This is a genomic window from Pseudomonas morbosilactucae (assembly GCF_023241715.1).
GTDB classification, from domain to species: domain Bacteria; phylum Pseudomonadota; class Gammaproteobacteria; order Pseudomonadales; family Pseudomonadaceae; genus Aquipseudomonas; species Aquipseudomonas morbosilactucae.
This window is the reverse complement of record NZ_JALQCW010000047.1, coordinates 1-47,761: the sequence shown is the minus strand read 5'-3', so window position 1 is coordinate 47,761 and position 47,761 is coordinate 1. Positions and strand designations below refer to the sequence as shown.

General features: G+C 59.7%; 41 protein-coding genes and 2 pseudogenes. 10 read left to right on the top strand and 33 right to left on the bottom strand.

Annotation, left to right across the window (positions count from 1 at the left end; translation table 11 throughout):
- From rpoS to M1B34_RS18425, 8 genes and pseudogenes are all read right to left on the bottom strand, one after another.
- A partial coding sequence (rpoS, locus tag M1B34_RS18460) for an RNA polymerase sigma factor RpoS (RefSeq protein WP_268265904.1) occupies positions 1-851 on the bottom strand: 851 nt, incomplete at its 3' end.
- 105 nt (positions 852-956) lie between these two features.
- Positions 957-1,790: a peptidoglycan DD-metalloendopeptidase family protein gene (locus M1B34_RS18455; protein ID WP_123336652.1), complete on the bottom strand. Its 834-nt coding sequence runs from the start codon at positions 1,788-1,790 to the stop codon at positions 957-959.
- Positions 1,791-1,986: 196 nt separating this feature from the next.
- Positions 1,987-2,622, bottom strand: a complete 636-nt coding sequence (locus M1B34_RS18450; RefSeq protein ID WP_185039434.1) for a protein-L-isoaspartate(D-aspartate) O-methyltransferase — start codon at positions 2,620-2,622, stop codon at positions 1,987-1,989.
- A gap of 41 nt (positions 2,623-2,663) precedes the next feature.
- Positions 2,664-3,413 carry a 5'/3'-nucleotidase SurE gene (gene surE, locus M1B34_RS18445; RefSeq protein WP_123336658.1) on the bottom strand — a complete coding sequence of 250 codons (750 nt, stop codon included), beginning with the start codon at positions 3,411-3,413 and terminating at the stop codon, positions 2,664-2,666.
- On the bottom strand, positions 3,401-4,459 hold the full coding sequence (gene truD, locus M1B34_RS18440; protein WP_268265903.1) for a tRNA pseudouridine(13) synthase TruD: 1,059 nt from the start codon (positions 4,457-4,459) through the stop codon (positions 3,401-3,403). The genes surE and truD overlap by 13 nt, the downstream gene beginning before the upstream one ends.
- Positions 4,456-4,929: a 2-C-methyl-D-erythritol 2,4-cyclodiphosphate synthase gene (gene ispF, locus M1B34_RS18435; RefSeq protein WP_007907189.1), complete on the bottom strand. Its 474-nt coding sequence runs from the start codon at positions 4,927-4,929 to the stop codon at positions 4,456-4,458. Before ispF ends, truD begins: the two co-directional genes overlap by 4 nt.
- A 53-nt stretch (positions 4,930-4,982) precedes the next feature.
- A pseudogene (gene fghA / locus M1B34_RS18430) lies at positions 4,983-5,827 on the bottom strand (S-formylglutathione hydrolase).
- Positions 5,828-5,915: 88 nt separating this feature from the next.
- Complete coding sequence (locus tag M1B34_RS18425; protein WP_268265902.1) at positions 5,916-7,028, bottom strand: S-(hydroxymethyl)glutathione dehydrogenase/class III alcohol dehydrogenase; 1,113 nt, start codon at positions 7,026-7,028, stop codon at positions 5,916-5,918.
- A 108-nt stretch (positions 7,029-7,136) separates the two neighbouring features.
- Here M1B34_RS18425 and M1B34_RS18420 point away from each other — a divergent pair, with 108 nt between their 5' ends.
- Positions 7,137-8,039: a LysR family transcriptional regulator gene (locus M1B34_RS18420; protein ID WP_268265901.1), complete on the top strand. Its 903-nt coding sequence runs from the start codon at positions 7,137-7,139 to the stop codon at positions 8,037-8,039.
- 53 nt (positions 8,040-8,092) lie between these two features.
- Here the strand turns inward: M1B34_RS18420 and ispD are convergent, their stop codons facing one another.
- From ispD to rpsB, 23 genes are all read right to left on the bottom strand, one after another.
- Positions 8,093-8,806, bottom strand: coding sequence for a 2-C-methyl-D-erythritol 4-phosphate cytidylyltransferase (gene ispD / locus M1B34_RS18415; RefSeq protein WP_268265900.1), 714 nt, complete (start codon positions 8,804-8,806; stop codon positions 8,093-8,095).
- Positions 8,803-9,081 carry a cell division protein FtsB gene (gene ftsB / locus M1B34_RS18410; RefSeq protein WP_011059544.1) on the bottom strand — a complete coding sequence of 93 codons (279 nt, stop codon included), beginning with the start codon at positions 9,079-9,081 and terminating at the stop codon, positions 8,803-8,805. The genes ispD and ftsB overlap by 4 nt, the downstream gene beginning before the upstream one ends.
- Positions 9,082-9,253: 172 nt before the next feature.
- Complete coding sequence (gene eno / locus M1B34_RS18405) at positions 9,254-10,543, bottom strand: phosphopyruvate hydratase (RefSeq protein ID WP_123336670.1); 1,290 nt, start codon at positions 10,541-10,543, stop codon at positions 9,254-9,256.
- Between the two features lie 144 nt (positions 10,544-10,687).
- Positions 10,688-11,533: a 3-deoxy-8-phosphooctulonate synthase gene (gene kdsA / locus M1B34_RS18400; protein ID WP_123336672.1), complete on the bottom strand. Its 846-nt coding sequence runs from the start codon at positions 11,531-11,533 to the stop codon at positions 10,688-10,690.
- 5 nt (positions 11,534-11,538) lie between these two features.
- The gene (locus tag M1B34_RS18395) at positions 11,539-13,170 is read right to left on the bottom strand and encodes a CTP synthase (protein ID WP_268265899.1); all 1,632 of its coding nucleotides are present in this window, start codon (positions 13,168-13,170) and stop codon (positions 11,539-11,541) included.
- A 274-nt stretch (positions 13,171-13,444) separates the two neighbouring features.
- On the bottom strand, positions 13,445-14,761 hold the full coding sequence (gene tilS / locus M1B34_RS18390; protein ID WP_268265898.1) for a tRNA lysidine(34) synthetase TilS: 1,317 nt from the start codon (positions 14,759-14,761) through the stop codon (positions 13,445-13,447).
- A 131-nt stretch (positions 14,762-14,892) separates the two neighbouring features.
- Complete coding sequence (locus M1B34_RS18385) at positions 14,893-15,840, bottom strand: acetyl-CoA carboxylase carboxyltransferase subunit alpha (protein ID WP_123336678.1); 948 nt, start codon at positions 15,838-15,840, stop codon at positions 14,893-14,895.
- A gap of 152 nt (positions 15,841-15,992) precedes the next feature.
- Entirely contained in the window at positions 15,993-19,514 is a 3,522-nt protein-coding gene (gene dnaE / locus M1B34_RS18380) for a DNA polymerase III subunit alpha (RefSeq protein WP_268265897.1), read from the bottom strand.
- A 69-nt stretch (positions 19,515-19,583) separates the two neighbouring features.
- The gene (rnhB, locus tag M1B34_RS18375) at positions 19,584-20,216 is read right to left on the bottom strand and encodes a ribonuclease HII (protein ID WP_123336682.1); all 633 of its coding nucleotides are present in this window, start codon (positions 20,214-20,216) and stop codon (positions 19,584-19,586) included.
- 11 nt (positions 20,217-20,227) lie between these two features.
- A complete protein-coding gene (gene lpxB / locus M1B34_RS18370; RefSeq protein ID WP_123336684.1) occupies positions 20,228-21,358 on the bottom strand; it encodes a lipid-A-disaccharide synthase in 1,131 nt (376 codons plus the stop codon).
- A 2-nt stretch (positions 21,359-21,360) separates the two neighbouring features.
- Positions 21,361-22,137, bottom strand: a complete 777-nt coding sequence (lpxA, locus tag M1B34_RS18365; RefSeq protein ID WP_123336686.1) for an acyl-ACP--UDP-N-acetylglucosamine O-acyltransferase — start codon at positions 22,135-22,137, stop codon at positions 21,361-21,363.
- Positions 22,134-22,574, bottom strand: a complete 441-nt coding sequence (gene fabZ / locus M1B34_RS18360; RefSeq protein ID WP_095077472.1) for a 3-hydroxyacyl-ACP dehydratase FabZ — start codon at positions 22,572-22,574, stop codon at positions 22,134-22,136. The genes lpxA and fabZ overlap by 4 nt, the downstream gene beginning before the upstream one ends.
- Before the next feature lie 109 nt (positions 22,575-22,683).
- Complete coding sequence (gene lpxD, locus M1B34_RS18355) at positions 22,684-23,739, bottom strand: UDP-3-O-(3-hydroxymyristoyl)glucosamine N-acyltransferase (RefSeq protein WP_268265896.1); 1,056 nt, start codon at positions 23,737-23,739, stop codon at positions 22,684-22,686.
- 3 nt (positions 23,740-23,742) lie between these two features.
- Entirely contained in the window at positions 23,743-24,246 is a 504-nt protein-coding gene (locus tag M1B34_RS18350) for an OmpH/Skp family outer membrane protein (RefSeq protein ID WP_010444737.1), read from the bottom strand.
- A gap of 45 nt (positions 24,247-24,291) precedes the next feature.
- Entirely contained in the window at positions 24,292-26,679 is a 2,388-nt protein-coding gene (gene bamA / locus M1B34_RS18345) for an outer membrane protein assembly factor BamA (RefSeq protein WP_268265895.1), read from the bottom strand.
- Positions 26,680-26,753: 74 nt separating this feature from the next.
- Entirely contained in the window at positions 26,754-28,106 is a 1,353-nt protein-coding gene (gene rseP / locus M1B34_RS18340) for a sigma E protease regulator RseP (protein WP_123336691.1), read from the bottom strand.
- 53 nt (positions 28,107-28,159) lie between these two features.
- The gene (gene ispC, locus M1B34_RS18335) at positions 28,160-29,350 is read right to left on the bottom strand and encodes a 1-deoxy-D-xylulose-5-phosphate reductoisomerase (RefSeq protein WP_268265894.1); all 1,191 of its coding nucleotides are present in this window, start codon (positions 29,348-29,350) and stop codon (positions 28,160-28,162) included.
- Entirely contained in the window at positions 29,347-30,153 is an 807-nt protein-coding gene (locus M1B34_RS18330; RefSeq protein ID WP_268265893.1) for a phosphatidate cytidylyltransferase, read from the bottom strand. Before M1B34_RS18330 ends, ispC begins: the two co-directional genes overlap by 4 nt.
- Positions 30,153-30,908 (bottom strand): polyprenyl diphosphate synthase, encoded by a 756-nt coding sequence (gene uppS / locus M1B34_RS18325; protein ID WP_123336696.1) that lies wholly within the window; start codon positions 30,906-30,908, stop codon positions 30,153-30,155. The genes M1B34_RS18330 and uppS overlap by 1 nt, the downstream gene beginning before the upstream one ends.
- Positions 30,909-30,924: 16 nt before the next feature.
- A complete protein-coding gene (gene frr, locus M1B34_RS18320; RefSeq protein ID WP_123336698.1) occupies positions 30,925-31,482 on the bottom strand; it encodes a ribosome recycling factor in 558 nt (185 codons plus the stop codon).
- The gene (gene pyrH / locus M1B34_RS18315; protein ID WP_011059526.1) at positions 31,479-32,222 is read right to left on the bottom strand and encodes a UMP kinase; all 744 of its coding nucleotides are present in this window, start codon (positions 32,220-32,222) and stop codon (positions 31,479-31,481) included. The genes frr and pyrH overlap by 4 nt, the downstream gene beginning before the upstream one ends.
- Before the next feature lie 206 nt (positions 32,223-32,428).
- The gene (gene tsf / locus M1B34_RS18310; RefSeq protein ID WP_268265892.1) at positions 32,429-33,292 is read right to left on the bottom strand and encodes a translation elongation factor Ts; all 864 of its coding nucleotides are present in this window, start codon (positions 33,290-33,292) and stop codon (positions 32,429-32,431) included.
- A gap of 199 nt (positions 33,293-33,491) precedes the next feature.
- Positions 33,492-34,229, bottom strand: coding sequence for a 30S ribosomal protein S2 (gene rpsB, locus M1B34_RS18305; RefSeq protein WP_003219330.1), 738 nt, complete (start codon positions 34,227-34,229; stop codon positions 33,492-33,494).
- Positions 34,230-34,636: 407 nt separating this feature from the next.
- Here rpsB and map point away from each other — a divergent pair, with 407 nt between their 5' ends.
- From map to M1B34_RS18280, 5 genes are all read left to right on the top strand, one after another.
- On the top strand, positions 34,637-35,419 hold the full coding sequence (gene map, locus M1B34_RS18300) for a type I methionyl aminopeptidase (protein WP_268261400.1): 783 nt from the start codon (positions 34,637-34,639) through the stop codon (positions 35,417-35,419).
- A 48-nt stretch (positions 35,420-35,467) separates the two neighbouring features.
- Positions 35,468-38,164 carry a [protein-PII] uridylyltransferase gene (locus M1B34_RS18295; protein ID WP_268265891.1) on the top strand — a complete coding sequence of 899 codons (2,697 nt, stop codon included), beginning with the start codon at positions 35,468-35,470 and terminating at the stop codon, positions 38,162-38,164.
- A 39-nt stretch (positions 38,165-38,203) separates the two neighbouring features.
- Positions 38,204-39,403, top strand: a complete 1,200-nt coding sequence (gene dapC / locus M1B34_RS18290; protein WP_268261401.1) for a succinyldiaminopimelate transaminase — start codon at positions 38,204-38,206, stop codon at positions 39,401-39,403.
- A gap of 503 nt (positions 39,404-39,906) precedes the next feature.
- On the top strand, positions 39,907-40,884 hold the full coding sequence (locus M1B34_RS18285) for a hypothetical protein (protein WP_268265890.1): 978 nt from the start codon (positions 39,907-39,909) through the stop codon (positions 40,882-40,884).
- Between the two features lie 1,033 nt (positions 40,885-41,917).
- Positions 41,918-42,298, top strand: a complete 381-nt coding sequence (locus M1B34_RS18280) for an AAA family ATPase (protein ID WP_268265889.1) — start codon at positions 41,918-41,920, stop codon at positions 42,296-42,298.
- Here M1B34_RS18280 and M1B34_RS18275 read toward each other — a convergent pair.
- Positions 42,217-43,863 carry a Na+/H+ antiporter gene (locus tag M1B34_RS18275; RefSeq protein ID WP_268261403.1) on the bottom strand — a complete coding sequence of 549 codons (1,647 nt, stop codon included), beginning with the start codon at positions 43,861-43,863 and terminating at the stop codon, positions 42,217-42,219. The two genes, M1B34_RS18280 and M1B34_RS18275, sit on opposite strands and share 82 nt — an antisense overlap.
- Positions 43,864-44,151: 288 nt before the next feature.
- On the opposite strand from M1B34_RS18275, the gene M1B34_RS18270 reads away from it, so the two are divergent.
- The 4 genes from M1B34_RS18270 to M1B34_RS18255 all read left to right on the top strand — a co-directional run bounded on the left by M1B34_RS18270 (position 44,152) and on the right by M1B34_RS18255 (position 47,211).
- Positions 44,152-44,460, top strand: a complete 309-nt coding sequence (locus M1B34_RS18270; RefSeq protein WP_425273392.1) for an arsenate reductase — start codon at positions 44,152-44,154, stop codon at positions 44,458-44,460.
- A 33-nt stretch (positions 44,461-44,493) separates the two neighbouring features.
- Positions 44,494-45,528 carry a 2,3,4,5-tetrahydropyridine-2,6-dicarboxylate N-succinyltransferase gene (dapD, locus tag M1B34_RS18265; RefSeq protein WP_268265888.1) on the top strand — a complete coding sequence of 345 codons (1,035 nt, stop codon included), beginning with the start codon at positions 44,494-44,496 and terminating at the stop codon, positions 45,526-45,528.
- Positions 45,529-45,604: 76 nt separating this feature from the next.
- Positions 45,605-46,810 (top strand): aminotransferase class V-fold PLP-dependent enzyme, encoded by a 1,206-nt coding sequence (locus tag M1B34_RS18260; RefSeq protein ID WP_268261404.1) that lies wholly within the window; start codon positions 45,605-45,607, stop codon positions 46,808-46,810.
- Positions 46,807-47,211, top strand: a complete 405-nt coding sequence (locus M1B34_RS18255) for a SufE family protein (RefSeq protein WP_268265887.1) — start codon at positions 46,807-46,809, stop codon at positions 47,209-47,211. The genes M1B34_RS18260 and M1B34_RS18255 overlap by 4 nt, the downstream gene beginning before the upstream one ends.
- Positions 47,212-47,627: 416 nt before the next feature.
- Here the strand turns inward: M1B34_RS18255 and M1B34_RS18250 are convergent.
- A pseudogene (locus M1B34_RS18250) lies at positions 47,628-47,761 on the bottom strand (tRNA threonylcarbamoyladenosine dehydratase); the annotation flags it as partial.

Genomic DNA, 47,761 nt, shown 5'->3' with positions numbered 1-47,761 from the left:
AAACGTCGCACGACTACTTCGCGCTGCTTTTCGGTGAGTTCACACAGCCACTGATCGATGCTTTGGGACAGGTCGTCATCCTGCAACAGTTCACATGGATCGGTCGGACGGTCGTCCGTCAGGGTGTCTAGCAGGGTTTTATCCGAATCCGGACCCAGCGAGACATCAACCGAAGAAACCCGCTCATTCAGGCCGAGCATGCGCTTGACCTCTCCTACCGGTTTCTCCAGCAGGTTGGCGATTTCTTCGGGCGAGGGTTCGTGATCGAGTTTTTGAGTCAGCTCGCGGGCGGCCCGAAGGTAGACGTTGAGCTCTTTGACCACATGAATCGGCAACCGGATGGTCCGGGTCTGGTTCATGATCGCGCGTTCGATGGTTTGACGAATCCACCAAGTGGCGTAGGTCGAGAAGCGGAAGCCCCGTTCCGGATCGAATTTCTCCACCGCTCGGATCAAGCCGAGGTTGCCCTCTTCGATCAGGTCCAACAGCGAGAGCCCACGATTGACATAACGACGGGCGATTTTCACCACCAATCGCAAGTTGCTTTCAATCATGCGCTTGCGCCCCGCCGGATCGCCACTCTGCGACAAACGCGCAAAGTGAACTTCTTCCTCGGGTGAGAGCAATGGGGAAAAGCCGATTTCATTGAGGTACAACTGCGTCGCGTCGAGCGCTCGCGTGTAATCAATGTATTTGTGTTGCTTGAGTGAAGCGGAGCTTTTGGATTTGGCGCGAACGGAAGGTGGAGTTGCCCCCTCATTATTCGACATCGAATCCATATCGATGCTGGTCTCCATAAGGAGAACCTCATCGTCGATGTCAAACTCCGGCACTTCTTTACTGAGAGCCATTGTTATAGTCCTTTGGTGAGTTCGACCTCAGGCTCAAGCGGCGCCTCTATCCTTGGCAACGCTGGAACCTGTCCCCTCTACGCGACGGAACAGGCTTGTAACAGATCAACGACGTGGCAGGAATTGCAACGGATCTACAGGTTTACCTTGTCGGCGAATCTCAAAGTGCAGTTTCACCCGGTCTGTACCAGTTGACCCCATCTCCGCAATTGTTTGCCCAACTTTGACCTGCTGCCCCTCCCGAACCAGGAGCCTGCGGTTGTGGCCGTAGGCGCTGACGTAGGTTTCGTTGTGTTTGATGATGACTAATTCGCCGTAGCCCCTTAAGCCACTCCCGGCGTAAACCACCGTCCCATCAGACGCAGCTAAAACAGGCTGTCCCAAATCCCCGGCGATATCAATGCCTTTATTCAAACTACCGTTTGAAGAGAATTTTCCAATAAGAATGCCGTTTGCAGGCCATCCCCAGCCCGTTGGGGCCGGGCCTGCCGGCGGCAAAGGTGCCGGCGTGGATTTGCTCGGCGTGGCCGGCGCAACGCCCACCGGACGCCGGGTCACGGTGGTTTTACTGGACGAGGAAGCACTGGATTGGGACGTGGTCACTACCGTGGTCGGTGCCGCACCCGAGCGACCGTCGAAGCGAATCGTCTGCCCGGGATGAATGGTGAACGGTTCTGGAATGTTGTTACGCGCGGCCAGCGCCTTGTAGTCCCAACCATAACGGAAGGCAATCGAAAACAAGGTATCGCCACGACGAACCACGTATTGGCCAGTGGTCACGGTTGGACGCTGGGCAACCGCGCTGTTGCGATCGACGACTCGCACACTGCTGGATTTGGTGCTGGAGCAACCGACCAACAAGGAACTCAAGACAAGGCCAATCATCAGTCGCTGAAAGCTTGTGATACCCATACGCTGCGCAATGACTGTGAGACTCACCCGCCGCTCCCTTTGTGGTGGTTGACGATAAAGATTGCCTGGCTCAGGCATGAAATGTCGCAAGTATAACTGGCTGCCGGTGCTTTACCGCTGGCAAAACGCAAGAAGCAGGCCGGTAGATGGGTTGACCGATTCGACCAGACCGCAGCCTTCGACCCGGGCGATCAAACAGAATTCACCCCATGCCAACAAATGCTCAGGCCAACGGCCCATTGAGCAATGGCACGAAACGCACGGCCCCCAGAATATGCCGTGAAAAACCTTGCTCCTCACGAACGATCAGCATCAACTGCTGCACTTCGCCCGCACCGACGGGGATCACCAGGCGACCACCCGGTGCGAGCTGATCCAGCAACGCCTGGGGCACATCGGTCGCCACGGCGGTCACGATGATGCCGTTGTAAGGCGCCAATGCCGGCCACCCCTCCCAGCCATCGCCCCAGCGGAACACCACGTTACGCAGGTTCAACTCCTGCAGACGTTCCTTGGCCCGGTCTTGCAGGACCTTGATCCGCTCGACCGAAAACACCCGCTCGACCAATTGCGACAACACCGCCGTCTGGTAACCTGAGCCGGTACCGATCTCCAGCACCTTGTCCAGCGGCCCCGCCTCCAGCAGCAACTCGCTCATGCGGGCCACCATATAAGGCTGGGAGATGGTCTGGTTATGGCCGATGGGCAGCGCCGTGTCTTCATAGGCACGATGCGCCAAGGCTTCATCGACGAACAGGTGACGCGGTGTGCGACGAATGACTTCCAGGACCTGTGGGTTGGACAGCCCCTCATCGTACAAACGTTGAATAAGGCGTTCCCGGGTGCGCTGGGAGGTCATGCCGATGCCCCGTCGCAGCAAATCGTCTTGCTCACGAGCCATCAGCGCAGTCCCTCCAGCCAGCCGTCGAGTGTTCTGAACGCCTCGTTGAAGGTTCGATCCAGTTGCAGTGGAGTCACCGACACATACCCCTGCATCACCGCATGGAAATCCGTTCCCGGGCCACCGTCTTCGGCGTCACCGGCTGCGGCAATCCAGTAACCGGCCTTGCCCCGCGGATCGACGACTTTCATCGGCGCGGCGGCGCGGGCGCGGTGCCCCAGGCGCGTCAACTGGATACCACGGATATGGTCCAGCGGCAGGTTGGGGATGTTCACGTTCAACACCGTACGCGGCGGCAGCTGCAGCGAGGCGTGAGCCGCCACCAGTTTGCGCGCGAAGTAGGCCGCCGTGGGCAGGTTCTCCAGCTGGCGCGATACGAACGAAAACGCGAAGGCCGGCAGATCCAGAAAACGACCTTCGAGCGCCGCAGCGACAGTGCCCGAATACAGCACGTCGTCCCCCAGGTTGGCGCCCAGGTTAATGCCGGAAACCACCATGTCGGGGGGACTTTCGAGCAAGCCATTAAGGCCCAGGTGCACGCAGTCGGTGGGCGTACCGTTGATACTGATAAAACCGTTGCCCAAGGTCTGGGCGTGCAACGGACGGTCGAGCGTCAGCGAGCTGCTGGCGCCGCTTTTATCTTGATCCGGGGCAACCACCACGCACTCGGCATAATCCACCAGCGCAGCATGCAGCGCGGCGAGGCCGGGAGCGGTGACGCCATCGTCGTTAGAAATCAGAATACGCATGGGCTGTCCGTCTGCCCCACCGGCACCAGATCGACGAGTTCGCGCACCAATACAGTGGCGAAGCATCCAGCCGGCAGGACGAATTCCAATTGCAGAATGTCAGGCTCGGGATAATGCCACGTCAACCCGCCAATGGGCAGCCGCAGGATGCGACGTTCGTGGCTCATTCCCGCTTTTATCAACCAGTCCCGCAAATCCGTCTCACGGGCCGCAATGTCCTGCTCCAGGGCCTGGGTCACGCCGCTGGCAGGGGAATCACCTTCGCCCCACTGCGGACCGGTCGGGTGCAGATCGAGAATCGCCAGGCGCGGGTCACTGCACTCGGCCTCCCCCGCCGGGAAGAAACTGCGGCTATCGGTGAAGGCCAGCAGATCGCCGACCTGGGCGCGCTGCCAACTGCCATCCGCCACACGCGCCGCCAGCACCTGGTTGAACAAGTAGCTGCGGGCCGTGGAAAGCAGGCGCGAACGCACATTGCGCTGCTCAGGCAGGGCCTTGCGAGCGGCCCAATCCCGGGCATCCACCAGGTTGCCACCGTTATGGCCGAAACGCTGGGCACCGAAGTAATTGGGAATGCCCTGCTGGGCGATGGTCTTCAAGCGCTCGTCGATACCCGCCTGGTCGCCCTTGAGTTCGGTCAGGCGCAATGTGAAGCCGTTGGCCGCATGAGCGCCGCGCTGCAATTTGCGCTTGTGACGGGTCTGCTTGAGGATTTTCAGGGTGTCATTTTCGGCCGCGCTCATATCCGGATCGGCCTTGCCTGGCAGTTGCACACTGAACCACTGACGGGTCAGGGCCTGGCGATCCTTGAGCCCCGCGTAGCTGACAGTACGCAGAGGCACACCCGCCGCCTTGGCAATACGCCGGGCTGCTTCCTCGGTATTCAGGCCGCGTTTCTCCACCCAGAGCCACAGGTGTTCACCGTCGCCACTCAAGGGAATATCCAGCACTTCATCGACCTGGAAATCTTCAGCGGTGGCTTTGAGCACGGCACTGCCCAGGGCTTGACCATAGGCACGCGGGCCCAGCAATTGCAGTTCCGTCATGCGCGTAGCAACAAGGCAACGGAATGCACGGCAATGCCTTCTTCACGGCCGACAAAACCGAGCTTTTCGGTGGTGGTAGCTTTCACGTTCACTTGATCCAATTCGACTTGCAGATCCGCAGCGATCAGCGCGCGCATGCTTTCAATATGGGGCGCCATTTTCGGCGCCTGAGCGACAATGGTGTTGTCGACATTGCCGACTTTCCAGCCTTTGGCATGGATCAGCGCGACGACGTGACGCAGCAACACCCGGCTGTCTGCCCCCTTGAACTGCGGATCGGTGTCTGGAAAGTGTTTGCCGATATCGCCCAATGCCGCCGCGCCGAGCAACGCATCGCTCAGCGCATGCAACAGCACGTCGCCGTCAGAATGAGCGAGCAACCCGAAACCGTGTGCAATACGCACCCCGCCCAGGGTAATGAAATCGCCCTCAGCGAAACGGTGCACATCATAGCCGTGGCCAATACGCATAAAAAAAACGCCCTGATTGAGTCAGGGCGTGATTCTACCTGCTTTGTCGGACATTAGGCGCTAAGAGCCTGCGCATGATGCTGCAGGTGGTCGTCAATAAAACTGACGATGAAGAAATAGCTGTGGTCATAGCCTGGCTGCAGTCGCAGGGTCAGCGGATGACCGGCGTTTTTCGCCGCTTGTTGCAGGACTTCGGGCTTGAGCTGGGCCGCCAGGAAATCATCACGATCGCCTTGATCCACCAGCAACGGCAGCTTCTCGCTGGCCTCAGCAATCAGCACGCTGGCATCCCACTCGCGCCACCGCGAACGCTCCTCGCCCAGGTAGCGGGAGAAGGCTTTCTGCCCCCAAGGGCAATCCATCGGATTGCTGATCGGCGCAAAGGCCGAAACCGACTGATAACGCCCTGGGTTGCGCAATGCGCAGACCAGCGCGCCGTGCCCGCCCATGGAGTGCCCACTGATGCCGCGCTTGTCCGAAGCCGGGAAATGCGCCTCCACCAGGGCCGGCAACTCCTGCACCACATAGTCATGCATGCGGTAATGCTGCGCCCAAGGTTCCTGGGTCGCGTTCAGGTAGAACCCGGCGCCCAGGCCGAAATCCCAGGCGCCGTCCGGATCGCCCGGCACCCCGGCTCCGCGGGGGCTGGTATCCGGCGCGACGATGATCAAGCCCAACTCGGCCGCCATGCGCATGCGCCCGCCTTGTGCATGAAGTTCTCATCAGTGCAGGTCAAGCCAGACAACCAGTACAACACCGGCAGCTTGACCCCCTGCTCCGCTTGCGGCGGCAGGTAGACGGCAAACACCATGTCGCAACCCAGCACGCGGGAGCTGTGTTTGTATCGTTTGTGCCAGCCACCAAAACTCTTCTGGCAGGAAATATTTTCCAAGGTCATGGGAATGCTCCCAGCTACAAGTTGCAAGCTTCCAGCTGCAAGTCAGGCGCGCTCACTTGCAGCTGGTGGCTTGTGGCTTACAGCTGCTTCAGAAATGAATGACAGTACGGATGCTCTTGCCTTCGTGCATCAGGTCAAAAGCCTTGTTGATGTCTTCCAGGCCCATGGTGTGGGTGATGAAGGTGTCCAGCGGGATCTCGCCGGTCTGGGCCATTTCCACGTAGCTCGGCAGCTCGGAACGACCGCGCACACCGCCGAACGCCGAACCGCGCCAGACGCGACCGGTCACCAGTTGGAAAGGACGGGTAGCGATTTCCTGACCGGCACCGGCCACGCCGATGATCACCGACTCGCCCCAGCCTTTGTGGCAGCACTCGAGGGCGGCGCGCATCAGTTGCACGTTGCCGATGCATTCAAAAGAGAAGTCCACGCCGCCGTCGGTCATGTCGACGATCACGTCCTGGATCGGACGATCGAAGTCCTTCGGATTGACGCAATCGGTGGCCCCCAGTTGCTTGGCGATTTCGAACTTGGCCGGGTTGATGTCGATGGCAATGATCCGGCCAGCCTTGGCTTTGACCGCACCAATCACCGCCGACAGGCCGATACCACCGAGACCGAAGATGGCCACGGTATCGCCCGGCTTGACCTTGGCGGTGTTGATGACCGCACCGATGCCGGTGGTGACGCCGCAACCCAGCAGGCAGACTTTTTCCAGGGGCGCTTCTTGCGGGATCTTGGCCACCGAGATTTCCGGCAACACGGTGTACTCGGAAAAAGTCGAGGTGCCCATGTAGTGGAAAATTGGCTGACCTTTGTAGGAAAAGCGAGTGGTGCCGTCTGGCATCAGGCCCTTGCCCTGGGTGGCACGAATGGCCTGGCAGAGGTTGGTTTTGCCCGAGCGGCAGAATTTGCACTGGCCGCATTCCGGGGTGTACAGCGGGATCACATGATCGCCGACCGCTACCGAGGTCACGCCCTCACCGATGGCTTCGACCACGGCACCACCTTCGTGGCCGAGGATCGACGGGAAGATGCCTTCCGGGTCAGCGCCAGACAGGGTGTAGGCATCGGTGTGACAAACGCCGGAAGCGACGACCCGCAGCAGGACCTCGCCAGCCTTGGGCATCGCGACATCGACTTCAACGATTTCCAGAGGTTTCTTGGCCTCAAAGGCAACGGCAGCGCGCGACTTGATCATCCTGTTTCTCCAAGCGAATAAAAAACGAGACAGGGAGTGTAAAACAGCGCACCAGGATGAATAATCCAGACAAAAGCAAAACATTATTGCGGCACAGGGACAATCAACATGAATGAGAACCGCTGGGAGGGCATCGATGAGTTCGTGGCTGTGGCCGAATACAGCCAATTCACAGCCGCGGCAGAGCGCCTCGGGGTGTCGTCCTCCCACATCAGCCGGCAAGTGGCGCGCCTTGAAGAGCGCCTGCAAACCCGCCTGCTGTACCGCAGCACCCGACGCGTCACCCTGACCGAGGCCGGGCAAACGTTTTTGCAACATTGCCAGCGCTTGCAGGACGGTCGTGAAGAGGCCTTGCGCGCTGTCGGCGACCTCACCAGCGAACCCAAAGGCATGTTGCGCATGACCTGCGCAGTGGCCTATGGCGAACGCTTCATCGTGCCGCTGGTGACGCGGTTCATGGCGCTCTATCCACAACTGCGGGTGGATATCGAGCTGAGCAATCGCCAACTGGACCTGGTGCACGAAGGCCTGGACCTGGCGATTCGTCTTGGGCGCCTGCAAGACTCACGCATGGTCGCCAGCCGGCTGGCGCCGCGACGCATGTACTTGTGCGCGTCGCCGTCCTACCTGGCTCGGTATGGCCGGCCTCATAGCTTGTCGGAACTGAGCCGGCATAACTGCCTGATTGGCAGCTCGGACGTTTGGCAACTGGCCCAGGATGGGCGGGAGTTTTCCCAGCGGGTCCAGGGCAACTGGCGCTGCAACAGTGGGCAGGCAGTGCTGGATGCGGCGTTGCAAGGGGTCGGTTTGTGCCAGTTGCCGGACTATTACGTGCTGGAGCATTTGCACAGCGGCGCACTGGTATCGCTATTGGAGGCGCATCAGCCGCCGAATACGGCGGTGTGGGCGCTGTATCCACAGCAGCGACATTTGTCGCCGAAGGTCAGGAAACTGGTGGATTTTCTGAAGGAAGGATTGGCCGAACGGCCCGAGTACGAACACAACCCGTAGAAGCCGACTTGCTGGCGATGAAGGCTCTCAAATCACTGCCGAAAAACCAGGCCCTACAAAGGACGGCGGTTGGACCAGCGCAACCGCAGCCACTCCAGGTCTTCCGGCCGAGTCACCTTGATATTGTCCGAGCGCCCCTCGATCAGGCGCGGCGCCTGGCCGGACCATTCCATCGCGGAGGCTTCATCGGTGATCAGCGCATCGGCGACCAGGCTGTCGGCCAAGGCGCGATGCAACGCACCCAGGCGAAACATCTGCGGCGTATAGGCTTGCCAGATTAGGCTGCGGTCGACGGTTTCCACCACGCGCCCGTGCTTGTCGACGCGCTTGAGGGTATCGCGGGCCGGCACCGCCAGGAGGCCGCCCACCGGGTCGTCGGCGAGTTCGGCCAGCAGTTTGTCGAGGTCATCACGGCTCAAGTTAGGCCGCGCGGCATCGTGCACCAAGACCCAATCATCGTCACTGGCGCCCAAGGCATTAAGTTGCAGCAACGCATTGAGCACCGAGCCCGAGCGCTCCGCCCCCCCCTGCGCACGATGAATACGCAGGTCAGTGGCGCACGCCAAGTTGGGCCAGTAAGGATCATCAACAGCAAGACTGACCACCAGGCCCTTGAGGCCGGGGTGATCGAGGAAACAGCCAAGGCTGTGTTCGAGAATAGTGCGGCCACCCAGCTGCAGGTATTGCTTGGGGCGGTCCGCGGCCATACGGGCACCAATGCCCGCGGCAGGAATCACGGCCCAGAAGGCCGGCAGAACTTCAGTCATTGGGCCAACTGGTAGAGGGTTTCGCCCTCCTTGACCATGCCCAACTCATGGCGAGCCCGTTCTTCAACGGTCTCCATGCCCTTTTTCAACTCCATGACCTCGGCATCGAGTACGCGGTTGCGCTCCAACAGACGCTCGTTTTCAGCGTGCTGGTCAGCAATCTGCTGAGTCAGGTCAGCCACCTGGGCCAGGCTGCCATTTCCCACCCACAGGCGGTACTGCAGGCCAGCCAGCAGCAGGAGCAAGACCAGGAACAACCAATTGGGACTGCGCATCGAATATCAGGTTTCCAGTGAAAAAAGACAGCCATGCCAACAACTTCGAACCGACTGATAGCACGAAGCCTGGAAGAACCAGGCTTGTGCTTGTAAGGCATCAGATTAGAGGCAAACAGTACGCTTTTGCGACTTTTTCGACACAATCCGCTGTCTTTTTAACCGCTAAGGCTCAGCCGCGAAACTCGCTGCGACCGTTGTACTTGGCCTTGCCGTTCAATTGCTCTTCGATACGCAGCAATTGGTTGTACTTGGAAACGCGGTCGGAACGGCACAGGGAGCCGGTCTTGATCTGGCCAGCCGCAGTCCCCACCGCCAGGTCGGCAATGGTGGAGTCTTCGGTTTCGCCGGAACGGTGCGAGATCACTGCGGTGTAACCAGCGGCCTTGGCCATCTGGATGGCTTCCAGGGTTTCGGTAAGGGTGCCGATCTGGTTGAACTTGATCAGGATCGAGTTGGCGATCTTCTTGTCGATGCCTTCTTTCAGGATCTTGGTGTTGGTCACGAACAGGTCGTCGCCCACCAGCTGGGTCTTCTCGCCGATCTTGTCGGTGAGGATTTTCCAGCCAGCCCAGTCGGACTCGTCCAGGCCGTCTTCGATGGAGATGATCGGGTAACGCTCGGTCAGACCTTTCAGGTAGTCGGCGAAACCTTCAGCGGTGAACACCTGGCCTTCACCCGACAGGTTGTACTTGCCGTCTTCGTAGAACTCGCTGGCCGCGCAGTCCAGAGCCAGGGTCACGTCGGTGCCCAGGGTGTAGCCCGCATTGGCCACGGCTTCGGAGATGACTTTCAGCGCGTCTTCGTTGGACGCCAGGTTCGGCGCGAAACCACCTTCGTCACCCACGGCAGTGTTCAGGCCACGGGCTTTGAGCACGGCTTTGAGGTGGTGGAAAATCTCGGTACCCATGCGCAGGCCTTCCGAGAACGACTTGGCGCCCACCGGCTGGACCATGAACTCTTGGATGTCGACGTTGTTATCAGCGTGCTCGCCACCGTTGATGATGTTCATCATCGGCACCGGCATCGAGTACACACCCGGCGTGCCGTTGAGGTTGGCAATGTGGGCGTACAGCGGCAGGTCCTGGTCCTGGGCAGCAGCCTTGGCAGCAGCCAGGGACACAGCGAGGATGGCGTTGGCGCCCAAGGTGGCTTTGTTTTCAGTGCCGTCGAGCTTGATCATCGCGTGATCCAGCGCTTTCTGGTCGCTTGGGTCTGTGCCCAGCAGCAGGTCGCGGATCGGGCCGTTGATGTTGGCTACGGCTTTGAGTACGCCTTTACCCAGGTAACGGCTCTTGTCGCCATCACGCAGCTCGAGCGCTTCACGCGAGCCGGTGGAGGCACCGGACGGCGCGCAAGCACTGCCGATGATGCCGTTATCGAGAAGCACGTCCGCTTCGACGGTGGGATTGCCACGGGAGTCGAGAACTTCACGACCTTTGATGTCGACGATTTTTGCCATTGTTGTAAACACTCCAAAGTTGACGAAAACGCTGAGTACCGCTCGATTTATAACTTGTGGGTCAAATTGCTTTTTGTAGAGGGCGACTTGCCGGCGATCGGGCCCTTGAGCGCGCAATCGCCCGGCAAGCCGGCTCCTACAGGGTTATGCGGTTTCGATGGTCGGGAAGCTCTTGACCAGTTCGTCCAACTGCTTGAGCTGGGCCAGGAACGGCTCGAGCTTGTCCAGGCGCAGGGCGCAAGGACCATCGCACTTGGCGTTATCCGGATCGGGGTGAGCTTCCAGGAACAGGCCCGCCAGGGACTGGCTGATGCCGGCCTTGGCCAGGTCAGTGACCTGGGCCCGACGACCGCCTGCCGAATCGGCGCGACCGCCCGGCATCTGCAGGGCGTGGGTCACGTCAAAGAACACCGGGTATTCGAACTGCTTCATGATGCCGAAGCCGAGCATGTCCACCACCAGGTTGTTGTAACCGAAGCTGGAACCACGCTCGCAGAGGATCAACTGATCGTTACCCGCTTCTTCGCATTTGCTCAGGATGTGCTTCATCTCCTGAGGGGCAAGGAACTGGGCTTTCTTGATGTTGATCACCGCGCCGGTCTTGGCCATGGCCACCACCAGGTCGGTCTGCCGGGACAGGAAGGCCGGCAGTTGGATGATGTCGCAGACTTCCGCCACCACGGCGGCCTGGGCCGGCTCGTGGACGTCGGTGATGATCGGCACGCCAAAGGCTTGCTTCACGTCTTCGAAAATCCGCATGCCCTCTTCCAGGCCGGGACCACGATACGAGGTCACTGAGGAACGGTTGGCCTTGTCGAAGCTGGCCTTGAACACGTAGGGGATGCCGAGTTTCTCGGTCACCCGTACGTATTCTTCACAAACCTGCATCGCCATGTCGCGGCTTTCCAGCACGTTCATGCCACCGAACAGCACCATCGGCTTGTCGTTGGCGATCTCGATGTTGCCTACGCGGATGATCTTCTGCGCCATCAGGTTCAGGCCTTCTTCTGGTGTTGAGCCAATGCTGCTTTGACGAAGCCGCTGAACAGTGGGTGACCGTCACGTGGCGTCGAGGTGAACTCAGGGTGGAATTGGCAAGCGACGAACCATGGATGATCCGGGGCTTCGACCACTTCAACCAACGCGCCGTCACCGGAGCGACCGGAGATCTTCAGGCCGGCTTCGATCAACTGCGGCAGCAGGTTGTTGTTCACTTCGTAACGGTGACGATGACGCTCGACGATCACGTCCTTGGCGTAGCAATCGTGAACCTTGGAGCCAGCTTCCAGCAGGCAATCCTGAGCGCCCAGGCGCATGGTGCCGCCCAGATCGGACGCTTCGGTACGGGTTTCCACGGCACCGGTGGCGTCTTCCCACTCGGTAATCAGGCCCACGACCGGGTGGCCGCTGGCGCGGTCGAACTCGGTGGAGTTGGCGTCTTTCCAGCCCAGCACGTTACGGGCGAACTCGATGACCGCCACTTGCATGCCCAGGCAGATGCCCAGGTACGGCACCTTGTTTTCGCGAGCATATTGCACGGCAGTGATCTTGCCTTCCACGCCACGCAGACCGAAGCCACCCGGAACCAGGATCGCGTCGACGCCTTCCAGCAGCGCAGTGCCTTGGTTCTCGATGTCTTCGGAGTCGATGTAGCGCAGATTGACCTTGGTGCGATTACTGATGCCGGCGTGACTCATCGCTTCGATCAGCGACTTGTAGGCATCCAGCAGCTCCATGTACTTGCCGACCATGGCGATGGTGACTTCGTGCTCAGGGTTGAGCTTGGCGTCGACCACGGCGTCCCATTCGGACAGATCGGCACCGGCACATTGCAGGCCGAAACGCTCGACGACGAAATCGTCCAAGCCCTGGGAATGCAGGATGCCCGGGATCTTGTAGATGGTGTCGGCGTCTTCCAGGGCAATCACCGCACGCTCTTCAACGTTGGTGAACTGGGCGATCTTGCGACGCGAGGAAATATCGATCGGGTGATCGGAACGGCACACCAGCACGTCCGGCTGCAGGCCGATGGAACGCAGTTCCTTGACCGAATGCTGGGTTGGCTTGGTCTTGGTTTCGCCAGCCGTGGCGATGTACGGAACCAGGGTCAAGTGCATCAGCATCGCGCGCTTGGCGCCAACTTCGAAACGCAATTGACGGATGGCTTCGAGGAACGGTTGCGACTCGATGTCACCCACGGTGCCGCCGATCTCGACCATGGCCACGTCAGCATCACCGGCGCCCTTGATGATGCGGCGCTTGATTTCGTCGGTGATGTGCGGGATCACCTGAATGGTGGCGCCCAGGTAATCACCGCGGCGCTCTTTGCGCAGCACGTGCTCGTAGACACGGCCCGTGGTGAAGTTGTTGTTCTGGGTCATGGTCGTGCGGATGAACCGCTCGTAGTGGCCCAGGTCCAGGTCGGTCTCGGCGCCGTCATGGGTGACGAACACTTCACCGTGCTGGAACGGGCTCATGGTGCCCGGGTCGACGTTGATGTACGGGTCCAGCTTGAGCATGGTGACCTTAAGTCCCCGCGCCTCCAGGATGGCCGCCAATGAAGCCGAGGCAATGCCTTTCCCCAATGAAGAAACAACACCGCCCGTGACGAATATGTAGCGCGTCATGAAAAACCCTAGAAGTCTGCGTTAAAGCGGTCCGAGCCGCCGGGGAAAGCGAAGGAAGGCCGAAGCCCCCGATCACCTGCATTAATCACAGTGCACCTTTCAAAAAAACCGCCGCGTTGGGACAGACCGGAAGTGAAAACACCGGTACGTTGCTCGCTACACATTTTTTGGAATCGCCCAGCAAAGACTGCTTGGTAATCGGCAACTTCTGTAATTCAGGCGAATCCACAGAAGTTGTATCAAGAAGGGAGCGTAGTCTACCGGAAAGCCCCTTTCAGCTCAAACCTTGATCGCTGTTCGGCGGCTGCCAATGCAATTGCCAGCAATCATGGGCGTTTGCGACAAGCCCTGGCAGATTCGCCACCGCCAGCAGTTGCCCGTCCCGGTACAGCAGCGGCAATCTGCCACGGGCGAACACCGGCAGGCCGCTCTCGTTGAGCAAGCGCTTCAAGTCGCGATGCCCACGCCCAGGCAAGTGCATGACCTCACCGCCCTGGCGATAACGCACCTGCAACGGCCCCGACGGCACCTGCCCGCTGAACGACAAGCGGCCGTTGTCCGGCAACTGCAACGGGCATTGCGGGGCAAGCCAATCGGCCGCCGGTTGCAGGTCACGCAACCAGGCCCCGTGCAACCACCAGAGCCGCCCGCCGGCGCGGTGCAGCTCGCCATCGGCCAGGCGCCAGAGCGGCCGTGCATCGTCCGCGGCGTCCCGCAATGTCTGCCAGCCCGCCCAGTGCTCGGCATCCGGCAATCGCGTCAGCGGGCTCAGCCAATGACTCAAGGCATTGCGCTGGCGCGCCTCAGACACCCCCTGCAAGGGGACCAGTAACAGCGAAGGCACAGCCAGCCAGTCGAACGCCCCGGCTTCACGCGCTGCCGCCAGATCCATCTGTGCCAACTCATCAAGCAGCCCTTGCGCCTCGCTCATGTGCGAGGCGCTGCGGGCCATGCACCCGACGGCTTGCGGCCAGCGTTCCATGAGCCGCGGAAAGACCTCATGGCGCAGGTAGTTGCGGGAGAACTGACGGTCGCCGTTGGAGGGGTCTTCAATCCAGTGCAACTGATGCTCAAGCGCATAGCGCTCAAGATCGGCACGCGAGGCCTGCAACAACGGACGCAGCAAATGACCGCCGCCCAGGGGCCGCACAGCAGGCATTGCCGCCAACCCACGTACCCCGGCGCCACGCAATAGACGAAACAGCAGGGTTTCCGCCTGATCGTCACGATGCTGGGCGGTCAACAGCAGCTCATCGACACCCACTCGCGTTTCGAAGGCCGCATAGCGCGCCTCACGAGCGGCCCGCTCCAGGCTTGCACCCGGCTCAACCTGGACCTTGAGTACTTGCAATGGCACGCCCAAGGCATCGCATACCGCCTGACAATGTGCCGGCCAAGCATCAGCCGCCGCTTGCAAGCCATGATGGACATGCAGCGCACTCAGAGGAGGCAGAGATTGATGCCGGGCCAGGTCGGCCAAGAGATGGAGCAATACCGTGGAATCAAGACCGCCAGAGAATGCGATATGCCACGCGGGGGAGTCGCGCCAGGGTGCCAGGTTTTGCAGCAGTGTGGCGGAGAGAGAATTCATGAACCTATCAAGACCTGTAGGAGCGGCCGGTCGGCATTACGCCGGCCCGCGTAGCATGAAGCACTCGATCAAATCGACCGCCTCATCACCGCGTAAGCCGGCGCGCCCCTACAAGAGGGAACGGCGCTCGATCAGAGGCCGTAGCTCATCAGGCGATCGTAACGACGGGCCAACAGCGTGTCAGTGTCCATGCCCTTGAGCATCGCCAATTGCGAGGTCAGCTCGGCACGGATCGACGCCGCGGCAGTGACCGGGTCACGGTGCGCACCGCCCAAAGGCTCGCCGATGACTTTATCGACGATACCCAGGCCTTTCAGACGCTCGGCGGTGATGCCCATGGCCTCGGCGGCATCCGGTGCCTTCTCGGCGGTTTTCCACAGGATCGACGCACAGCCCTCAGGGGAGATCACCGCGTAAGTCGAGTACTGCAGCATGTTCAGTTGGTCGCAGACGCCAATGGCCAGCGCACCACCGGAACCACCTTCACCGATCACGGTGGCGATGATAGGGGTCTTCAGGCGTGCCATGACCCGCAGGTTCCAGGCAATGGCTTCGCTCTGGTTGCGCTCTTCAGCGTCGATGCCCGGGTAAGCGCCCGGCGTGTCGATAAAGGTCAGGATCGGCATTTTGAAACGTTCAGCCATTTCCATCAGACGGCACGCCTTGCGGTAGCCCTCGGGACGCGGCATGCCGAAGTTGCGGCGAACCTTCTCGCGCACTTCACGGCCTTTCTGGTGGCCGATGATCATCACTGGCTGGTCGTCCAGACGAGCGACACCGCCGACAATCGCGGCGTCATCCGAGAAGTGACGGTCGCCGTGCAACTCGTCGAACTCGGTGAAGATGTGCTCGATGTAGTCCAGGGTGTACGGACGACGCGGATGACGCGCCAGACGAGCAATCTGCCAGCTGGTCAGCTTGCCGAAGATGTCCGCGGTGAGCGTGCTGCTCTTGTCCTGCAGGCGGGAGATCTCATCGCCGATATTCAGCGAATTGTCATTACCGACCAAGCGCAACTCTTCGATCTTGGCTTGCAGGTCGGCGATCGGCTGTTCGAAATCAAGAAAATTCGGGTTCATAGGCGTCCGTCTTGGGTCGACGTCCAAGAGAGCTTGGGCCGGCCGGTTGTCTATTCGCGCCTACCTTAAGGGAGAGGCGCGTTCAGGTCGAGATTAAAAATGGGGTCGAGATCAGGGCACGCTCAATAACGACAACGAACGGCACCTGACCATCAACGGTATTGGAGGAAGACGTTGTCTCGCCCGAACTGGTCACGCAGGGCTTGAATCAAGCTGTCCGCCGGATCGATCCGCCAGCCTTCGCCGAACTGCAGCAAGGCTTTGGCATCCTCCCGGGTGTACTCCATGGTAATCGGGCAAGCCCCGCGGTGACGCTTGCACAACTCGCCCAGCCAGCGTAGCTGATCGCCCTTCAGGGCTTCGGTATGCACCTTCAGCCGCAGGCTTTCCGCCAGATTGGTCCGGGCATCTTCCATACTCATCACGCGCTTGACCCGCAAGCGCAGGCCGCCGGAAAAGTCATCATTGCTGACCTCCCCTTCGACCACCACCATCGCATCGGTCTGCAGCAGGGACTGCGCCGAATGGAAGGCATCGGCAAACAAGGAGGCTTCAATCCGCCCCGAACGGTCGTCGAGGGTGATAAAGCCCATCTTGTCGCCCTTTTTATTCTTCATCACCCGCAGGGCGATGATCATGCCCGCCACCGTCTGGGTATCCCGCGCCGGCTTCAGGTCAATGATGCGCTGCCGGGCGAAACGGCGGATTTCGCCTTCGTACTCATCGATCGGGTGCCCGGTCAGATACAGGCCAAGGGTGTCTTTCTCCCCTTTCAAGCGTTCCTTGAGGGTCTGTTCTTTGGCCTTGCGATGATTGGCATAGACATCCGCATCCTCCTCGACGAACACACCGCCAAACAGGTCGGCGTGGCCACTGTCGTGGGTACGCGCGGTCTGTTCCGCCGCCTTGATCGCCTCTTCCATGGCCGCCAACAGCACGGCGCGGTTCTGGTCGATGCTGGCTTGATAAGCTTTGGGCTCGTCATGGAAGTACGGCCCCAGGCGATCCAGGGCGCCACTGCGAATCAGGCCGTCCAGGGTGCGTTTGTTGATGCGCTTGAGGTCGACCCGGGCGCAAAAGTCGAACAGGTCCTTGAACGGCCCCGCTTCGCGCGCCTCGGTAATCGCCTCCACCGGACCTTCACCCACGCCCTTGATCGCCCCAAGGCCATACAGGATGCGGCCTTCGGCGTTCACCGTGAACTTGAACTCAGAGGTATTCACGTCCGGCGCGTCGAGGCGCAACTTCATGGTCCGCACTTCTTCGATCAAGGTCACGACCTTGTCGGTGTTGTGCATATCCGCAGACAGCACCGCCGCCATAAAGGGCGCCGGGTAATGGGCCTTGAGCCAGGCGGTCTGGTAGGACACCAGGCCGTAGGCGGCGGAGTGGGATTTGTTGAAGCCGTAACCGGCGAACTTTTCCACCAGGTCGAAAATGTTACCCGCCAGATCCGGGTCGATGTTGTTGGTGGCGCAGCCCTCAATAAAGCCGCCACGCTGCTTGGCCATTTCTTCGGGCTTTTTCTTACCCATGGCTCGCCGCAGCATGTCCGCGCCACCGAGGGTGTAACCGGCCATAACCTGGGCGATCTGCATCACCTGTTCCTGATACAGGATGATGCCGTAAGTCGGTGCAAGGACCGGCTTGAGCCCTTCGTACTGATAGTCCGAGTGCGGATAAGCCAGCTCGGCGCGACCGTGCTTACGGTTGATGAAGTCATCCACCATGCCCGATTGCAGTGGGCCCGGACGGAACAGGGCCACCAGTGCGATCAAGTCTTCCAGGCAGTCGGGCTTGAGCTTCTTGATCAGCTCCTTCATGCCTCGGGATTCAAGCTGGAACACCGCAGTGGTTTCAGCTTTCTGCAACAGGCTGTACGTCGGCTTGTCGTCCAGGGGGATGAAGGCGATATCCAGCGGCTCTTCACCGGCCTTGGCGCGGTCGCGGTTGATGGTCTTCAAGGCCCAATCGATGATGGTCAGGGTCCGCAGGCCGAGGAAGTCGAACTTCACCAGGCCCGCCGCCTCGACGTCATCCTTGTCGAACTGGGTCACCAGGCCATCACCTTCTTCGTCGCAATAAATCGGCGAGAAGTCAGTCAGCTTGGTCGGCGCGATCACCACACCACCGGCGTGCTTGCCCACGTTACGCACAACGCCTTCGAGCTTGCGGGCCATCTCCCAGATTTCCGCCGCTTCTTCATCGACCTTGATGAAGTCCCGGAGGATTTCTTCCTGCTCGTAGGCTTTTTCCAGGGTCATGCCGACTTCGAAGGGGATCATCTTCGACAGACGGTCGGCCAAGCCATAAGACTTGCCCTGCACCCGTGCCACGTCGCGTACCACCGCCTTGGCCGCCATGGAACCGAAGGTGATGATCTGGCTTACCGCGTTGCGACCGTATTTCTCGGCCACGTAGTCGATCACCCGATCCCGGCCGTCCATGCAGAAGTCGACGTCGAAGTCGGGCATGGAGACCCGTTCCGGGTTAAGGAAACGTTCGAACAGCAGGTCGTATTCCAGGGGGTCGAGGTCGGTGATCTTCTGTACATAGGCCACCAGCGACCCGGCACCCGATCCACGGCCTGGGCCCACCGGCACGCCATTGCTCTTGGCCCACTGGATAAAGTCCATCACGATCAGGAAGTAACCGGGGAAGCCCATCTGGATGATGATATCCAGCTCGAAATTCAACCGATCGACATACACCTGGCGCTTGGCCTCGTAGTCCTCGGTGGTGTCTCGGGGCAGCAACACCGCCAAGCGCTCTTCCAAGCCGTCGAACGACACCTTGCGGAAGTACTCGTCGATGGTCATGCCATCGGGAATCGGGAAGTTGGGCAGGAAGTGCGTGCCCAGTTTCACCTCGATATTGCAGCGCTTGGCAATTTCGACGGTGTTTTCCAGAGCCTCGGGCAGGTCACTGAACAGCTCGGCCATCTCTTCCGGGCTTTTCAGGTACTGCTGATCGCTGTAGTTCTTCGAACGCCGCGGATCGTCGAGGGCCCGGCCCTCACCGATGCAAACGCGGGTTTCGTGCGCCTCGAAATCTTCCTGCTTGATGAAGCGCACGTCGTTGGTCGCCACCAGCGGCGCACCCAGCTTGTCCGCCAGGGCCACAGCGGCGTGCAGTTGCTCTTCATCATTGGCGCGATTGGTGCGCTGGATTTCCAGGTAGAAGCGATCCGGGAACACCGCCATCCACTCGCGGGTCAGGGTCTCGGCCAGTTCCAGATCGCCGGCGATCAAGGCCATGCCGATCTCGCCCTCCTTGGCCGCCGACAGCATGATCAGGCCTTCAGCCGCTTCGGCCACCCATTCGCGCTCGATGATGATCTGGCCATTGCGCTGGCCATCGATAAAGCCGCGGGAAATCAGCTCGGTCAGGTTGCGATAACCCACGGCATTCATCACCAGCAGGCTGATGCGGCTCAGGGGGTTATCGGGGTCCTTGTTCGACAGCCACAGGTCGGCGCCACAGATCGGCTTGATCCCGGACCCCATGGTGGCCTTGTAGAACTTGACCAGGGAACACATGTTGTTCTGATCGGTCACGGCTACGGCTGGCATGCCCAGGCCCGCCAGGGCTTTGACCAAGGGCTTGATACGCACCAGGCCATCGACCAGGGAGTATTCAGTGTGCAGGCGCAGGTGAACGAATGAAGCCGGCATAGTGATCCTGTAAATAGCGCAAAAACAACAAGGCCCGGATTGTACCGGGCCTCGACTAAAACATCAGCCTCAAGGCTGCATCTTGCTCAAGCTCTCACGCAGCTCGTAGGCCTGGCGCACAGGCGCAAAAGAGCGCCGATGGATCGGAGTCGGCCCCAGGCGGGCCAGGGCTTCCAGATGGACGGGCGTCGGATAGCCCTTATGGCCGCCAATGCCATAGCCCGGGTAGATCAACTCAAACGCCGCCATCTCGCGGTCGCGACTGACCTTGGCCAGAATCGACGCCGCAGCGATCGCCGGCACCTTGCTATCGCCCTTGACCACGGCTTCAGCCGGCATCGCCAATTTCGGGCAGCGATTGCCATCGATCATCGCCAGTTTCGGGGTAATGCTCAGCCCCTCCACCGCACGCTGCATGGCCAGCATAGTGGCGTGAAGAATATTCAGCTCGTCGATTTCCTCGACTTCAGCCCGGGCAATGCACCAGCTCAGGGCCTTTTCACAAATTTCGTCGTACAGTTTTTCACGACGGGCCTCGGTGAGTTTCTTCGAGTCGTTGAGACCGAGAATCGGCCGATTGGGATCGAGGATCACCGCCGCCGTTACCACCGCACCGCACAAGGGGCCACGACCGACTTCATCGACGCCGGCCACCAGGTCCTGGGCATCGGCCACCAGGGAGAAATCCAGTCCCATCTGCATTTTTGCCTGACTCATGAAGGTTTTCCGATCAGATTCAGCACCGCCTCAGCGGCCTGATTGGAGGCATCGCGACGCAGGGTGCGATGGATTTCGTCAAAGCCCCGGGTCTGCTCTTGCCCACCCTCGATCAACGGCGACAAGGTCTGGGCCAGCGCCTCGGCAGTCGCATCATCCTGCAGTAACTCAGGCACCAACAGACGCTGGGCCAGCAAGTTCGGCAGGGAGATATAGGGGCTCTTGACCATGCGCTTGAGAATCCAGAACGTCAGCGGCGCCAGGCGGTAAGCCACCACCATCGGACGCTTGTAGAGCAACGCTTCGAGGGTCGCGGTTCCGGAGGCAATCAGCACCGCATCACAAGCCGCCAGGGCTTGATGGGACTGGCCATTGAGCAGGGTCAGCGGCAGGTCGCGACCGGCCAGCAATTCTTCCAACTGCGCGCGCCGTTCGGGGCTGGCGCACGGCATGACAAAACGCACGCCCGGGCGCAGGGCCCGCAGGCGCTGCGCGGCGTCGAGGAACAACGCCCCCAGGCGCCCGACTTCGCCGCCACGACTGCCCGGCATCAAGGCCACCAGGGGGCCTTCAGGCAAGCCCAGCTCGGCACGGGCTGCTGCCCGATCCGCCTCAAGGGGAATGGCGTCGGCCAGGGAATGCCCGACAAAACGCACCGGCACGCCCTTTTCTTCGTAGAAGCGCGCCTCGAACGGGAACAGGGTCAGCATCAGATCGCAGCCTTCGCGAATCTTCAGCACACGCTTCTGCCGCCAGGCCCATACCGAGGGGCTGACGTAATGCACCGTCTTGATACCGGCCTGACGCAGCTTAAGTTCGATATTCAGCGTGAAGTCAGGCGCGTCGATACCGATAAAGACATCCGGCTGTTCGGCGATCAGGGTTTGAATGAGTTTTTTACGGCGGGCCAGCAGCTCACGCAAACGCCCGAGGACTTCCACCAGCCCCATGACCGCCAGGCGCTCCATGGGGAAGTAGGACGTCAGCCCTTCGGCCTGCATCAACGGGCCACCGACGCCCATGAACTCGACATCAGGATGCTGGGCCTTGAGGGCGCGCATCAGACCGGCGCCGAGAATGTCGCCGGAAGCCTCGCCAGCTACCAGCGCAACACGCAAAGTAGCCATGATTAGCGGGTAATGCCGCGGGTCGACGACTGGATCGAATCGCGGAAGATCGCGACTTCGGGAAACTGTGCAGCGGGCTCGGCCAGACCGGCGAGCGCCTGATCGACGGTCAACCCTTGACGGTAGACCACCTTGTAAGCGCGACGCAGAGCGTGGATCGCGTCTTCGCTGAAACCACGACGGCGCATGCCTTCGAAGTTCATGCTGCGTGCCTCGGCCGGGTTGCCGAACACGGTGACGAACGCTGGAACGTCCTTGCCGATGGCGGTGCCCATGCCGGAGAAGCTGTGGGCGCCGATATGACAGTACTGATGCACCAGGGTGAAACCCGAGAGAATCGCCCAGTCGTCAACGTGCACATGCCCAGCCAACGCTGTGTTGTTGACCAGGATGCAATGGTTGCCGATCACACTGTCATGGCCGATATGGGCATAGGCCATCACCAGGTTGTGATCACCCAGGGTGGTTTCAGAACGGTCCTGAACGGTGCCACGGTGAATGGTCACGCCTTCACGGATCACGTTGTGATCGCCTATCACCAGGCGAGTTTCCTCACCCTTGTACTTCAGGTCCGGCGTGTCCTCACCAATCGACGAGAACTGGTAGATGCGGTTGTGCTTACCGATCCGGGTTGGGCCCTTGAGAATCACATGGGGCCCGATCACTGTACCCTCGCCGATTTCCACACCAGCGCCGACGATCGACCACGGGCCAACCTCAACGTCGGCGGCCAGTACGGCCGTCGGATCGATGATTGCGCGAGGGTCAATCAAACTCATAGTTTGCGTTCCGCACAGATGATTTCAGCCGAGCAGACCGGCTTGCCATCGACCGAAGCCTGACACTCGAACTTCCAGATCTGCCGCTTGCAGCTGAGGAACTTGGCTTCAAGGACCAGTTGGTCGCCCGGCAGCACAGGCTGGCGGAAGCGCAGCTTGTCGGAGCCGACGAAATAGTAAAGGGTGCCATCAGCAGGCTTCACGTCCAGCATCTTGAAACCAAGAATGCCGGCAGCCTGAGCCATGGCTTCGATGATCAGCACGCCCGGCATGATTGGATGCGCAGGAAAGTGACCATTGAAGAAAGGTTCGTTGATGCTGACATTCTTGTAGGCACGAATGCACTTGCCCTCAACGTCCAGGTCCACCACCCGATCCACCAACAGGAAAGGGTAGCGGTGAGGCAAGTATTCGCGAATCTCGTTGATGTCCATCATTTCGGGGGGAAGCCTGTAGTAAAGAGTGGGAGTGTGCGACTGAACGCACACGCCTCTAGCAAATCAAGGAGGCCGCTAGCGGCTGTACACACTTGATATGGAAATGGTCTCAGCCTTCTGATGAAGCATTGCCGTCAGGGGTCACGTCCCCAACGCGCTTTTCCAGTTGCCGCAAACGTCGCGCAATGTCATCGAGCTGACGGATACGTGCTGCACTTTTACGCCATTCGGCAGCAGGCTGCATGGCGGTACCGGACGAATAGGAACCCGGCTCGGTGATCGAGTGGGTGACCATGGTCATGCCGGTCAAGAAAACGTTGTCGCAAATATCGATGTGGCCCACCAACCCCACGCCACCGGCGAGCATACAGTGCTTGCCAATCTTGGTGCTGCCGGAAATCCCCACACAGGCGGCCATGGCGGTGTGATCGCCAACCTGCACGTTGTGGGCAATCTGGATCTGGTTATCCAGCTTCACGCCGTTACCGATGATGGTGTCGGCCAGCGCACCGCGGTCGATGGCCGTGTTCACGCCAATCTCCACGTCATCGCCGACGGTCACGCCACCAATCTGGGCAATCTTTTGCCAGACGCCCTTCTGGTTGGCGAAACCGAAGCCTTCACCCCCCAGCACCGCGCCCGACTGGATCACCACACGCTTGCCGATACGCACATCGTGGTACAGCGTGACTCGCGGGGCCAGCCAACCGCCCTCGCCGATTTCGCTGCGCGCACCGATAAAGCAATGAGCACCGACAGTCACGCCTGCCGCCACTCGCGCACCACTCTCGATCACCACAAAGGGCCCGATACTGGCTGCCGGGTCGACCCACGCATCGTCGGCAATCACCGCGGATGGATGGATGCCCGCCGCCGCCTTGGGCTTGGGATCGAACAGGTGGGAAACCCGCGCGTAGGACAGGTAAGGATCAGCCACCACCAGCGCATCACCGGCATAACCTTCAGCGTCGGCAGCCTTAAGCAGCACAGCGCCAGCATGACTGTCTGCCAGGTACTTGCGGTATTGGGGATTTGCCAAAAAGCTCAACTGAGCTGGGCCAGCCTCCTGCAAGGTGGCTAGCCCAGTGATGTTCTTCTCCGGGTCGCCACACAGGGTGGCGCCGAGGAACTCGGCCAACTGGCCGAGTTTCATAGTCGCGGTCATGGCTTACTTCAGCTGATTCATGCGCTCGATGACTTGGCGAGTGATGTCGTACTGAGGTTTGACATCGATCACAGCGCCGCGCTCGAAGACCAGGTCGAAAGCCCCTTTCTTGATCACTTCTTCAACCGCGCTGTCCAGCTTCGGCTTCAGTTGCTTGAGCATTTCGCGGTCGGCAACGGCTTTGGCTTCGTTCAGTTCCTTGGACTGGAACTGGAAGTCACGGGCCTTTTGCTTGAACTCCAGCTCAAGGCGCTCACGCTCGCCCTGCTGCATTTTGTCGCCACCGGCTACCAGACGATCCTGGATGCCCTTGGCGCTGCTTTCCAGGGTTTTCAGCTTGGTCAGTTGCGGGCCGAACTTCTTCTCGGCGTCCACTGCGTACTTCTTGGCAGCGTCCGATTCCAGCAAGGCCATCTGATAGTTCAGGACCGCGATTTTCATTTCGGCAAAGGCCGGGGTCGCTACCAGGACAGTCGCCAGGAGAACCAATTGAGTCAACTTACGCACGATGCACTCCTACAAAATCCATTGTCGTTATCTTGGGTCAGGCTCTTAGAAAGTCTGACCGAGGGAGAATTGGAACACTTGGGTTTCAGCGTTATCCGGTTCCTTGATCGGCATCGCCAGGGCGAAGCTCAATGGACCCAGAGCGGTGACCCAAGTCACACCCACGCCGACGGAACTGGCGAGGTTGCTGAGACTGATATCGTTGCACTGTGTGTTCGACTTCAGGCCGCTGCTGTTGGTCACCTTCTCGCACTTGGAGTCGAAAACGTTACCCACATCCCAGAACAGCGAAGTACGCAACGAACGCTGATCCTTGACGAATGGCAGCGGGAACAACAACTCGGCACCACCTTGAATCATTACGTTACCGCCGAATGGCAGCGCATCTTGATCCGGATCCTCTGCAGTACCGACGTTACCGGTTCTGCTCACACCACGGCTCGGCGTACTGCGTGGGCCCAAGGTGCTGTCCTTGAAGCCACGCACCGAGTTGAAACCACCAGCATAGTAGTTCTCGTAGAACGGCAAGCCATCAGTGGAACCGTAACCGTCGCCATAACCCAGCTCGGTGTGCAAGCGCATGGTGTAGGTGTCGGTCAGCGGTGCGAATACCTGACCACGGTAGTCGAGCTTGAAGAACGACAGGTCGCTGCCCGGAGTGGTGGTTTCCAGAACCAGACTCTGGGAGTGACCACGGGTGGCCAGCACGCCTTTGTTCAAGGTCGATTCAGACCAGCCGGCCGAAGCCTTGAAGTTCAGATAGCTGTCGCCCTGCTTGTTCACGAAGTCGAAGATTTCGTCGACGGTGTACAGGCCGGTCTTGATCTTGTCTTGTTGCGCGGTCAAGCCGAAAGTCAGACGCGCCGTCTCGCTGATCGGGTAACCCACGCTGACGCCGGCACCCAGGCTGTCTACTGCGTAGCTGGCTACATCGACATCGAGGTCTTTGTAGTCAGTGGTGCGATAGAACGCGTTGTAACCCAGGCTCACGCCATCGGCGGTCCAGTAGGGGTCGACATAGCCGAAGTTGTAACGGCTCTGGTACTCACTGCGCGTCAGACCGATGCTGACCTTGTTACCGGTACCCAGGAAGTTGTTCTGAGTGATCGAACCGCCGAGGATCAGGCCCGCGCTCTGGGCGAAACCGACACTGGCAGTGATCGAACCGGAAGCTTGTTCTTCAACGGCGTAGTTCACGTCAACCTGGTCATCGACACCCGGAACAGCCGGAGTTTCGACGTTGACTTCCTTGAAGAAGCCCAGGCGTTCAAGACGGGTCTTGGACTGATCGATCAGGTAGGTCGAAGCCCAGCCACCTTCCATCTGACGCATTTCACGACGCAGCACTTCGTCTTCGGACTTGGTGTTGCCACGGAAGTTGATGCGGTTGACGTAGGCACGCTTGCCTGGATCGACGACAAAAGTGATGTCTACGGTGTGATCTTCATCATGGGGCTGTGGCACGCCGTTGACGTTGGCGAAGGTGTAACCCTCGTTACCCAGGCGGCGGGTGATCAGCTCGGAGGTGGTGGTCATCAGCTTACGCGAGAACACCTGGCCTTTTTCCACCAGCAACAGGGCCTTGACCTGGTCTTCAGGCACTTTCAAGTCGCCGCTGAGCTTGACGTCGCGAACGCTGTACTTCTCGCCTTCGTTGACGTTGACGGTGATGTAGACGTGCTTCTTGTCCGGCGTGATCGACACCTGGGTCGAAGCGATATCCATATTGATATAGCCACGATCCAGGTAGTAGGAACGCAGGCGCTCCAAGTCACCGGAGAGTTTTTCACGGGCATACTTGTCGTCGTTCTTGAAGAACGACAACCAGTTGGTGGTCTTCAGTTCGAACAGGCCGATCAGGTCTTCATCAGGGAAAACAGTGTTGCCCACCACGTTGATGTGCTGGATAGCCGCTACGGTGCCTTCGTTGATATTGACCTTCAGGCCTACGCGGTTGCGCGGCTGAGGCACCACTTCGGTTTCAACGGTGGCGGAGTATCGGCCCTGGGCGACGTACTGGCGCTGCAGCTCGTTACGTACACCTTCAAGGGTCGCGCGCTGGAAAATCTCGCCTTCAGCCAGACCGGATTGCTTGAGGCCTTTCATCAGGTCTTCAGTAGAGATCGCTTTGTTGCCTTCAATCTCGATACTGGCGACAGACGGGCGCTCGACTACCGTGATAACCAGGACGTTGCCATCGCGGCCCAGCTGGATATCTTGGAAGAACCCGGTTTTGAACAGGGCACGAGTGGATTCCACCAGGCGACGGTCATCCGCCTGTTCACCGACGTTCAACGGCAAGGCACCAAAGACGCTACCCGCGGAGACCCGCTGGAGGCCGTTGACGCGAATATCGGAGATAGTGAAGGACTCGGCGTGAACTTCGGCGATCATCAATACGGTGAGAACCGCAGTTAGCAGCAGACGTTTCATGAAGTCCTTTCTTATTCCAACTGGCAATAAACAAACTGCCGCAAAATGCGGCAGATTCGCAATTCAGCGAAGCGTTACAGACGACCCAGATCGTTGACCAGAGCAAGCAACATCACCCCGACCACCAAGCTGATACCAATCTGTATCCCCCAACCTTGCACCCGATCCGACAAGGGACGACCACGCGCCCACTCGATCAGATAGAACAACAAATGCCCCCCATCCAGTACCGGGATGGGCAACAAATTCAGAACACCCAGGCTAATACTCAGATAAGCAAGGAAATTCAAGAAATCTGCGACGCCCGACTGGGCAGAAGCGCCCGCCACTTTAGCAATGGTTATCGGTCCACTCAAGTTTTTTACCGAGAGCTCGCCGAACAACATTTTCTTCAGGGATTCGAGGGTCAATACGCTCATGGTCCAGGTACGCCGGGCACCTTCACCAATGGCGGCAAGCGGGCCGTAACTGACCTCGCGAATCATCTCTGGCGGCCAATCGACGGCCTTCACACCAGCCCCCAGATAACCATTGGGCGCCTTGCTTTCACCGCGACTGGCCAGGGTGACCGGGACGTCGAGTCGAGCACCGTCGCGCTCAACCTGCAAGACGATTTTCGCATCCGGGCGCACACGCACCCAATCCACGACCTGCTGCCAATCGGTCAGCGCCTGGCCATCCAGGGCCAGCAGCCGATCACCGGTTTTCAGCCCGGCCGCCTGGGCCGGACCTTTCGAATCCAGCTCAGCCAGAACCGGCGGCAAGGACGGACGCCAAGGACGAATCCCCAGGGAACGGATCGGATCCGGCTCGTCGGCCCCCTTGAGCCACTGATCCAGCACCAGTTCTCGCGGCGAATCGACCGTAGAACCCTGCTCGCGTACCGAAAGCTGCAACGCACCGCTTTCGCCCAGGCGCCGTACCAACTGCAGGTTCACCGCCCCCCAACCGGAGGTCGGCTCGCCATCGATGGCGACGATCTCCTGACCTGCACTCAAGCCGGCCTTGGCGGCGATACTGCCAGCCTCGACCGCGCCAATGACCGGACGCACCTGCTGGCTGCCGAGCATTGCCAGGGCCCAGAAAAACACCAGCGCCAGCAAAAAGTTGGCAATCGGACCCGCCGCGACAATAGCGATGCGCTGACGAACGGATTTGCGATTGAACGATTGATCGAGCTGATCGGCAGGAACATCGCCTTCACGCTCGTCGAGCATTTTCACGTAGCCGCCCAGGGGAATGGCGGCAATGACGAACTCAGTACCGCGCTTGTCGTGCCAGCGCAGCAAGGGCATGCCGAAGCCCACGGAGAAGCGCAGCACCTTGACGCCGCAACGACGCGCAACCCAAAAATGGCCGAATTCGTGGAAGGTGACCAGCACACCCAGAGCAACCAGGGTGCCGACAATCATATAGAGCGCGCTCATCTACTTTCTCCGCAATCCTATCCGGTGCCGGCCGCCTGGGCGGCTCACAATGCTTATCGAGCGTTGCGCTGCAGCCAGTGCTCGGCCAGGGCTCGAGCCTTGGTATCCGCCGCAAACACCGCGTCCAGTTCATTGACTGCTACCACGGGTTCGAGGTTTAAAACTTCGTCGATGATACTCGCGATCTCGGGATAGCGGATGCGCCGTTCAAGAAACGCGGCAACCGCGACCTCGTTGGCCGCATTCAGCATGGCCGGCGCGCTGTTGCCCGCCTCTGCCGCCTGGCGCGCCAGGCGCAGGCACGGGAACCGCTGCTCGTCCGGTGCCTGGAAGTCCAGGCGGGCGACGGCAAACAGATCCAGGGGCGCCACCCCCGAATCGATACGCTCAGGCCAAGCCAGCGCATTGGCGATCGGCGTACGCATGTCCGGGTTACCCAGTTGCGCCAGCACCGAGCCATCCACGTAATCCACCAGGGAATGGATCACGCTTTGCGGGTGGATCACCACCTCGACTTGCGACGGCTGCGCATCAAACAGCCAGCACGCCTCGATCAACTCCAGCCCTTTATTCATCATGCTGGCCGAGTCCACGGAGATCTTACGCCCCATGGACCAGTTGGGATGGGCGCACGCCTGCTCCGGCGAGACATGCTCCAGCTCAGCCATGGGCGTCTGGCGGAATGGACCGCCCGAGGCCGTCAGCAAAATACGACGCACACCCACAGCGCTCAAACCACGAGAAAAATCCGAGGGCATGCATTGGAAAATCGCGTTGTGTTCACTGTCGATGGGCAGCAGCACCGAGCCGCTCTTGCGCACCGCCTGCATGAACAAGGCGCCGGACATGACCAGCGCTTCTTTATTGGCCAGCAGAATTTTTTTACCCGCCTCGACGGCGGCCAGGGTCGGACGCAGGCCCGCGGCACCGACGATCGCCGCCATCACCGCGTCGACTTCAGGGGCTGAAGCCACCTGGCACAGCCCCTCCTCCCCCACCAGCACCTGGGTCGCCAAACCGGCCGCGCGCAAATCGTCCTGCAAGCCAGCCGCTGCAGCCGCCTCGGGTACCACGGCAAAACGCGGCACATGGCGAATACACAAGGCCAGCAATTCGGCCAGGCGACTGAACCCCGTCAGGGCAAACACCTGATAGCGGTCCGGGTGCCGAGCAATCACATCCAGGGTACTGAGGCCGATGGAGCCGGTAGCCCCCAGCACAGTGACTTGTTGCACGCGACTCACAATGCCGCCATCCACAACAGCACGGCAAACACCGGAATTGCCGCCGTCAGGCTGTCAATGCGGTCCAGCACGCCACCATGACCAGGCAGCAGGTTGCTGCTGTCCTTGATCCCCGACTGACGCTTGAACATGCTTTCGGTCAAATCGCCCACGACCGAGATAAACACCACCAACGCGGCGCCGAGCAAGCTCAGCACAACCTGCCCGGCAGAGGCATCACGCACCAGCCCGACCACCAGGGTAATCAGCAGGCTCAACAGCAAGCCACCGTAGACACCTTCCCAGCTCTTGCCCGGACTGACCTGCGGTGCCAGCTTGCGCTTGCCGAAGGCCTTGCCGGAAAAGTAGGCGCCAATGTCCGCACCCCACACTAGAACCATCACCGCCAGGATCAACCAGTTGCCGAGCGGCTGCTGCTTGATGAACACCAGACCCTGCCAGGCCGGCAACAGGATCAGCAGACCGATCACCAACTTGGCCGCCGCCCCCGCCCAGTGGCCACTGGTGCGTGGATAGGTCAGCACCAGAAAGGTCGCCAAGGCCCACCACAGCACCGCCGCCCCCAGCACCCAAGGCGCCACACCGGGCACCAAGTGCATCAGGAACAACAGCACCGCCACCAGCACCGCGTAGCCCACACGGGCCGGTTGCGCCTCGAAACCTGCCAAGCGCGCCCATTCCCAGGCGCCCAGGGTCACCACCAGGCCGATAAACAGCGCGAAGCCGGAGCCGGTGAGCAGGAAAAACCCGCACAAGGCGATCGGCAGAAGGATCAGCGCAGTAATGATTCGTTGTTTAAGCATTAAACCCGGGCTCCAGCCTCGACCTGCTCGCTCGTTTTACCGAAGCGCCGCTGGCGAGATGCATAATCGGCCAGTGCATTACGCATGGCATCGTGTTTGAAGTCCGGCCAGAACAGGTCGGAGAAGTACAGCTCGGCGTACGCCAGCTGCCACAGCAGGAAGTTGCTGATGCGGTGTTCACCGCCAGTGCGGATACACAGGTCGGGCAAGGGCAAGTCGCCGGTGGCCAGGCAGGTCTGCAGCAGGTCCGGAGTAATGTCCTCCGGCCGCAGGTGACCGGCCTGAACTTCCCGCGCCAAGCGCTGCGCAGCCTGGGCGATATCCCACTGACCGCCGTAGTTGGCGGCGATCTGCAGGATGAAACGGTCGCTGCCGGCGGTAATGGCCTCAGCCTCTCGCATCGCCGCCTGCAACTCAGGATGAAAGCGCGAACGATCACCGATGATCCGCAGGCTGATGTTGTTTTCGTTAAGGCGCTTGGCCTCACGACGCAGCGCCTTGAAGAACAGGTCCATCAAGGCACTGACTTCATCCGCAGGCCGCTGCCAGTTTTCACTGGAGAACGCGAACAGGGTGAGCACCTCGACCTTGGCCTCGGCACACACCTCAATGACCGCACGTACCGCATCGACGCCCGCCTTATGCCCGGCAACACCCGGCATAAAGCGTTTTTTGGCCCAGCGATTATTGCCATCCATGATGATCGCGACATGGCGCGGCACCACGGAAGGCACAGTCTGCTTGGTCTTTTCCATGAAGGCGCCCCGACCCTTATACGGCCATCAGGTCCGCTTCTTTTGCCTTGGTGGCTGCGTCGATATCAGCTTCAGCCTTATCGGTCAGCTTTTGAATGTCGGCAGCAGCACGGCGCTCTTCGTCTTCGCTGATTTCCTTGTCCTTGACCAGCTTCTTCAGCTCGCTCAAAGCGTCACGACGGATGTTGCGCACGGCAACACGGGCGTCTTCGGCAGCACTGCGAGCCTGCTTGGTGAAGCCCTTACGGGTTTCTTCGGTCAGGGCCGGCATGGAGATCAGCAGCAACTCGCCCAGGTTGGTCGGGTTGAGGTTCAAACCAGCGCTCTGGATCGCCTTGTCGACGGCCGCGAGCATGTTGCGCTCAAACGCCACGACCTGCAGGGTCCGGGAATCTTTCACGGTCACGTTGGCCACGCCGCTCAGCGGGGTGTCAGCGCCGTAGTAAGGCACCATCACGCTACCCAGGATGCTTGGGTGCGCTTTGCCTGTACGGATCTGGCCAAAGGCATGGCTCAGGGATTCCAGGGATTTTGCCATGCGCTCTTGAGCGTCTTTCTTGATTTCGTTGATCATTGTTCGCCTTCCTCGATCAGGGTTCCTTCAGCGCCACCGTGCACGATATTCAGCAGGGCGCCGGGCTTGTTCATGTTAAAGACGCGCAGCGGCATCTTGTGGTCGCGGCACAGGCAGATGGCCGTCAGATCCATGACCCCCAACTTGCGATCCAGTACTTCATCGTAGGTCAGATGATCGAACTTCTCGGCATGCGGGTCTTTGAATGGGTCTGCGGTGTAGACACCATCGACCTTGGTGGCCTTGAGCACGACGTCGGCATCGATCTCGATTGCGCGCAAGCAGGCCGCAGAGTCAGTGGTGAAGAACGGGTTGCCGGTACCGGCCGCGAAAATCACAACTTCTTTGGAGTTCAGATGACGCATGGCTTTGCGACGATCGTAGTGATCGGTCACACCCACCATGGAAATAGCCGACATCACGATGGCGGAGATATTCGCACGTTCCAGCGCATCACGCATCGCCAGGGCGTTCATCACAGTGGCCAACATGCCCATGTGGTCGCCTGTAACCCGATCCATGCCGGCCGCGCTCAAGGCAGCACCGCGGAACAGGTTGCCGCCGCCAATCACCAGACCCACTTGTACGCCGATGCCGACCAACTGGCCGACTTCCAGCGCCATGCGATCCAGTACCTTGGGATCGATCCCGAACTCTTCCGAGCCCATCAGGGCCTCGCCGCTAAGCTTGAGTAGAATGCGTTTATAGCGAGCTTGATAACCACTGCCCTGCTGAGCCATTGCGAATCTCTCCTGCGGCGTATTTAAAAAAATCTTTGCGGGCTGTTTACAGCCTGCGTTCACTCTAGCTTGACGCTGTCACAGCGCCATCAGAACACGACTTTGTAAACCGGTTCCGACGGAAAAAAATTAAATCCCTGCCCATTTGAAAAGAGGCTGCGCGCGTGAGCGGGCAGCCTCTTCTGGGCGACAGTTGAAAAACCGTCTTATTGCTTGCTGGCAGCCAGCTGAGCCGCAACTTCTTCAGCGAAGTTGTCGACTGGCTTCTCGATGCCTTCGCCCACTTGGAAGCGAGTGAAGGAAACGATTTCAGCGCCGCCTTGCTTAGCCAGAATACCTACAGTCACTTCTGGGTTTTTAACGAAGGCTTGTTCAACCAGGCTGGCTTCAGCCAGGAACTTGCTGATACGGCCGGCGATCATCTTCTCGACGATTTCAGCAGGCTTGCCCTTCATTTTGTCTTCGTTGAGGCTCAGGAACACGGCTTTTTCGCGTTCGATGGCTTCAGCGGAAACTTGCGAAGGCAGCAGGAACTCAGGGTTGCTGGCCGCTACGTGCATCGCGATGTCTTTAGCCAGTTCAGCGTTGCCGCCTTTCAGGGCTACCACAACACCGATCTTGTTGCCGTGCAGGTACGAACCCAGCACGTCAGCTTCGATACGCGCCAGGCGACGGATATTGACGTTCTCGCCAACTTTGGCAACCAGGGCTTCACGAGCCGATTCCTGAGCGGCGATCAGCGGAGCTGCGTCGGTCAGTTTGTCGGCGAACGCTTTTTCAACGCTGGCAGCAACGAAGTTTTTGAAGTCGTCTTGCAGGGCCAGGAAGTCGGTCTGCGAGTTAACTTCGATGATGACGGCAGCTTTGCCGTCTTCTTTGATAGCGATAGCGCCTTCAGCAGCAACGTTGCCTGCTTTCTTGGCAGCCTTGATGGCGCCGGAAGCACGCATATCATCAATGGCTTTCTCGATGTCGCCGCCAGCCTTGGTCAAGGCCTTTTTGCAATCCATCATGCCTTCGCCGGTACGCTCGCGCAGTTCTTTAACCAACGCTGCAGTAATCTCTGCCATTTTCAAATTCCTCTTGGATAGGTTTTCAACCATTCCACCCGATCGAACGGGCGTTCAATTCTTGGGCTCTGCCCCGAAAACACTCAATAGACGCCCCGCGTTACAATACAGCAGGGTCGCCACCTTCAAATGATTTCCGAGTTGGCAAAAAGGGGGCCAAGCCCCCTTTTTGCTTACTGAGTCAACGCCAAGGCGTCAATTACTCAGCTGCAGCTACCGGAGCTTCTTCAACGAACTGCTCGGTACCGCCAGCAACGTGGTTGCGACCACGGATTACAGCGTCAGCCATCGAACCCATGTACAGCTGGATAGCGCGGATTGCGTCATCGTTGCCTGGGATGATGTAGTCAACACCTTCTGGGCTGCTGTTGGTATCGACTACGCCGATAACCGGGATGCCCAGCTTGTTGGCTTCGGTGATCGCGATGCGCTCGTGATCAACGTCGATAACGAACAGTGCGTCTGGCAGACCGCCCATGTCCTTGATACCACCCAGGCTACGATCCAGCTTTTCCAGGTCGCGAGTGCGCATCAGCGCCTCTTTCTTGGTCAGCTTGGCGAAAGTGCCGTCTTCGGCTTGTACTTCAAGGTCACGCAGACGCTTGATGGAAGCACGGATGGTTTTGAAGTTGGTCAGCATGCCGCCCAACCAGCGGTGATCGACGTACGGCGAACCGCAACGTGCTGCTTCTTCAGCAACGATCTTGCCAGCGGAACGCTTGGTGCCGACGAACAGAATCTTGTTTTTGCCCTGGGCCAGACGCTCTACGAAAGTCAGAGCTTCGTTGAACATTGGCAGGGTTTTTTCAAGGTTGATGATGTGGATCTTATTACGCGCGCCGAAAATGTATTTACCCATTTTCGGATTCCAGTAACGGGTTTGGTGACCGAAGTGCACACCGGCCTTCAGCATATCGCGCATGTTGACTTGGGACATGATAGTTCCTTAATAAGTCGGGTTTGGCCTCCACGTATCCCAATGACCAACCAGCAGCATGAAAGCTTCCGGCACCCAGGTCATCGTGTCGACACGTGTGTGGATTTAAGCTTTTCGGGGCATCCCCGGAAAGCGGCGCATTTTATACCACAGCAAGGTCGAAAACGGAACCGCGATTCAGTGTTAACCCACCGAGGCTTTCTCCAACCCCTTGGAATCGCGGCAAAATGCTCCATTGAATAGAGGAGAAGCACGCTCAGAGCCTCAGATTTGCCGCGTGCCTCTGTTAGAATCGCCCCTTTGCGGCTTGTGCAACCCCAGCGAACCGCTGCCGGCGCCACCGGCAACACCCGTGTTCTCAAGCCATTTCCGTGTTTATCGCGCCATTGCGCGTCAAGAGAGCCTGTATGACCGTCACCCTCAAAACCCCCGAGGACATCGCCAAAATGCGTGTCGCCGGCAAACTGGCCGCCGACGTCCTGGAAATGATTGCCGAGCATGTCAAACCCGGCGTCACCACCGAAGAGCTGGACCGCCTCTGCCACGACTACATCGTCAATGTGCAGCAGGCCATTCCCGCGCCGCTGAACTACAAAGGCTTCCCCAAGTCGATCTGCACCTCGATCAACCACGTGGTCTGCCACGGCATCCCCAACGAGAAACCGTTGAAGGATGGCGACACCCTAAACATCGACGTGACCGTGATCAAAGACGGCTACCACGGCGACACCAGCCGCATGTTCCACGTCGGCAGCGTGCCGGTCTGGGCCGAGCGCCTGTCGCAGATCACCCAGGAATGCATGTACAAGGCCATCGAGCTGGTCAAGCCCGGCTGCCGCCTCGGGGACATCGGTGAAGTGATCCAGAAGCATGCCGAGAAAAACGGCTTCTCCGTGGTGCGCGAATTCTGCGGCCACGGCATCGGCAAGGTGTTCCACGAAGAGCCGCAGATCCTCCACTACGGCCGCGCGGGCACCGGCATGGAACTCAAGGCCGGCATGACCTTCACCATCGAGCCGATGATCAACCAGGGCAAGGCCGACACCAAAGTGCTGGGCGACGGCTGGACCGCCATCACCAAGGACCGCAAGCTCTCCGCCCAGTGGGAACACACCCTCTTGGTGACCGAAACTGGTTACGAGATCTTCACCCTGCGCAGCGATGACACCATCCCCCGCGTATCGGCCTGATCCGCGGCGCCATGCCCTGACCTACTAGATAGAAAGGAAAGCCAATCGATGCCGCAGGTGGATCCCGAGTTGTTCGACCGCGGCCAGTTCCAGGCTGAACTGGCCCTGAAGGCAAGCCCCATCGCCGCCTTCAAGAAAGCCATCCGTCAGGCACATGAAGTGCTCGACGCGCGCTTTCGCAGCGGACGGGATATCCGCCGGCTTATCGAGGACCGGGCCTGGTTCGTCGACAACATCCTGCAAAAGGCCTGGGACCAGTTCAACTGGAGCGAGGACGCCGACATCGCCCTGGTGGCAGTCGGCGGTTACGGGCGCGGCGAGCTGCACCCCTACTCCGACATCGACCTGCTGATCCTGCTGGACAGCGCCGACCATGAAATCTTCCGCGACTCCATCGAGCGCTTCCTCACCCTGCTCTGGGACATCGGCCTGGAAGTGGGGCAAAGCGTTCGTTCGGTGGACGAGTGCGCCCAAGAGGCCCGGGCCGACCTGACGGTGATCACCAACCTGATGGAAAGCCGCACCATTGCCGGCCCCGAGCACTTGCGCCAGCGCATGCTCGAGGTCACCAGCACCGCCCATATGTGGCCCAGCAAGGACTTCTTCCTGGCCAAGCGCGCCGAGCAGAAGGCCCGCCACCACAAGTACAACGACACCGAATACAACCTAGAACCTAACGTCAAAGGCTCCCCTGGCGGGCTGCGAGACATCCAGACCATTCTCTGGGTTGCCCGGCGCCAGTACGGCACCCTGAACCTTCGAGCCCTGGCCGGCGAAGGCTTTCTGGTGGAGAGCGAAAACGCCCTGCTGGCCTCGTCCCAGGAATTCATCTGGAAAGTCCGCTACGCCCTGCACATGCTCGCCGGCCGCGCCGAAGACCGCCTGCTGTTCGACCATCAGCGCTCCATCGCCAAGCTCCTGGGCTTTGAAGGCGATGACGCCAAGCAGGCCATCGAAAGCTTTATGCAGCAGTACTACCGGGTGGTAATGAGCATCGCTCAGCTCAGCGACCTGATCATCCAGCACTTCGAAGAAGTGATCCTGGCCCCGGAAGACGAAGCGCCGCCCCAGCCGATCAACTCGCGCTTCCAACTGCACGACGGCTACATCGAGGCGATCAACGACAACGTGTTCCGCCGCACGCCGTTCGCCATGCTGGAGATTTTCGTGCTGATGGCCCAGCACCCGGAAATCAAGGGCGTGCGCGCCGACACCATCCGCCTGCTACGCGAACATCGGCACCTGATCGACGACGATTTCCGCAACGATATCCGCAATACCAGCCTGTTTATCGAGCTGTTCAAATGCGAGATCGGCATCCACCGCAACCTGCGGCGCATGAACCGTTACGGCATCCTCGGACGTTACCTGCCGGAATTCGGCTTTATCGTCGGCCAGATGCAGCACGACCTGTTCCACATCTACACCGTGGATGCCCACACCCTGAACCTGATCAAACACCTGCGCAAACTGCAGTACACCCAGGTTTCGGATAAATTCCCGCTGGCCAGCAAGCTCATGGGCAAACTGCCCAAGCCCGAGCTGATCTACCTCGCCGGCCTGTACCACGACATCGGCAAGGGTCGCCACGGCGATCACTCGGAAATCGGCGCGGTGGATGCCGAAGCCTTCTGCGCGCGGCACCAATTGCCCGTGTGGGACAGCCGCCTGATTGTCTGGCTGGTGCAGCACCACCTGGTGATGTCCACCACAGCCCAACGCAAGGATTTGTCCGACCCGCAGGTGATCCACGACTTCGCCCAGATCGTGGTGGACCAGACGCGCCTCGACTACCTCTATGTGCTGACGGTGGCCGACATCAACGCCACCAACCCCTCGCTGTGGAACTCCTGGCGCGCCAGCCTGCTGCGCCAGCTCTACACCGAGACCAAGCGCGCCCTGCGTCGCGGCCTGGAAAACCCTGTGGACCGCGAAGAGCAGATCCGCCAGACCCAGAGCGCGGCCCTGGACATCCTGGTGCGCAGCGGCACCGACCCGGACGACGTCGAGCAACTCTGGGCGCAGCTGGGGGATGACTACTTCCTGCGCCACACCGCCGGCGACGTGGCCTGGCACAGCGATGCCATCCTCCAGCAGCCCGCCGATGGTGGCCCGCTGGTGTTAATCAAGGAAATCACCCAGCGCGAGTTTGAAGGCGGCACGCAGATATTTATCTACGCCCCGGACCAGCACGACTTCTTCGCCGTGACCGTGGCAGCCATGGATCAGCTCAACCTGAACATTCACGACGCGCGAATTATCACTTCCAGCAGCCAGTTCACCCTCGACACCTACATCGTGCTCGACAACGACGGCGGCTCGATCGGCAACAATCCGCAGCGGATCAAACAGATCCGCGACGGCTTGACCGAGGCTGTGCGCAACCCGGACGACTATCCGACCATCATCCAGCGCCGCGTCCCGCGCCAGCTCAAGCACTTTGCCTTCGCCCCGCAAGTGACCATCCACAACGACGCCCAGCGCCCGGTCACGGTGCTGGAACTCAGTGCACCGGATCGTCCCGGGCTGCTGGCGCGGATCGGCAAGATCTTCCTGGAGTTCGACCTGTCACTGCAGAACGCCAAGATCGCCACCCTGGGCGAGCGCGTGGAAGACGTGTTCTTCATCACCGACGCGCACAACCAGCCGCTGTCCGACCCGGAACTGTGCCGCCGCCTGCAGGACGCCATCGTCGAACAGCTGAGCGTGAGCCACGAACCTGAAATGACGCGCCTGAGCATCTGACGCGCCACGAACCAACGCATTGAGTGAGACACCGCACCGATGAACAACGCTCTGAACCAGTTGCAGCCTTACCCGTTCGAAAAACTTCGCGCCCTGCTCGGCAGCGTCACGCCCAACCCGGACAAGCGCCCGATCGCCCTGTCCATTGGCGAACCCAAGCACCGCTCGCCGAGCTTTGTCGCCGAAGCCCTGGCCAATAACCTCGACCAGATGGCCGTGTACCCGACCACCCTGGGTATCCCGGCCCTGCGTGAAGCCATCGCTGGCTGGTGCGAACGACGTTTCGGCGTGCCGGCCGGCTGGATCGACCCGGCGCGCAACGTGCTGCCGGTCAACGGCACCCGTGAAGCACTGTTCGCCTTCACTCAGACCGTGGTCAACCGTGGCGACGACGCCTTGGTGGTCAGCCCCAACCCGTTCTATCAAATCTACGAAGGCGCAGCCTTTCTCGCCGGGGCCAAACCGCACTACCTGCCGTGCCTCGACGAAAACGGCTTCAACCCGGACTTCGACGCCGTGCCGGCCGAAATCTGGCAGCGCTGCCAGATCCTGTTCCTGTGCTCGCCTGGCAACCCCACCGGCGCACTGATTCCCGTCGACGTGCTGAAAAAACTCATCGCCCTGGCCGATGAGCACGACTTCGTGATCGCCGCCGACGAGTGCTACAGCGAACTCTACTTCGACGAGCAAACCCCGCCCCCGGGCCTGCTCAGCGCCTGCGTCGAGCTGGGCCGCCGGGACTTCAAACGCTGCGTGGTGTTCCACAGCCTGTCCAAACGCTCCAATCTGCCGGGCCTGCGCTCAGGTTTCGTGGCCGGCGATGCCGAGATCCTCAAGGGTTTCCTGCTGTACCGCACCTATCACGGCTGCGCCATGCCGGTACAAACCCAACTGGCCAGCATCGCCGCCTGGAACGATGAAGTGCACGTGCGCGCGAACCGCGCCCTGTACCGCGAGAAGTTCGATGCGGTGCTGGCGATCCTCTCACCCGTGATGGACGTACAACGCCCGGACGGCAGCTTCTACCTGTGGCCGAACGTGGCCGGTGATGACGCCGCGTTCTGCCGCGACCTGTTCGAACAGGAACACGTGACCGTGGTTCCGGGCTCCTACCTGTCGCGGGATGTGGACGGCACCAACCCGGGCGCCGGCCGCGTGCGCATGGCGCTGGTAGCGCCGCTGGCGGAATGCGTCGAGGCGGCCGAGCGGATTCGCGCGTTTATTCAACGCCGCAACTAATCTCAAACAGGCCCTAATATCACAGGGCTTACCCAAGGGAGACTCGCAATCATCACCGCCCGTCAGGACGCCATCCCCCGGTAAGCCCTCCCCAAAAACTCTTGGTGTTCTTACCGGCTATTGCGCACTCCAGCCTGCCGCCCGTGATTCCTGAATTGACGCCCACCCTATCCAGCCGCTGGATGCAGGCCTGCGACATCCCCATCGACAGGCCTCCTCTAGCTATAACGCATTGAACACAAGCATCGCGATGCTGATTGATATCAGCATTTTTCTGGATTTCCGTTTCCGATACCAATCAGTAGTCCATCCCTGAGGAGTGCATTACCCCCCTCGTTTTTTAATCCCTCACTCTCGAGAAAATTGGACCATTTCGATACAGTCCGCCTCAGCCAAATGCTTGCCAGCATTCTTTTTAGCAACTGCCTGTATAGAATGCGTTGCATTTAATACGAAAAACATCGCGTCAAGACCCTAGACGTTGCCCATCAAGGAGAGAAGCAGTGATAACAATTATTCCCCTATGGAAGATGCTCATAGATAAAGAGGGTAAGGCCCGTGGCTTAGCCATTCTTGCGACGCTTCCTATTTTTATTGCGACTGGCGCCCTGGCATTTATCAATGGCTTGCAAACCGGCCGGGTCGGGTCTGCCTTAGTAGGACTGATGGGCGTAATTTTCTTTGGCTTGGCCGCCGTCATTCTATTCATTCCAACAAATAAATATATTCCGAGACAATCATTTATCGGTTATCGATCAACGCAAGCCAAAGCACAAAAGTCTATAAAATATGCTGCTCTGACACTCCCCTTGCTCGCCATTGGCCTTTCACTGCTTATGCCTTCTATTTACATCTCAATAATCGCCATAACCACTACCGCCCTAATTATCTTTTACCAAATTTCAAAATCCATAAAACGTCATGAAGACATAGATTTTTCGACAAACCTCTATCTTGTTTCTTCACTGGGAATCGACCCCGGAGAAAAAGCGCTAGCAAGCTACCAGAACTTCAGTACAGATAACATACGAAAAGGCAGTAATGCTTTTGTTGCCACTGCGAACAAATTGGTCATTGCCTCCTTCAATGGAAAGTTCTGGGAAAAACTTTCCCGCGACCTGAATCAGATTACTCAGATAGGCATAATCGCCGACAAAACTGAGACACATCATATCAAGCTAATTTTCGATGACGGCACTGACGCAGTACTGCGCATTCAACTTGACAACAAATCAACTTCAAATCCGAAATTGATTATAAAACGACTTCTTGAAGTAATCGATAATAAACTGCTTGGTGAAAACACCGCAAAAACAGCCTCGATCAGTCGCCAAGTAATTACAGCCGAAGATACAGCACCACCCAAAATATCCAACCCTAAAACATTAGAAGTAGCTCAAAGCATAGAAATCGCGCAAACCATATTGAACGACATAAAAAACGCCAAAGAAATCATGCCAGGTAGAAAGCTGGAGTTATAGGCAGTGTCACACCGCACAAAATCCTGGCTCACTTACACCGGCGAAGAAACCATAATAAAGGCACTTATAAAACTCAGACCAACACCCACAACCGAGTTGACTTGCGAATACAACTTTTTCAGCAAGCTGACACTTCGAAATCCTGGCTACGAGGATGTGTTGGACGTGAAAGGCGATATATGCACAAAGCGTACTGAAGAATTGAATCACTGCTGGCCAGCCCCTCAGCGGAACTTATAACCGAATGAAAACCGGAAAACACGGTGGTGCATAAGGAACAGACGCTGCAAATACTGAGCGCGAGGCTCTAGATATACATCCACTTGCATCATACCGAGCTGAGTCGTGCCAACGGTCCCGGGCTGCGCATAGTCGTGTGGGTACAAGGCCGTGGATCTGACACTCGCTGGCCTCTATAACAGCAACGCCATACGTCCTTATCAAAGCAAGCAGTTCATCAAAATCAGCGACAGAATAGATATCAACCTCTTCAGAACAACAAAAATTGTTGAATTCTTTGTTTCAGGTCTCGACATGACCAAGACCGACCTCCCTATACAGCAGAAATAGCACGAGACAGTGAAAAGATGCCCAAGATGAACCGTACCTAGAAAATTACCAACCACCTAAAAGCACGTTATGCAATTCTGATTATTGAATTCTTTGAGGAAGAATGTGTTGTGACTGTACTGGGCGACATCGCCAAGTCGCTTAACCATCGTTTTTCCTCTGAAATTCGACGCAAGGTATCCAGACAAACGGTGCCGCTGCCGGAGATAAAACCTTTGACCTGAAACTGGAACCGGACTTCTGTGAAGAAAAGGCGCGGGAAGATAAAATCAGATCATCTGCAAAACTGGAGTCCTGGAGTACATAGACCCCCAACTTAACCTGGATGATGTTGGAGGCTTGGGTACGCTAAAAAAATGGCTGCATCTTAGTGGCCAGTGCTTCGGCCAAGCCGCCAAGGAGTTTGGCGTAGCCCCCCCCAAAATGCCTGCTGCTTACCGGCGTTCCCGGCGGTGGTAAGTCCTTGACCGCGAAGTGTGTATCTTCCTCATGGAACATGCCGTTGCTACACCTTGATATGGGCAAGATATTTCAAGGTATCGTAGGTTCCTCGGAGTCCAATATTCGCTCTGCACTTCAAACTGCCAAAGCTATTTCACCCTGCACCCTTTGGATCGACGAAATTGAAAAAGGTCTCTCCAGCTCCTCCGGCGGCTCTTTAGATGGAGGGACCGCCACCCGAGTATTTGGCACTCTGCTGACTTGGATGCAAGAGAAAACCGCACCGGTTTTCGTGTTTGCCACTGCCACCATCAACCACCTTCACTTCACCGCCCCCAGATTCGCCTCGCTCAAATCCAGCTCCGCCAATACCTCGCGTAGCACGTCGTCGCCAATCTGGTGATGCCGACTCAGCCGATACAGCTCCAGCCGCTGGGCGCGCAGGGCTTTCAGGCGCAGCTTGCGCTCCAGCAGATCCATCTGCGAAGCCAGGGCCTGGGCCTCGGCGGAATCATTGAAGACCTCCAACTGATGGCGATATTCCGACATCAAGCGCGCCTTGAGTTCGGTCGCCAGCGCCGCCAGGGCGGCGTCCGGGGCTTGGGCGGGCTCATCCAATTCCTCGGCCTCCAGGGCATGAATCGCCGCTTCAGCCGTCTTGCGCCAGGCATCCCGCACTTCACCACGGCGCTTGTCGTCGGGGCTTTTCTCGATGCCTCGCAACAACAGGGGCAAGGCCACACAGGCCGCCACCAGGGACAGCAGGATCACCCCGGCAGCAATGAAGATCAGCAGGTCACGCTCGGGGAACACCTCCCCGGGGGCCAACAGCAAAGGCACCGACATCACGCCGGCCAGGGTCACCGCCCCGCGCACCCCGCCCACCGTCAGTAACCAGCAGGAACGCGCCGTGGGCACCAGGGTCAGCTCACCCTTGCCGCGCCAGCGTCGCAACAGCCCGGACAGGCGCCAGATGCTCTGCACCCAGACAAAGCGCAGCACCAACAACACCAGGAAGATCGCCACCACATCCAGGCAACGATAGAACAGCGTCGGCCACAACGAGGTTTCATGGCTGGCCACCGCCTTGATGATGTCCGGCAACTGCAAGCCCAGCAGGAGGAAGATCAGGCCGTTGAAAGCAAACTCCAGCAATGACCAGACGCTGCGATTGAGCAGCCGGGTGCTGGTCTGGCGCGGCAACAGGTCGAGCCAGCTCTGCATCATGCCGGCCGCCACCGCCGAAAGGATGCCGGAGGCCCCCAGGCGCTCGGCCAGCACATAGGCGGCAAACGGCAACAGAAGCATGAACACCACATGGGTCGCCGGGTCGTCCCAGCCACGGGCGATCATCCAGGCCCGCAAACGCCCCACCAGCCAGCTCAAGGCCACGCCAATGGCCAGGCCGCCCAGCGCCACCAGGACAAAGGTCAGGCTGGCATTGGCCAGGGAAAACACCCCAGTCACGGCTGCCGCCAGGGCGAACTTGAAGGTCACCAGGCCGGATGCATCGTTCATCAGCGCCTCGCCCTGAAGCATGTGCATCAAGGGCGTGGGCAAGCGATTCTGAGATATCGCCGAGACCGCCACCGCATCCGTCGGCGACAACACCGCCGCCAGGGCAAACGCCACCGGCAAGGGAATACTCGGCAACAGCCAGTGAATGAAGTAACCCGCGCCGACCACGGTAAACAGCACCAGCCCCACGGCCAGGGTCAAGATCGGCCCGCGCAGGCGCCAGAGTTCACGCTTGGGCATGCGCCAGCCATCGGAAAACAACAGCGGGGGCAGGAACAGGAACAGGAACAGCTCCGGGTCCAGGGCCACGTGCAACCCCAGGGTCGGCCAAGCCAGCAAGGCCCCGGCGGCAATCTGTACCAGTGGCAACGGCAGCGGAATCATCCGCCCCACCAAGCGCGAGACACTCACCAGCATCAGCAGGATGAGGACGGTATAAGCGGTTTGCATAAAGCGGAAGTCCCTGACCCAAACAGAAAAATCGTACCTATCTGAGGTAATAATCGCAGTCGAAGTGCCATATTAGCCCCTTAAGCTAGGCGCTGGCCGCTGCACCAAGGTCGCAAGCGGCCAGCGCCCTGCAACACAAAGCGACTAAAGCCCGGCTCTGGCGGAGCCCGAACCGGCGCGGGCATGGCATAATCCTCCACCTTTATTTTCCGACACTGCAAAGGGGGCAATTCCTTGACCGCTTCAAGCAAAACGTTGCACCTTTTCGGCATCAAAGCCTGCGACACCATGAAAAAGGCGCGCACCTGGCTCGATGAACACGCTATCAGCTACGACTTCCACGACTACAAAACCGCCGGCATTGACCGTGAACACCTGACGCAATGGTGCGACGAGCATGGCTGGCAAGTGGTGTTGAACCGCGCAGGCACGACCTTTCGCAAACTCGAAGACGAACGCAAAGCCGATCTCGACCAGACGAAAGCCATCGAACTGATGCTCGCCCAACCCTCGATGATCAAGCGCCCAGTGCTCGATCTCGGTGACCGAACCCTGATTGGCTTCAAGCCAGATATCTATGCGGCAGCGCTCAAGTAAACCTGCCCATTCATTTTTGTAAGAGGTAACTGCATGTCCACTACTCTGTTCAGCCTGGCCTTCGGCGTCGGCACCCAGAATCGTCAAGGCGCATGGCTGGAAGTGTTTTACGCAGCACCATTGCTCAACCCATCGGCCGAACTGGTCGCTGCCGTGGCCCCGGTACTGGGCTACAGCGAAGGCAACCAGGCCATCACCTTCAACAACGCCCAGGCCGCGCAACTGGCTGAAGCCCTGAAGAGCATCGACGCCACCCAGGCCGCGCTGCTGACCCGCCTGGCCGAAAGCCACAAACCCCTGGTCGCGACCCTGCTGGCCGAAGACGCCCAGTTGACCTCCACCCCAGAGGCCTACCTGAAGCTGCACCTGCTGTCCCATCGCCTGGTCAAGCCTCACGGCCTGAGCCTGGCCGGCGTGTTCCCGCTGCTGCCAAACGTAGCCTGGACCAGCCAGGGCGCCATCGACCTCGGCGAGCTGGCCGAGCGCCAACTGGAAGCCCGCCTGCGTGGCGAGCTGCTGGAAGTGTTCTCCGTGGACAAGTTCCCGAAAATGACCGACTACGTGGTGCCGAGCGGCGTGCGTATCGCTGACAGCGCACGGATCCGCCTGGGCGCCTACATCGGCGAAGGCACCACTGTGATGCACGAAGGTTTCGTCAACTTCAACGCCGGTACCGAAGGCCCGGGCATGATCGAAGGCCGTGTCTCGGCTGGCGTATTCGTCGGCAAGGGTTCGGACCTGGGCGGCGGTTGCTCGACCATGGGCACCCTGTCGGGCGGCGGCAACATCGTGATCAAGGTTGGCGAAGGCTGCCTGATCGGCGCCAACGCCGGTATCGGCATTCCCCTGGGCGACCGCAACACCGTGGAATCGGGCCTGTACGTGACCGCCGGGACCAAGGTGGCGCTGCTGGACGAGAATAACCAACTGGTCAAAGTGCTCAAGGCCCGCGAACTGGCCGGCCAGCCGGACCTGCTGTTCCGTCGCAATTCGGAGACCGGTGCCGTGGAATGCAAAACCCACAAATCGGCCATCGAACTGAACGAAGCGCTGCACGCTCACAACTAAGCAGCGACTCGATGCCATAGCAGCGACCGGGCGCGTATCATCAGCGCCCGGCCTGCTCAAACGAGTCTTGACCACCATGCTTGTGCCCTCCCCCTGGCGCGCCGACTTTCCGGCCATCGCCGCCCTGCAACGGCAAGACCAGACCTACTTGGACAACGCCGCCACCACGCAAAAACCCCAAGCCCTGCTGGATGCCCTGGCGCACTACTACGCCAATGGCGCCGCCAATGTGCATCGTGCCCAACACTTGCCCGGCGCCCACGCCACCCAGGCGTTCGAGGACAGCCGCAGCAAAGTCGCGCAATGGCTGAATGCCGGTGACTGCGGGCAGATCGTCTTTACCCACGGCGCGACCTCCGCGCTGAACCTCCTGGCCTACGGCCTGGAACACCAATTCGAAACGGGCGATGAAATTGTCATCAGCGCCCTGGAACACCACGCCAACCTGCTGCCCTGGCAGCAACTGGCGCAACGTCGCGGCCTCAAACTGCAGGTACTGCCCCTGGATGCCGACGGCCTGATCGACATCGAGGCCGCCACCGGGCTGATTGGCCCGCGCACCCGCCTATTGGCGGTGAGCCAGCTGTCCAATGTCCTCGGCGCCTGGCAACCCTTGACCCCATTGCTGGCCCTGGCCAAGGCCCGGGGCGCCCTGACCGTGGTCGACGGCGCCCAGGGCGTGGTGCACGGGCGCCACGATGTGCAGGCCCTGGGTTGCGACTTCTATGTGTTTTCCAGCCACAAACTCTATGGCCCCGACGGCGTGGGCGTGCTGTTCGGCCGCAACGAAGCGCTGAAGGCCCTGCACCACTGGCAATTCGGCGGCGAAATGGTCCAGGAAGCCGAGTACCAGCACGCCAGTTTCCGCCCGGCACCCCTGGGTTTCGAGGCTGGAACCCCGCCGATTGCCAGCGTGATCGGCCTGGGCGCGACCCTGGATTACCTGGACGGCCTGGACCAGGACGCCGTCAACGCCCACGAGGCGGCGCTGCATGACTATTTGCTCCACGGTTTGCAGGCCCGCAATGGCGTTCGCTTGCTGGGCCGGCCGCAACTGGCCCTGGCCAGCTTTGTCGTCGACGGCGTGCACAACGCTGACCTGGCGCACCTGCTGGCGGAGCAGGGAATCGCCGTGCGTGCCGGGCATCATTGTGCGATGCCATTGTTGAAAGGCTTTGGCTTGGCCGGGGCGATTCGCGTGTCCCTGGCCTTGTACAACGACTCCGAGGACCTGGAGCGCTTTTTCGAAGCCCTGGATCAAGCCCTGGAGCTGTTGCGATGAGCCTGCCCATCGACGCCGCCAAGGCGCTGGACACCTTTGAGCAGGCAGCCGGCTGGGAACAGCGGGCGCGCTTGCTGATGCAATGGGGCGAGCGTCTGCCGCCTCTGAGTGAGGCCGACAAGGTCGAAGCCAATCGAGTGCATGGCTGTGAGAGCCAGGTCTGGCTGGTGGGCACGTTGGCAGAGGGGCAATGGCAGTTCGCGGCCGGCAGCGATGCACGATTGATTCGCGGCTTGGTGGCGCTGCTGTTGGCACGGGTCAACGGTTTGTCGGCAGAGCAGTTGCGCGAGGTGGACCTGGCGGACTGGTTCAATCAACTGGGCCTGTCGCGCCAGCTTTCGCCGTCCCGCAGCAACGGATTAAATGCCGTGCTCCAGCGCATGCGCGAACTGGCCCTGTAGGAGCCGGCTTGCCGGCGATCAGGCCTTTGAGCCTTGCATCGCTCTTGCGGGCGTCATCGCTGGCGAGCCAGCTCCTACAAAAACACCGTTGGGCGTTCTACCGTAGGAGCCGGCTTGCCGGCGATCAGGCCTTTGAGCCTTGCATCGTCCTTGCGGGCCTAATCGCTGGCGAGCCAGCTCCTACAAAAACATCGTTGGGTGTTCTACCGTGGGGGCCGGTTTGCCGACGATCAGCTCTTTGAGGTTTGCATCGTTCTGCGGGCGTAATCGCTGGCGAGCCAGCTCCTACAAAACACCGTTGGGCGTTCTACCGTGGGGGCCGGCTTGCCGGCGATCAGACCTTTGAGTTTTGCGTCGCTCTTGCCGGGCGTCATCGCTGGCGAGCCAGCTCCTACCAAGTTATGCGAACAATGTATTTAGGCCGGCGGGTTTGCTGCGTTCGGCGGGGCGCGCACGCCGGCGACGATTTTATCCACAGCCTTGGTGGCCGCCACCATGCCGAAGGTCGCCGTCACCATCATCACTGCGCCAAAACCGCCGGCGCAGTCCA

Coding starts and splice junctions, on each gene's coding strand:
- dnaE (WP_268265897.1), bottom strand. CDS start 19,514: ATGCCGGCTTCATTCGTTCACCTGCGCCTGCACACTGAATACTCCCTG.
- ispF (WP_007907189.1), bottom strand. CDS start 4,929: ATGCGTATTGGCCACGGCTATGATGTGCACCGTTTCGCTGAGGGCGAT.
- rpsB (WP_003219330.1), bottom strand. CDS start 34,229: ATGTCCCAAGTCAACATGCGCGATATGCTGAAGGCCGGTGTGCACTTC.
- M1B34_RS18450 (WP_185039434.1), bottom strand. CDS start 2,622: ATGACCTCCCAGCGCACCCGGGAACGCCTTATTCAACGTTTGTACGAT.
- M1B34_RS18255 (WP_268265887.1), top strand. CDS start 46,807: ATGAGCCTGCCCATCGACGCCGCCAAGGCGCTGGACACCTTTGAGCAG.
- rseP (WP_123336691.1), bottom strand. CDS start 28,106: ATGAGCGCGCTCTATATGATTGTCGGCACCCTGGTTGCTCTGGGTGTG.
- M1B34_RS18385 (WP_123336678.1), bottom strand. CDS start 15,840: ATGAACCCGAATTTTCTTGATTTCGAACAGCCGATCGCCGACCTGCAA.
- dapC (WP_268261401.1), top strand. CDS start 38,204: ATGAACAACGCTCTGAACCAGTTGCAGCCTTACCCGTTCGAAAAACTT.
- tilS (WP_268265898.1), bottom strand. CDS start 14,761: ATGAATTCTCTCTCCGCCACACTGCTGCAAAACCTGGCACCCTGGCGC.
- rnhB (WP_123336682.1), bottom strand. CDS start 20,216: ATGCAGATGGGACTGGATTTCTCCCTGGTGGCCGATGCCCAGGACCTG.
- M1B34_RS18260 (WP_268261404.1), top strand. CDS start 45,605: ATGCTTGTGCCCTCCCCCTGGCGCGCCGACTTTCCGGCCATCGCCGCC.
- M1B34_RS18330 (WP_268265893.1), bottom strand. CDS start 30,153: ATGCTTAAACAACGAATCATTACTGCGCTGATCCTTCTGCCGATCGCC.
- M1B34_RS18425 (WP_268265902.1), bottom strand. CDS start 7,028: ATGATCAAGTCGCGCGCTGCCGTTGCCTTTGAGGCCAAGAAACCTCTG.
- lpxB (WP_123336684.1), bottom strand. CDS start 21,358: ATGGCTACTTTGCGTGTTGCGCTGGTAGCTGGCGAGGCTTCCGGCGAC.
- lpxD (WP_268265896.1), bottom strand. CDS start 23,739: ATGACCGCGACTATGAAACTCGGCCAGTTGGCCGAGTTCCTCGGCGCC.
- truD (WP_268265903.1), bottom strand. CDS start 4,459: ATGACGGAACTGCAATTGCTGGGCCCGCGTGCCTATGGTCAAGCCCTG.
- uppS (WP_123336696.1), bottom strand. CDS start 30,908: ATGGAAAAGACCAAGCAGACTGTGCCTTCCGTGGTGCCGCGCCATGTC.
- fabZ (WP_095077472.1), bottom strand. CDS start 22,574: ATGATGGACATCAACGAGATTCGCGAATACTTGCCTCACCGCTACCCT.
- surE (WP_123336658.1), bottom strand. CDS start 3,413: ATGCGTATTCTGATTTCTAACGACGATGGCGTCACCGCTCCCGGCCTC.
- dapD (WP_268265888.1), top strand. CDS start 44,494: ATGTCCACTACTCTGTTCAGCCTGGCCTTCGGCGTCGGCACCCAGAAT.
- lpxA (WP_123336686.1), bottom strand. CDS start 22,137: ATGAGTTTGATTGACCCTCGCGCAATCATCGATCCGACGGCCGTACTG.
- M1B34_RS18275 (WP_268261403.1), bottom strand. CDS start 43,863: ATGCAAACCGCTTATACCGTCCTCATCCTGCTGATGCTGGTGAGTGTC.
- pyrH (WP_011059526.1), bottom strand. CDS start 32,222: ATGGCTCAGCAGGGCAGTGGTTATCAAGCTCGCTATAAACGCATTCTA.
- M1B34_RS18395 (WP_268265899.1), bottom strand. CDS start 13,170: ATGACGCGCTACATATTCGTCACGGGCGGTGTTGTTTCTTCATTGGGG.
- kdsA (WP_123336672.1), bottom strand. CDS start 11,533: ATGGCGCAGAAGATCATCCGCGTAGGCAACATCGAGATCGCCAACGAC.
- M1B34_RS18420 (WP_268265901.1), top strand. CDS start 7,137: ATGAATGAGAACCGCTGGGAGGGCATCGATGAGTTCGTGGCTGTGGCC.
- eno (WP_123336670.1), bottom strand. CDS start 10,543: ATGGCAAAAATCGTCGACATCAAAGGTCGTGAAGTTCTCGACTCCCGT.
- ispD (WP_268265900.1), bottom strand. CDS start 8,806: ATGACTGAAGTTCTGCCGGCCTTCTGGGCCGTGATTCCTGCCGCGGGC.
- M1B34_RS18270 (WP_425273392.1), top strand. CDS start 44,152: ATGAAAAAGGCGCGCACCTGGCTCGATGAACACGCTATCAGCTACGAC.
- M1B34_RS18295 (WP_268265891.1), top strand. CDS start 35,468: ATGCCGCAGGTGGATCCCGAGTTGTTCGACCGCGGCCAGTTCCAGGCT.
- frr (WP_123336698.1), bottom strand. CDS start 31,482: ATGATCAACGAAATCAAGAAAGACGCTCAAGAGCGCATGGCAAAATCC.
- map (WP_268261400.1), top strand. CDS start 34,637: ATGACCGTCACCCTCAAAACCCCCGAGGACATCGCCAAAATGCGTGTC.
- tsf (WP_268265892.1), bottom strand. CDS start 33,292: ATGGCAGAGATTACTGCAGCGTTGGTTAAAGAACTGCGCGAGCGTACC.
- bamA (WP_268265895.1), bottom strand. CDS start 26,679: ATGAAACGTCTGCTGCTAACTGCGGTTCTCACCGTATTGATGATCGCC.
- ftsB (WP_011059544.1), bottom strand. CDS start 9,081: ATGCGCAGTCCCAATTGGTTGTTCCTGGTCTTGCTCCTGCTGCTGGCT.